At 63.5% G+C, this 56883-nt stretch carries 54 protein-coding genes (1 of these 54 running past the window's edge); 23 read left to right on the forward strand and 31 right to left on the reverse strand.

Annotated elements, in window-relative coordinates:
* Positions 1–61: 61 nt before the first annotated feature.
* From NCR37_RS26380 to NCR37_RS26395, 4 genes are all read right to left on the reverse strand, one after another.
* On the reverse strand, positions 62–808 hold the full coding sequence (locus tag NCR37_RS26380; RefSeq protein WP_250475752.1) for an SDR family oxidoreductase: 747 nt from the start codon (positions 806–808) through the stop codon (positions 62–64).
* A 164-nt stretch (positions 809–972) separates the two neighbouring features.
* On the reverse strand, positions 973–1251 hold the full coding sequence (gene catC, locus NCR37_RS26385) for a muconolactone Delta-isomerase (RefSeq protein ID WP_250475753.1): 279 nt from the start codon (positions 1249–1251) through the stop codon (positions 973–975).
* Between the two features lie 71 nt (positions 1252–1322).
* Positions 1323–2450: a muconate/chloromuconate family cycloisomerase gene (locus tag NCR37_RS26390; RefSeq protein WP_250475754.1), complete on the reverse strand. Its 1128-nt coding sequence runs from the start codon at positions 2448–2450 to the stop codon at positions 1323–1325.
* 104 nt (positions 2451–2554) lie between these two features.
* Entirely contained in the window at positions 2555–3478 is a 924-nt protein-coding gene (locus tag NCR37_RS26395) for a LysR family transcriptional regulator (RefSeq protein WP_250475755.1), read from the reverse strand.
* 164 nt (positions 3479–3642) lie between these two features.
* On the opposite strand from NCR37_RS26395, the gene catA reads away from it, so the two are divergent.
* From catA to benD, 5 genes are all read left to right on the forward strand, one after another.
* Positions 3643–4578, forward strand: a complete 936-nt coding sequence (gene catA, locus NCR37_RS26400) for a catechol 1,2-dioxygenase (protein WP_250475756.1) — start codon at positions 3643–3645, stop codon at positions 4576–4578.
* Between the two features lie 100 nt (positions 4579–4678).
* A complete protein-coding gene (locus tag NCR37_RS26405) occupies positions 4679–6037 on the forward strand; it encodes a Rieske 2Fe-2S domain-containing protein (RefSeq protein ID WP_250475757.1) in 1359 nt (452 codons plus the stop codon).
* Positions 6034–6522: a benzoate 1,2-dioxygenase small subunit gene (gene benB / locus NCR37_RS26410; RefSeq protein WP_250475758.1), complete on the forward strand. Its 489-nt coding sequence runs from the start codon at positions 6034–6036 to the stop codon at positions 6520–6522. The genes NCR37_RS26405 and benB overlap by 4 nt, the downstream gene beginning before the upstream one ends.
* A gap of 39 nt (positions 6523–6561) precedes the next feature.
* The gene (gene benC, locus NCR37_RS26415; protein WP_250475759.1) at positions 6562–7584 is read left to right on the forward strand and encodes a benzoate 1,2-dioxygenase electron transfer component BenC; all 1023 of its coding nucleotides are present in this window, start codon (positions 6562–6564) and stop codon (positions 7582–7584) included.
* Positions 7581–8357, forward strand: a complete 777-nt coding sequence (gene benD / locus NCR37_RS26420) for a benzoate diol dehydrogenase BenD (RefSeq protein WP_250475760.1) — start codon at positions 7581–7583, stop codon at positions 8355–8357. The genes benC and benD overlap by 4 nt, the downstream gene beginning before the upstream one ends.
* A gap of 19 nt (positions 8358–8376) precedes the next feature.
* Here the strand turns inward: benD and NCR37_RS26425 are convergent, their stop codons facing one another.
* On the reverse strand, positions 8377–9417 hold the full coding sequence (locus tag NCR37_RS26425) for a LacI family DNA-binding transcriptional regulator (protein ID WP_250475761.1): 1041 nt from the start codon (positions 9415–9417) through the stop codon (positions 8377–8379).
* Between the two features lie 92 nt (positions 9418–9509).
* Between NCR37_RS26425 and NCR37_RS26430 the strand changes: the two genes are divergently transcribed.
* Positions 9510–10700, forward strand: coding sequence for a phytanoyl-CoA dioxygenase family protein (locus NCR37_RS26430; protein ID WP_250475762.1), 1191 nt, complete (start codon positions 9510–9512; stop codon positions 10698–10700).
* Between the two features lie 14 nt (positions 10701–10714).
* Here the strand turns inward: NCR37_RS26430 and NCR37_RS26435 are convergent, their stop codons facing one another.
* Complete coding sequence (locus NCR37_RS26435; protein ID WP_250475763.1) at positions 10715–11548, reverse strand: oxidoreductase; 834 nt, start codon at positions 11546–11548, stop codon at positions 10715–10717.
* 106 nt (positions 11549–11654) lie between these two features.
* On the opposite strand from NCR37_RS26435, the gene NCR37_RS26440 reads away from it, so the two are divergent.
* Positions 11655–12602 carry an AraC family transcriptional regulator gene (locus NCR37_RS26440; protein WP_250475764.1) on the forward strand — a complete coding sequence of 316 codons (948 nt, stop codon included), beginning with the start codon at positions 11655–11657 and terminating at the stop codon, positions 12600–12602.
* A 29-nt stretch (positions 12603–12631) separates the two neighbouring features.
* Here the strand turns inward: NCR37_RS26440 and NCR37_RS26445 are convergent, their stop codons facing one another.
* The 11 genes from NCR37_RS26445 to NCR37_RS26495 form a co-directional block, all read right to left on the reverse strand.
* Entirely contained in the window at positions 12632–13240 is a 609-nt protein-coding gene (locus NCR37_RS26445) for a c-type cytochrome (protein ID WP_250475765.1), read from the reverse strand.
* Positions 13233–14525, reverse strand: coding sequence for a sulfite dehydrogenase (soxC, locus tag NCR37_RS26450; RefSeq protein ID WP_502800599.1), 1293 nt, complete (start codon positions 14523–14525; stop codon positions 13233–13235). The genes NCR37_RS26445 and soxC overlap by 8 nt, the downstream gene beginning before the upstream one ends.
* A gap of 184 nt (positions 14526–14709) precedes the next feature.
* Positions 14710–15504 carry a glucose 1-dehydrogenase gene (locus tag NCR37_RS26455; RefSeq protein ID WP_250475766.1) on the reverse strand — a complete coding sequence of 265 codons (795 nt, stop codon included), beginning with the start codon at positions 15502–15504 and terminating at the stop codon, positions 14710–14712.
* A gap of 16 nt (positions 15505–15520) precedes the next feature.
* Positions 15521–16981: an FGGY family carbohydrate kinase gene (locus NCR37_RS26460; protein ID WP_250475767.1), complete on the reverse strand. Its 1461-nt coding sequence runs from the start codon at positions 16979–16981 to the stop codon at positions 15521–15523.
* A gap of 10 nt (positions 16982–16991) precedes the next feature.
* Positions 16992–18074: an ABC transporter permease gene (locus NCR37_RS26465; RefSeq protein WP_250475768.1), complete on the reverse strand. Its 1083-nt coding sequence runs from the start codon at positions 18072–18074 to the stop codon at positions 16992–16994.
* Between the two features lie 19 nt (positions 18075–18093).
* Positions 18094–19641 carry a sugar ABC transporter ATP-binding protein gene (locus tag NCR37_RS26470; RefSeq protein ID WP_250475769.1) on the reverse strand — a complete coding sequence of 516 codons (1548 nt, stop codon included), beginning with the start codon at positions 19639–19641 and terminating at the stop codon, positions 18094–18096.
* Complete coding sequence (locus NCR37_RS26475; RefSeq protein WP_250475770.1) at positions 19638–20273, reverse strand: DUF2291 family protein; 636 nt, start codon at positions 20271–20273, stop codon at positions 19638–19640. Before NCR37_RS26475 ends, NCR37_RS26470 begins: the two co-directional genes overlap by 4 nt.
* A gap of 73 nt (positions 20274–20346) precedes the next feature.
* Entirely contained in the window at positions 20347–21291 is a 945-nt protein-coding gene (locus tag NCR37_RS26480) for a D-ribose ABC transporter substrate-binding protein (RefSeq protein ID WP_250475771.1), read from the reverse strand.
* A 48-nt stretch (positions 21292–21339) separates the two neighbouring features.
* Positions 21340–22137, reverse strand: a complete 798-nt coding sequence (locus NCR37_RS26485) for a GolD/DthD family dehydrogenase (RefSeq protein ID WP_250475772.1) — start codon at positions 22135–22137, stop codon at positions 21340–21342.
* A gap of 14 nt (positions 22138–22151) precedes the next feature.
* A complete protein-coding gene (locus tag NCR37_RS26490) occupies positions 22152–23096 on the reverse strand; it encodes a transketolase family protein (RefSeq protein ID WP_250475773.1) in 945 nt (314 codons plus the stop codon).
* Positions 23089–23943 (reverse strand): transketolase, encoded by an 855-nt coding sequence (locus tag NCR37_RS26495; RefSeq protein WP_250475774.1) that lies wholly within the window; start codon positions 23941–23943, stop codon positions 23089–23091. The genes NCR37_RS26490 and NCR37_RS26495 overlap by 8 nt, the downstream gene beginning before the upstream one ends.
* Positions 23944–24119: 176 nt before the next feature.
* Between NCR37_RS26495 and NCR37_RS26500 the strand changes: the two genes are divergently transcribed.
* Positions 24120–24887, forward strand: a complete 768-nt coding sequence (locus NCR37_RS26500; protein WP_250475775.1) for a DeoR/GlpR family DNA-binding transcription regulator — start codon at positions 24120–24122, stop codon at positions 24885–24887.
* 254 nt (positions 24888–25141) lie between these two features.
* Here NCR37_RS26500 and NCR37_RS26510 read toward each other — a convergent pair whose 3' ends face one another.
* The 6 genes from NCR37_RS26510 to NCR37_RS26535 are packed head-to-tail and all read right to left on the reverse strand — an operon-like array spanning position 25142 to position 31628.
* Complete coding sequence (locus tag NCR37_RS26510; protein ID WP_175943364.1) at positions 25142–26161, reverse strand: ABC transporter substrate-binding protein; 1020 nt, start codon at positions 26159–26161, stop codon at positions 25142–25144.
* Between the two features lie 36 nt (positions 26162–26197).
* Complete coding sequence (locus NCR37_RS26515; RefSeq protein ID WP_250475776.1) at positions 26198–27106, reverse strand: SMP-30/gluconolactonase/LRE family protein; 909 nt, start codon at positions 27104–27106, stop codon at positions 26198–26200.
* Positions 27107–27143: 37 nt separating this feature from the next.
* Positions 27144–28130 (reverse strand): ABC transporter permease, encoded by a 987-nt coding sequence (locus tag NCR37_RS26520; RefSeq protein WP_250475777.1) that lies wholly within the window; start codon positions 28128–28130, stop codon positions 27144–27146.
* On the reverse strand, positions 28127–29077 hold the full coding sequence (locus NCR37_RS26525; RefSeq protein WP_250475778.1) for an ABC transporter permease: 951 nt from the start codon (positions 29075–29077) through the stop codon (positions 28127–28129). The genes NCR37_RS26520 and NCR37_RS26525 overlap by 4 nt, the downstream gene beginning before the upstream one ends.
* Positions 29074–30561 carry a sugar ABC transporter ATP-binding protein gene (locus NCR37_RS26530; RefSeq protein WP_250475779.1) on the reverse strand — a complete coding sequence of 496 codons (1488 nt, stop codon included), beginning with the start codon at positions 30559–30561 and terminating at the stop codon, positions 29074–29076. Before NCR37_RS26530 ends, NCR37_RS26525 begins: the two co-directional genes overlap by 4 nt.
* A 32-nt stretch (positions 30562–30593) precedes the next feature.
* Positions 30594–31628 (reverse strand): substrate-binding domain-containing protein, encoded by a 1035-nt coding sequence (locus NCR37_RS26535; protein WP_206470401.1) that lies wholly within the window; start codon positions 31626–31628, stop codon positions 30594–30596.
* Between the two features lie 404 nt (positions 31629–32032).
* On the opposite strand from NCR37_RS26535, the gene NCR37_RS26540 reads away from it, so the two are divergent.
* The 4 genes from NCR37_RS26540 (at position 32033) to NCR37_RS26555 (ending at position 37737) form a co-directional block, all read left to right on the forward strand.
* Positions 32033–33238: a sensor histidine kinase gene (locus NCR37_RS26540; protein ID WP_250475780.1), complete on the forward strand. Its 1206-nt coding sequence runs from the start codon at positions 32033–32035 to the stop codon at positions 33236–33238.
* A gap of 59 nt (positions 33239–33297) precedes the next feature.
* A complete protein-coding gene (locus NCR37_RS26545; protein ID WP_250475781.1) occupies positions 33298–33516 on the forward strand; it encodes a hypothetical protein in 219 nt (72 codons plus the stop codon).
* 93 nt (positions 33517–33609) lie between these two features.
* Entirely contained in the window at positions 33610–36027 is a 2418-nt protein-coding gene (locus NCR37_RS26550; protein WP_250475782.1) for an FdhF/YdeP family oxidoreductase, read from the forward strand.
* Between the two features lie 231 nt (positions 36028–36258).
* A complete protein-coding gene (locus NCR37_RS26555; RefSeq protein WP_350029100.1) occupies positions 36259–37737 on the forward strand; it encodes a methyl-accepting chemotaxis protein in 1479 nt (492 codons plus the stop codon).
* 13 nt (positions 37738–37750) lie between these two features.
* Here the strand turns inward: NCR37_RS26555 and NCR37_RS26560 are convergent, their stop codons facing one another.
* Both NCR37_RS26560 and NCR37_RS26565 read right to left on the reverse strand, forming a co-directional pair.
* Complete coding sequence (locus NCR37_RS26560; protein WP_250475784.1) at positions 37751–38749, reverse strand: glycosyltransferase family 2 protein; 999 nt, start codon at positions 38747–38749, stop codon at positions 37751–37753.
* Positions 38750–38942: 193 nt separating this feature from the next.
* Positions 38943–39341 carry a tautomerase family protein gene (locus NCR37_RS26565; protein WP_250475785.1) on the reverse strand — a complete coding sequence of 133 codons (399 nt, stop codon included), beginning with the start codon at positions 39339–39341 and terminating at the stop codon, positions 38943–38945.
* 122 nt (positions 39342–39463) lie between these two features.
* Between NCR37_RS26565 and NCR37_RS26570 the strand changes: the two genes are divergently transcribed.
* Together NCR37_RS26570 and NCR37_RS26575 are read left to right on the forward strand one after the other, a co-directional pair.
* Entirely contained in the window at positions 39464–40363 is a 900-nt protein-coding gene (locus tag NCR37_RS26570) for a LysR substrate-binding domain-containing protein (RefSeq protein ID WP_250475786.1), read from the forward strand.
* A 121-nt stretch (positions 40364–40484) separates the two neighbouring features.
* Positions 40485–40886 (forward strand): tautomerase family protein, encoded by a 402-nt coding sequence (locus NCR37_RS26575; RefSeq protein WP_250475787.1) that lies wholly within the window; start codon positions 40485–40487, stop codon positions 40884–40886.
* An 83-nt stretch (positions 40887–40969) separates the two neighbouring features.
* Here the strand turns inward: NCR37_RS26575 and NCR37_RS26580 are convergent, their stop codons facing one another.
* Together NCR37_RS26580 and NCR37_RS26585 are read right to left on the reverse strand one after the other, a co-directional pair.
* Positions 40970–42877: an AAA family ATPase gene (locus NCR37_RS26580; RefSeq protein ID WP_250475788.1), complete on the reverse strand. Its 1908-nt coding sequence runs from the start codon at positions 42875–42877 to the stop codon at positions 40970–40972.
* 663 nt (positions 42878–43540) lie between these two features.
* On the reverse strand, positions 43541–44473 hold the full coding sequence (locus tag NCR37_RS26585; protein WP_250475789.1) for a LysR substrate-binding domain-containing protein: 933 nt from the start codon (positions 44471–44473) through the stop codon (positions 43541–43543).
* 166 nt (positions 44474–44639) lie between these two features.
* On the opposite strand from NCR37_RS26585, the gene NCR37_RS26590 reads away from it, so the two are divergent.
* From NCR37_RS26590 to NCR37_RS26630, 9 genes are all read left to right on the forward strand, one after another.
* The gene (locus NCR37_RS26590) at positions 44640–45710 is read left to right on the forward strand and encodes an ABC transporter substrate-binding protein (protein ID WP_250475790.1); all 1071 of its coding nucleotides are present in this window, start codon (positions 44640–44642) and stop codon (positions 45708–45710) included.
* A gap of 28 nt (positions 45711–45738) precedes the next feature.
* Complete coding sequence (locus NCR37_RS26595) at positions 45739–46818, forward strand: ABC transporter ATP-binding protein (protein WP_250475791.1); 1080 nt, start codon at positions 45739–45741, stop codon at positions 46816–46818.
* Positions 46805–47677: an ABC transporter permease gene (locus NCR37_RS26600; protein ID WP_250475792.1), complete on the forward strand. Its 873-nt coding sequence runs from the start codon at positions 46805–46807 to the stop codon at positions 47675–47677. The genes NCR37_RS26595 and NCR37_RS26600 overlap by 14 nt, the downstream gene beginning before the upstream one ends.
* A 16-nt stretch (positions 47678–47693) precedes the next feature.
* Positions 47694–48491 carry an ABC transporter permease gene (locus NCR37_RS26605; protein WP_250475793.1) on the forward strand — a complete coding sequence of 266 codons (798 nt, stop codon included), beginning with the start codon at positions 47694–47696 and terminating at the stop codon, positions 48489–48491.
* The gene (locus tag NCR37_RS26610; RefSeq protein ID WP_250475794.1) at positions 48488–49615 is read left to right on the forward strand and encodes an NAD(P)/FAD-dependent oxidoreductase; all 1128 of its coding nucleotides are present in this window, start codon (positions 48488–48490) and stop codon (positions 49613–49615) included. The genes NCR37_RS26605 and NCR37_RS26610 overlap by 4 nt, the downstream gene beginning before the upstream one ends.
* 11 nt (positions 49616–49626) lie before the next feature.
* Complete coding sequence (locus NCR37_RS26615; RefSeq protein ID WP_250475795.1) at positions 49627–49995, forward strand: (2Fe-2S)-binding protein; 369 nt, start codon at positions 49627–49629, stop codon at positions 49993–49995.
* On the forward strand, positions 49985–51400 hold the full coding sequence (locus NCR37_RS26620; protein WP_250475796.1) for an FAD-dependent oxidoreductase: 1416 nt from the start codon (positions 49985–49987) through the stop codon (positions 51398–51400). Before NCR37_RS26615 ends, NCR37_RS26620 begins: the two co-directional genes overlap by 11 nt.
* Positions 51393–52556 (forward strand): NAD(P)/FAD-dependent oxidoreductase, encoded by a 1164-nt coding sequence (locus tag NCR37_RS26625; protein WP_250475797.1) that lies wholly within the window; start codon positions 51393–51395, stop codon positions 52554–52556. Before NCR37_RS26620 ends, NCR37_RS26625 begins: the two co-directional genes overlap by 8 nt.
* 66 nt (positions 52557–52622) lie before the next feature.
* On the forward strand, positions 52623–52976 hold the full coding sequence (locus tag NCR37_RS26630) for a RidA family protein (RefSeq protein ID WP_250475798.1): 354 nt from the start codon (positions 52623–52625) through the stop codon (positions 52974–52976).
* A gap of 101 nt (positions 52977–53077) precedes the next feature.
* On the opposite strand, the gene NCR37_RS26635 is transcribed toward NCR37_RS26630, so the two are convergent.
* The 4 genes from NCR37_RS26635 to NCR37_RS26650 form a co-directional block, all read right to left on the reverse strand.
* Positions 53078–54463, reverse strand: a complete 1386-nt coding sequence (locus NCR37_RS26635) for a GntP family permease (RefSeq protein WP_250475799.1) — start codon at positions 54461–54463, stop codon at positions 53078–53080.
* A 73-nt stretch (positions 54464–54536) separates the two neighbouring features.
* A complete protein-coding gene (locus tag NCR37_RS26640; RefSeq protein ID WP_250475800.1) occupies positions 54537–55421 on the reverse strand; it encodes an amidohydrolase family protein in 885 nt (294 codons plus the stop codon).
* A 48-nt stretch (positions 55422–55469) separates the two neighbouring features.
* Positions 55470–56774 (reverse strand): MFS transporter, encoded by a 1305-nt coding sequence (locus NCR37_RS26645; RefSeq protein WP_250475801.1) that lies wholly within the window; start codon positions 56772–56774, stop codon positions 55470–55472.
* A gap of 56 nt (positions 56775–56830) precedes the next feature.
* Positions 56831–56883, reverse strand: the end of a protein-coding gene (locus tag NCR37_RS26650) for a GntR family transcriptional regulator (RefSeq protein WP_250475802.1). It continues 670 nt past the right edge of the window; 53 of the gene's 723 nt are visible here — the last part of the coding sequence; the start codon falls outside the window, past its right edge — the gene reads right to left on this strand; it ends in the stop codon at positions 56831–56833.

Raw genomic sequence — 56883 nt, forward strand, 5'->3', positions numbered from 1 at the left:
CATGCACGAGCCGTGGCGGTGTGGCGTGCCGCGGGCGACGCCCGCCCGCGGCCGCTTATCGTCAAATTTGCGAGAGTCCGCCGTCGGCCACGAGTTCTGCGCCGGTCATGTACGACGCGTCGTCGCTTGCCAGGAAGAGCACCGCCCGCGCGATTTCGTCCGCCCGGCCCGCTCGCTTGAGCGGAACGGCTGCGGCGAGCGCTTCGCCGGTCTTCTTCAACTCATCTTCGCTGAGGCCGAGCTTGCTTGCGAACGGCGTGTCGATCGGGCCGGGACTGACCGCGTTCACGCGAATATTGCGCGGCGCGAGTTCCGCGCCGATCGACCGCACCAGTGATCGAACGGCCGCCTTCGTCGCCGACAGCACCGAGAGTCCGGGCGTGCCGACCGTATTGAGAAACGAGGTCGTGACGACGATGCTGCCTCCGTCGCGAAGGTACGGCGCGGCCTTCTGGATTGTGAAGAACAGGCCGCTCACGTTCAACGCGAACTGGTCGTCGAACTGCTCACGCGTCACATCGGTGAACGGCGCCGCAGTGCCTGCTCCCGCGTTGGCGAACACGATATCGAGCGCGCCGTGAACTTCGATGGCCTCCGCCACTGCACGTTCGATCTGCAACGGATCGCGCAAGTCCGCGCGCAGGACGGTGGCTGCGTCGCCGAGTTCGCGTTGCGTATCGGCAAGCCGCTTTTCGTGAGTGCCCAGGACGATGACCTTCGCCCCTTCTTCGATGAATAGCTTCGCGGCTGCGAGACCGATGCCCGACGTGCCGCCCGTGACGAGTGCCACCTTGTTTGCGAATTTCATGATGTCCGTCCTTCTGTTCGGTTGAGAAAGATCGGATGCAGCGCTGCTTTCCGGTGACTCAATCTTCGGCCATGCAAGGCGTGGGAGCAAATCAGAAGAACTGCGCGGGCGGGATAGAAAAACTTTTCAGGCGAGCGACATGCTGCGCCGCCCGCTTCGCCGTATCAGCGAATGGCCGATGGATGACGCGCAAGCGGCGTCACCTGCATGGTCATATAAGGAAACAACGGCAAGCCGGACAAGATGGTATGGAGTTCGTCGTGCGAGTCGACATCGAAGACGCTGTAATTCGCGTACTCTCCGACCACCCGATGCAATTGCTGCCACTTCCCGGCCCGTTGCAGTTCCTGCGAATAGGCTTTCTCCCGCGCCTTGATTTCGTCGGCTTGTGCTGCGGGCATGTCGTGCGGCAAGTGAACGTCCGTTCTGACGAGATAAAGCATGCTTGCTCCTGTGGATGGCGCTCGTTCGCTATGCAATGACCAACGCCGGTCGATATGGTATGCGGCGGGCGTTACGCCTTCTTGTCGCGACGATAGAACGCGAGCTTCTCTTCATCGATCTGCAAGCCAAGCCCCGGACCTTCCGGCAGATGCAAATCGAAATCGCGATACAGCGGACGCGCCGTCACGATGTCGTCCTTCAGCAGCAGCGGACCGAACAACTCCGTGCCCCACGCGAGTTGCGGCAGCGCGCTGAAGCCGTGCGCCGAAGCGATAGACCCGATACTGCCTTCGAGCATCGTCCCGCCGTAAAGCGCCACGCCGGCCGCGTCCGCAACGGCTGCCGTGCGCATCATGCCGAAGATGCCGCCGGACTTCGCGATTTTCAGCGCAAAGACATCGGCGCACGCGTCGCGCACGAGTTCGAGTGCGTCTTCCGGCCCGGTGACGGCTTCATCCGCCATGATCGGGACGACGAACCGCGCGGCAAGACGCGCGAGCGCGCCCCGCTGCTCACGCGGCGTAGGTTGCTCGATGAGGTCGATGCCCGCTGCCTCCAGAGCCTGTATACCCAAGGCCGCATCGACCTCGTTCCACGCCTGATTCACGTCGACCGTCACCTTCGCGCGCTCGCCCAGCGCCGCCTTGATCTTCGCGACATGCGCCACGTCGTCGCGCACGCTGCGGCGACCGATCTTCAGCTTGAACACGTTATGCCGGCGTTCAGCAAGCAGCATCTCCGCTTCCTCGATATCGCGGTTGGTGTCGCCGCTCGCGAGCGTCCATAGAACCGGAAGCGTCTTGCGCACCGCGCCGCCGAGCAGCGTCGAGACGGGAACGCCAAGCCGCTTGCCCTGCGCGTCCAACAACGCCGTTTCGATGCCCGACTTCGCGAAGCGGTTGCCGCGCGCGACCTTGTTCAGCTTGAGCATCGCCGCGTTGATGTTCGTCGCGTCCTGCCCGATCAACGCCGGCATGAGATAAGTATCGATAGTGAGCTTGATGCCTTCGGGGCTTTCTTCGCCATACGACAGACCACCGATGGTCGTCGCTTCGCCGATGCCCTCTATGCCGTCGCTCGCATGCAGGCGGATGATGACCATCGTTTGATGCTGCATCGTCGCCATGGAAAGCTGGTGCGCGCGAATGGTCGGAAGGTCAACCAGAATGGTTTCGACGGAAGTAATGTGGGCGTTCATACCTGGAGTGACGGAAATGGATGGGTTGCTGAAGTATTGCCCGCGCAAACTCCGGCTGTCCAAGACCATCGACGTCTAGTGCCATACCGCGCAGGTATCACGCGCTATGGCGCCTTGTCGGCGGGTGCGACGTGCGAGATGTGCTCTTCGTCGTAGAGCCGATAAATCAGCGCCAGCATCTCATTGATATCGCGCGATTCGTCCATCGCTCGCATGCTCATGATGATGGGCGACGTGAGAGTCGGGTCGTCGAGTTCTTTATAGCTGACATCGTCGCGCTTCAAGCCGTACACGCTGCTGGGGACGATGGAAATGCCTTCGCCAGCGGCCACCAGCCCCAACGCGATCTGAATTTCGCGCACTTCGTAGATCTTGCGTGGCTTGAGTCCGCGGTCCTGAAACGCTGCGAGAACCTGGTCTGCATAGCTCGGGCGCGGCGTCTTGGGGTAAATGATGAGCGTCTCGTTGACGAGGTCCCGCAAGGCCGACACCGGCTTGGCCAGCGCGAGCGGATGACCGAGCGGGAACGCGACGATCATCTTCTCTTCTCGCAGCACCACGCGCCGGATATTCGCGTCTTCCAGACGAATGCGGCCAAACCCGACGTCGATATTGCCTTCCTTGAGCGCCCTGATCTGGTCGGTCGTCGACATCTCCTGAAGGCTCAGTTCGACGGTGGGGTTCTCGTCCCTGAAGCGGCGGATGATTTTCGGCAAGAGCCCGTAAAGCGTCGATGCGACAAAACCCACCGACATGCTGCGCTCGATATTGCCGACGCGCCGTGTCATGGATTCGAGTTCCGCGGTCTTGGCGAGCAACTGCACCGCGTGTTCGTAGAAGAACTTGCCCGTCTCCGTCAGCTTCAGAGGACGCGAGTTCCGTTCGAATAGCTGCACGCCCAGCGTCTCTTCCAACTGCTGTATCTGCCGACTCAACGGCGGCTGCGCGATATGGAGCCGCTGTGCGGCGCGCGTGAAGTTGCGCTCCTCGGCTACCGCTACGAAGTAGCGGAGATGTCGCAGTTCCATACGATACCTCCGGGATATGGCGCGATACTAAATCAGTGTTGGACGATGCGTTTGGGCGTCCACTATTCTGCATTCACGCCTTGTTTCATCGACCGATTATACCTTTCGAGCATATCCAAAGCGGCGATAACAAGGGTTAACCCAATAGAGAGTCAGGAGCAGACATGAGCGCCAAAGTATTCGACACGAAGGAAGTGCAGGACCTGCTTAGGGCCGCTGCCAACCTCGGCACGCAGCAGGGCAATGCACGCGCGAAGCAGATCACGCATCGTCTGCTCGCGGACCTCTTCAAGGCCATCGACGACCTCGACATGACGCCGGATGAAGTCTGGACCGGCGTGCACTACTTCAACAAGCTCGGACAGGATGGCGAGGCAGCGCTTCTCGCAGCGGGCCTCGGCATCGAGAAGTATCTGGACATCCGCATGGACGCAGCAGACCGCGAGGCGGACATTCACGGCGGCACGCCGCGCACCATCGAAGGTCCGCTGTATGTCGCGGGCGCGCCGGTGCGTGATGGCGTGTCGAAGATCGACGTCAATCCCGACGCAGACGCCGGACCGCTCGTCATTCGCGGCACCGTGACGGGCGCCGACGGCAAGCCCGTGGCAGGCGCGGTCGTCGAATGCTGGCACGCGAATTCCAAGGGCTTCTATTCGCATTTCGACCCGACGGGCGCGCAGGACGATTTCAATCTGCGCGGCGCGGTGCGCACGGGCGCGGACGGCAAGTACGAATTTCGCACGCTCATGCCGGTGGGTTATGGCTGCCCGCCGCAAGGCGCGACGCAGCAACTGCTCGACGCGCTCGCTCGCCACGGCAACCGTCCCGCGCATGTGCACTTCTTCGTCACAAGCGACAAGACGCGCAAGCTGACGACGCAAATCAATATCGAAGGCGACCCGCTGATCTGGGACGACTTCGCCTACGCGACGCGCGAAGAACTGGTGCCGCATGTAGTGGACAAGACCGGTGGCAAAGACCTCGGTCTCAAGACGGATGCGTACAAAGAAATCCAGTTCGACATTCGCCTGACTCCGCTCGTCGACGGTAAGGACAACCAATTGGTCAACCGACCGCGCATCGCGGTTACCGCCTGACGACATCCCGGCGGCCCGCACCGGGGCCGCTTTTCTCACACACGAATCATTCGAACCGATGCCGATGGCTTCATCGCGAAGCCGGCATAGGAGACGACTCATGTCTGCAATTATCGACAAAACGCGGCGCCTCGAGGACTTGCTGAACAACGCCGTTCAGGACGACAACGAAAACGGCGTGTTCCGTTGCCGTCGCGACATCTTCACGAACCCGGATCTGTACGAACTCGAGATGAAACACATCTTCGAGAGCAACTGGGTCTATCTGGCTCATGAAAGTCAGTTGCCGAACAATAACGATTACTACACCACGTGGATCGGCCGCCAGCCCATCGTCATTACGCGCGACAAGGCCGGCGAGCTGCACGCGGTCATCAATGCCTGCGCCCACAAGGGCGCGATGTTGTGCCGCCGCAAGCACGGCAATAAGGGCAGCTTTACCTGTCCGTTTCACGGCTGGACGTTTTCGAACGCAGGCAAGCTGCTGAAGGTGAAGGACGAAAAAACCACCGAGTATCCCGTGCAGTTCAACAAGCAAGGCTCGCATGACCTGAAGAAAGTGGCGCGCTTTCAGAACTATCGCGGCTTCCTGTTCGGCAGCCTCAGCGACGACGTGATGCCGCTCGAAGACTATCTCGGCGAAACGAAGGTCATCATCGACCAGATCGTGTCGCAAGCGCCCGATGGTCTCGAAGTGCTGCGCGGAAATTCCTCGTATATCTACGACGGCAACTGGAAGCTGCAAATGGAAAACGGCTGCGACGGCTATCACGTCAGCACGGTGCACTGGAACTATGCGGCAACCATGGGCCGCCGTAAGGTGGAAGGCACCAAGGCAGTCGATGCGAACGGCTGGAGCAAATCCGTTGCGGGCGTCTATGGCTTCGAGCATGGACACATCCTGCTGTGGACCAATACGGTGAACCCCGAAGTGCGCCCGGTCTACGAACACCGCGACGAGATTGCGGCGCGCGTAGGCGAGGACAAGGCCAAGGTCATCGTCAATCAGACGCGCAACCTGTGCCTCTATCCGAACGTGTTTCTGATGGATCAGTTCAGCACGCAGATTCGCGTGGTTCGGCCAATTAGCGTCGACAAGACCGAAGTGAGCATCTTCTGCTTCGCGCCGAAAGGCGAAAGCGCAGAGAGCCGCGCCATCCGCATTCGTCAATACGAAGACTTCTTCAACGTCTCGGGCATGGGCACGAGCGACGACCTCGAAGAGTTCCGTGCGTGTCAGGCCGGCTATGCGAGCGCGACCTCGATGTGGAACGACATGTCGCGCGGTGCGCCGCTGTGGATTCACGGACCCGATGCGAATGCGAAGAGCATGGGCCTGAACCCGCTCATCTCGGGCGAGCGCAGCGAAGACGAAGGCCTCTTCGTGGTTCAGCACGAATACTGGATGCGCGCCATGCGCGAAGCCCTGCGCAAAGAACAGACGGAGGCGACGGCATGAGCACCGACTACCAGAAGATATGCAGCGCGTTGTATCAGGAAGCGCGTTTCCTCGACGACCGTCAGTGGGACGAGTGGCTCGCCTGCTATACGGAAGACGTCGAATACTGGATGCCCGCGTGGGACGACGACGACAAACTTACCGAGGACCCGCACAGCGAAATCTCGCTGATGTATTACGCGGATCGCGGCGGCCTCGAAGATCGCGTGTTCCGCATCAAGACCGAGCGCAGCGGCGCATCGATGCCGGAGCCGCGCACGAGCCACACCATCAGCAATGTGGAAGTGCTGGCCGACCGCGACGCGGAGATCGACGTCCGCTACAACTTCAACACGCTGTGCCATCGCTACAAGGTGACGGACCTCTTCTTCGGAACTCTGTTCGTCACGTTGCGCAAGGTCGACGACCGCTTGCTCATCGCGCGCAAGAAGATCGTGTTGAAGAACGACTATATCCGCCAGGTGCTCGACGTCTATCACGTTTGATTCCACTGGCCGGAGAGCATCACGCAAACAGGAGGCAGTATGTCCAGCTACAACATCGCATTGAATTTCGAAGACGGCGTGACGCGCTTTGTCGAATGCAAGGCCGGCGAGAAGGTCCTCGATGCCGCGTTTCGCGCGAAGATCAATCTGCCGATGGATTGTTCCGACGGCGTGTGCGGCACCTGTAAATGCCGCGCCGAGAGCGGCCGCTATGATCTGGGCGACGACTACATCGAAGACGCGCTGAGCGACGACGAGAAGGACAGCGGGCTCGTGCTCACCTGCCAGATGGTGCCGCAAAGCGATTGCGTCATTGCAGTTCCGGCTTCGTCTACGGCGTGCAAGACCGCGCAGAGCAAATTCACCGCAACCGTCACGAAGGTCGAGCAGCATAACGACGCGGCCGTGGTGCTCGAACTCGATGTCGACAACGCAGCGCCCGTGTTTCTCCCGGGCCAGTACGTCAATATCGACGTTCCCGGCAGCGGCGAGCATCGCTCGTATTCGTTCTCTTCCGCGCCGGGTGCGTCGCGGATCAGCTTTCTCATCAAAAGGATTCCGGGCGGCGTGATGAGCACATGGCTCGAATCGGCGAAACCGGGCAATAACGTCGAGTTCACCGGACCGCTCGGGAGTTTCTATCTCCGCGCAGTGGAGCGTCCGCTGCTGTTCCTCGCGGGCGGCACGGGTCTCGCGCCGTTTCTGTCCATGCTGGAGGTGCTCGCGCGCGCCGGCTCGCAGCAGCCAGTTCACCTCATCTACGGCGTTACGCGCGATATGGACCTCGTACAGGTCGACGCCATCGAGGCGTACACGGCGAAGCTGCCGAACTTCACGTTCAGCACCGTCGTCGCGGAAGCGGCTTCGAGCCATCCGCGCAAGGGCTGGGTGACGCAGCACATGCCAGCCGAATGTCTGAACGATGGCGACGTGGATGTGTATCTGTGCGGTCCTCCGCCGATGGTCGACGCGGTGCGCAAGCATTTCGACGACAACGGCGTGAAGCCGAACAGCTTCCACTACGAAAAATTCACTCCCAACGCAGCGCCGGTGACCGCATGAACGCGCGACGATTCGAAGGCAAGGTAATGGTCGTGACCGGCGCGGCGCAGGGCATCGGGCGGGGCGTCGCGTTGCGCGCGGCGGCCGAAGGAGCGAAGGTGCTCTTCGTGGACCGCGCCGACTTCGTTCGCGAAGTCGCTGCCGAAGCGACGGGCGCGGACACGGCGGGCTTCGTCGCGGATCTGGAGACCTATGACGGTGCAGCGTCCACCATGGCGTTCGCCGTGCAGAAGTTCGGCCGCATCGATATTCTCGTCAACGGCGTGGGCGGCGCGATTCGCATGCGGCCGTACGCCGAGTTCGAGCCCGCGCAGATCGATGCAGAAATACGGCGCTCGCTCATGCCGACCTTGTACGCGTGTCATGCGGTCCTTCCGCACATGCTTGCGCAAGGCCGCGGGACCATCGTCAACGTGTCATCGAATGCAACGCGCGGCATTCGCCGCGTGCCCTATTCGGCGGCTAAGGGCGGCGTCAACGCGCTGACGCAGTCGCTCGCGATGGAGTATGGCGAACACGATATTCGCGTGGTCGCTGCGGCGCCGGGTGGCACGCAAGCGCCCCCGCGGCGCGTGCCGCGAAACGCCGATGGCGACAGCGAACAAGAGAAGGCATGGATGAGCGAAGCTGTGAAGCAGGTCACGGACTCGACGTTCTTCAAGCGTTACGGCACGCTCGATGAGCAGATCGCCCCGATCCTCTTTCTTGCCTCGGACGACGCCGGCTATATCACGGGCGCGGTGTTGCCCGTTGCAGGCGGCGACAACGGATAGCGCGTCGACAACGACGGCTCTAGCGAAACCGGCTCGCGATATGTTCGGGGATATTTTCCGGCGTCACCACGACGACCGAAGAAGACGGCGCAATCGCGGAAGCAGGAATGAGCCGATGAAAGTGCATGATGTGCTGGCAAGCCGAACGCATGTCCTGACGCAGGTCGTGGTGAAGGATCGCGTGCACCTTGCGCTCGCGCAGCAAGCCGACGTTGTCGCGGTCGAGATCATGCCCGATGAAACAAAGCGGGCGCTGGCTCGCCGCCTCCAGCACTTTCAGCACGGCCGCATTGCCGCCGCCCATCGAGTACACCGCCGCAATCTTCGAACACGTCGTCACGACTTTGCGCATGCGCTCTTCGGTTTGCATGTTGAGTCCGTGTCCGCCGCTCGCGTCGAGCAAATCGAGGTTCGGATAACTCACGCGCAACGCGCGTCGAAAGCTCGCCTCGCGCTCTTCTTCTCCTCTGAAGCCTTCGTCGCTCAAGGTGACGAGCACGGTTCCGTCGAGACCGCGTAGCCACTGCCCGATGAGATACGCCGCCGTCGCGCCCGCCACGCGATTGTCCAGCCCTGCATACGCGATGCGTGCTGACAGCGGAATGTCCGTGAACGTGGTCACGACAGGTATGCCCATTGTCTTCAACGCGCCGATCGCCTCTGAAATCTCGGCGACGTCACGCGCTTTCAGCACCACGCCATGACTGCCTCGGCGCCCAATCGAGCGAAGCGTTTCGACGACCTCGGCGGTCTGCATCGTTTCCCGCATGAAGAAGCGCGGTCGTAGCACGACGGGATGGAATGCGGGCAACTCCGCTTCGAGTGCGTCCTGAATCTCGGTGGTGAATCGGGACGGAGCTTCGGCCACGACGTCGATGATGAGCTTGCGTCCCGTCGTCGCGAGTTGCAGCGCCTGCTTCTCCAGTTCGCGTATCGCCTGCTCGACGCGCCTACGCGTGCCTTCGCGAACGTTGGGGCGTTCGTTCAACACGCGGTCCACTGTGGCGACGCCGACGCCCGCCTGCAAGGCGATCTCCTTCACGAGGAACCGATGAGCCATCGAAACGCCCGGATTTGATGGTTTTTTGATGGGTTCATGGTAACGCAGGCCGCGACGATGCGTCTATGCTAGGAAAAAAATCGGAGCGAGACATGGATGCCACGAATGAACGCCACGAGACGTCAGCAACGAACTGGTATCGCGAAAGCGACTGCTCGCTCGAAGCATTCGCGCAACAACTACAAAGAAGGACCGATGCCGTCCTGCGATTCGCGGCCGAGACTCAACGCGACATTCCTATCTACGATTGCCGCGCGCTTGATGAAGCGTTGATCGATCCTGTCGGGCAGCAGGCGTTGCAGGCCGAATGGGCGAACGTGCTGCTCGACGGCGCGGGCGTCCTCGTGCTCAAAAGCGCTTTCCACGATACATCGCCCGTCGACGACGCGACGCATATCTTCGATTCGATCATCAGACAGGAACGCGAAGCGGGCACGCGCGGCGCCGACCATTTCGCCAAAGCAGGCGCGAATGACCGCATCTGGAATGCGCATGAAAAGCTGTGTCTAGCGGCGCCCTCCGTGTTCGCGCGTTATTTCTCGAACGCGTTCATCGCGAGCGTCGCGCAGGCGTGGCTGGGACCCGGCTTTCAGATGACCACGCAAGTCAACGTCGTTCGTCCTGGCGGCGCGGCGCAGCAGGCGCACCGGGATTACCATCTCGGCTTTCAGACCGCGGACGAAGTACAGCGTTTCCCGGCGCATGTGCATACGATGTCGCCGTTGCTGACGCTTCAGGGCGCCGTCGCGCACAGCGACATGCCGATAGAAAGCGGGCCCACGAAGCTGCTTCCGTTCTCGCAGCGTTACGCACCGGGCTACCTCGCGTGGCGACGTCCCGACTTTCGCGACTTCTTCGAAACGCACTGCGTGCAGTTGCCGCTAGCAAAGGGCGACGCCCTCTTCTTCAATCCGGCGCTGTTTCATGCGGCCGGCGCGAACCGCACGCAAGACGTGCAGCGCATGGCCAATCTCTTGCAGATTTCTTCAGCGTATGGGCGCGCCATGGAAACGCTCGATCGCATGCGCATGTGCGAAGCCGTTTATCCCGTGCTGCTGGACTATCGGGCGAGAGGCCGGTTCACAGCGACAGATATTGATTGCGTGATTGCATCGACCGCTGAAGGCTATGCGTTCCCGACGAATCTCGATCGCGATCCGCCAGTGGGCGGTCTCGCGCCCGAGAGCCAGCAAGCGCTGATGCGCCGGGCGCTCGACGAGGAGTGGAACGCATCCACACTTCGCGAGGCCCTTCGACATCAGGCGTGGAAGCGACTCAGCTAAAACGGGCCGCCGCATCAGCCGTCAGTGGAACGGGAGAGCGTTTCCCACTGGCTGATCTCGTCAGCGAGCGCGGTCAGCTTGTCGCGCACCAAACTGAGCGCGTCACTGCCGAGCAACAGATGCACGGGCGGCGAGTCGCTCTCGATGACGGCCAGCATCGCGCGCGCCGCCTTCACCGGGTCGCCGAGCCGCCTGCCGCTCTTGTCCTCGCGCGCGCGGCGAATCGGATCGAAGAGCGCATCGTAATCGGCAATCGAACGAGGCGTGCGCGCCATCGAGCGGCCAGCCCAGTCGGTGCGGAACGAACCCGGCGCCACTGCCGTCACGGCAATGCCGAACGCTTTCACTTCCTTGGCCAGCGTCTCGGAGATGCCTTCCAGCGCGAACTTGCTGCCGCAATAGTAGGCGATGCCGGGCATCGTGATGAAGCCGCCCATCGACGTGATGTTGAGAATGTGGCCCTTGCGCCGCGCGCGCATGCCGGGCAGCACGGCCTTCATCATTGCGACCGCGCCGAACACGTTCACGTCGAACTGTCGACGCATCTCGGCGAGCGGCGATTCTTCCATCACGCCTTCGTGACCGTAGCCCGCGTTGTTCACGAGCACGTCGATCGGTCCGACGGTCGACTCGATCTCGGCCACGACGCCGTCTATCGCGTCGAAGTCCGTCACATCGAGCAGGCAGCCCACGGCCCTGTCCGGCGCGAGGGCTTCGAAGTCCTGCTTCGCCTGCTCGTTTCGCACAGTGCCGATCACGCGATGGCCTCCCGCAAGCGCCTCCTGAGCGAGTGCCCGGCCGAAACCGCTGCTGACGCCGGTGATGAGCAGAATTCGGTTGGATGACATGCGCACCTCTTCGATGAAATGAAAGAGAGTGCATAGTATTCTTTGCACCGACGTGCTTTAAGGCCGAATTTTCTTCTTTTATTGCCTAATCTTATCGCCGCCTTCCATGTCATCGAAAGAGAGCGCCGCATCCCGGCAGCGTATCGTGGACTTGCTACGGCCGTTGGCGCCGCAGGAAGGCTACAACCTCACGCCGCTACCCGACGTGCGTATCCTGCGTTCGGACCGCGCGTTGTCGCGCACGCCTGTGCTCTACGATCCCGGCATCGTGATCGTCTGTCAGGGACGCAAGCGCGGCTATTTCGGCGATGAGGTGTATCTGTACGACGAGCTGCATTATCTGGCCGTCGCAGTGCCCGTGCCCTTTACGATGGAAACCGACGCGACGCCTGAGCATCCGCTATTGGCCATCTACATGCATCTGGATTTTCAGGTGGCGGCAGAGCTGATGATTCAGATCGACCGTCATCACATGCCGGCGCGCGCGGAACCACCGCAAAGCATGATGTCGAGTCCGATGGACGCCGAGTTGCGCATGTCTGTCCTGCGCTTTCTGCAAGCGTTGAGCCGGCCGCTCGATGCAGCGGTTTTAGGTCCCGCGCTGGTGCGCGAACTGTACTTCCGCGTGCTGACCGGCGCGCAAGGCCATGTGATGCGCTCGGCGCTCGCGATGCAGGGGCAGTTCGGCAAGATCGGCAAGGCATTGCGCCGCATTCACGCGACGTACGCGCAGCCGCTCAATCTCACCCAACTGGCGCGCGAAGCAGGCATGAGCGTGCCGACCTTCCACAGCCATTTCAAGGCCATCACGCACACGTCGCCCATGCAATATCTGAAGTCGACGCGGCTGCATCAGGCGCGTCTCTTGATGGTGCGTCAGGACATGACGGCGGAGGCGGCCTGTCATGCGGTGGGCTATGCGAGCGCCTCGCAATTCAATCGGGAATTCAAGCGCCTGTTCGGAACGACACCAGCCGCGGAAACGAAGCGCATGCGCGAGAGTTTCGCCGTCCCGCCGCCGTTCGCCGGCGCGGAGTACGTTTCATCGCATTAGGCGGGCGCGCGCGACGAAGCTCGCGTTTCTCACAGATGGCCCGGCCGCGGGTCCGGCACGAAGCCGTCGCGATTCGGCATGCGGATGGCGGCGAGCGAATGCGCGTCCAGCCGCGCGTCGTCGGGCACGATGCCGTTGCGATTCAGAATCCATGCGCTCAACGCGTACACCTCGTCTGCGCTCAACGATTGCGGCGCGTTATAAGGCATCGCGCGGCGGATGTAGTCGAAGAGCGTCGTGGCGTACGGCCAGTAGCTGCCGACCGTGCGCACCGGTTTGTCGCTCGCGAGCGTGCCGCGTCCGCCGATGAGCCGGTCTCCCATGCCGCCTTCGCCGTTCGCGCCGTGACACGCGGCGCACTTCGCGGCGAAGATGTGCGCGCCGGTCGCCACGTCGCCGCTGCCTGCGGGCAGGCCACGGCCATCGGGCGCGACGTCGATGTTCCATGCTGCGATGTTCGTCGCGTTCAAAGGCGTGCCGATGGCGTCGATGGCCGCGCGCTGTGTCGGGTCGTGCGTCAGCGCGTTCTGCGCGCCGCCATCGCGTGCGGGCGTGCTGCAAGCAGCCAGCGATACCGCAGCGACGCCGATCATCAACGGCCGCAACAGACGATGCTTCAGAGCCGGGGCGTTATGCATTTTTCACGCTGCCATCGGCGCCGATGCGCCATTGCTGAATGCCGTTGTAGTGGTAGTTCGAGTTCAGCCCGCGCGCGGCGACCAGCGCCTCGCGCGTCGGCTGAACGTAGCCGGTCGAATCGGTGGCGCGCGAGAGAATCGCGGCAGGCTCGCCGTTCCACACCCAGCCTGCATGAAAGCGCGTCAACGCGCGATCCTTCGGCGGGCCGTCGAGCTGCGCTTCCTGCCATGAGCGCCCGCCGTCGGTCGACACCTCGACCTTGCGAATCGAGCCACGCCCTGACCACGCGAGTCCGATGATCGGGTAATAGCCGTGAACCGTGAGCCGATGCCCCGGCGACGGTCGCGTGATGACCGACTTCGCGTCCATCTCGAACACGAACTGGCGGGCCTGCCCGTTCGCGAGCGGGTCCGTGTATTTCGACGTTTCCTCGCGCGTTTCCAGCGGCGCGTCGACGAACTTCAGCCTGCGCAGCCACTTCACGTTCGTGTTGCCCTCGAAGCCGGGAACCACGAGCCGCAGCGGATAGCCGTTCTCCGGCCGCAGGCGCTCGCCGTTCTGTGCATAGACGACAAGCGCGCGGTCGAGAATGCGATCGAGCGGCAGGCTGCGCGTCATCGCGGCGGCGTCGGCGCCTTCCGCGAGCATCCAGCGCGGTGTCTGACCGTCATTGGCCGCGAGACCGCCTGCGGCTTCGATCAATGTCGAAAGACGCACGCCGGTCCACTCGCAGCACGACAGCAAGCCGTGCGTCATCTGAACCGGCAGACCGCTCGGCCCTTTCCATTCGCTTGCGGTGTTGCCCGAACACTCAAGAAAGTACACGCGCGATTCGGATGGCAGCCGCAGCAAGTCCTCCATCGTGAAGAGCTTCGGCTCGCGCACGAGGCCGTGAATCGCGAGCCGATGCTGATCCGGATCGATGTCGGGCACGCCCGCATGATGCCGCTCGTAGACGAGGCCGTTCGGCGTGATCGCGCCATGCAGATCGGCGAGCGGCGTCAGCGACGAAGCCTGGCCGGGCACGGGAAAAGCACGGGCTGCGCGGCGCACGACGTTCGCTTCATGCGGCGACGGCACGCCGTACGGATGCTCGAGAATCGGAGCGCCGGGCGTGCGCGTCCACGGCTGAACCGCGAGCGGCTGCAACAGCGAAGACGCAGCGTTGGCACTCGGCGCCACCACTGCGGAGACGGCGAGACCGCGTAGCATCCGGCGGCGCGATGGCGATGCCGTTGCGTCGGTATCGGCGGAAGGCGATGAAATGCGGGAAGTTCGCGGCATGCTTGGGGCGCCGGGGGAGAGAGTCGGTCAGGGCAAACAGTATAGGACGCCCCTTGCGTAACGCACAGCCCTTATTGTGCCTATCGATATGAAGCCGGCTCATAAACCCGCGACGCTGTGTTGCGCATCGATGCGTTGGTAAGGATGACGAAAGCATCGATGCTTGGCAACGTAAGCATCGGCATCACGACATGAACATGCCGCCGTCCACATTGACCGTCTGACCCGTAATGTACGCAGCGTCGTCCGAGGCCAGGAATGTCACCAGGCCCGCGACGTCGCTGCCATTGCCGGCTCGCTTCATGGGGATATTGGCGACCCATTCGGCCATCAGCTCGCCGGGTTTGTAATCCCCGAGCAGCTTGCCCCACGCTTCGTCGTTATACGACCACATGTCCGTCGTGATAATGCCCGGACAGAACGCGTTCACCGTGATGCCCGTGGGCGCGAGTTCCTTCGCGAGACTTTGCGTGATGCCGAGCACGCCGAACTTGCTCGCGGCGTAATGCGGCGTGTAGACGAAGCCCTGCCGCGCCTGACCCGACGCCGTGTTGATGAGGCGCCCCGCCTTGCCCGCGCGCAACATCCGCGTAGCCGCTTCCTGGCAGCACAGAAAAACGCCCTTGGTGTTCACGGCCATGACTTTGTCCCACTCGCTTTCAGTCAGGTCCGGCAACCTGGCGATAGTGATGACGCCCGCGTTCTGCACCGACACGTCCACTTCGCCGAGCTTGCTCGCGACTTCTTCATACAGCGCGACGACCTGGGCCTTATCCGTCACGTCCGTCTCGACGGAGAGCGCCTCGAAACCCGATTCGCGCAGACGCGCCGCTGCGTCGTGGACGCTCTTTTCGTTCGCGCTGACGCACACCTTCGCGCCTTCCTGCGCGAAGCGCTCGGCAATGGCGAGACCGATGCCACGGCTGCCGCCCGTCACGACCACCACCTTGTTCTCGAACCGCTTCAATTGTTGCGCCACTGAGATTCTCCGGGAGTTAAAGACGCTCGATCCATCGCAGCCATTGCGCGTGATTCGCGGCAGCCGCTTGAACACCGCTGCCCGGCTCGACGCGTCGTGCCACGACACGATGCGTCTGCCAAGCGTCGAGCGATGCAACCAGGCCCGCCTGATACGCGGCGAGCGCCGCCGCGCCCGACGCCGAAATCTCGCTGACCGCGAGCGTGCTGACAGGCCGATTCAACGTGTCCGACAGAAATTGCAGAAGGAACGGACGCTGCGTGAGGCCGCCGTCGAGATAGAGCTGTGCGAGCGGCACGTCGGCCGCCTGCTCCATCACGTTGGTGACGTCCTTTATCTGATAGACGATGGATTCATACGCCGCGCGCGCCACATGCTGCCACGACGTCGAAAAGTTGAGTCCGACGATCTGGGCGCCGCTCGGGTACTTCCAGTGCGGACAGCCGATGCCCGAGAACGATGGAATCACGAACACGCCGCCGTTGTCGTACTCGGTGAACGCCTGTTCGGCCTTCGCAAAATCGTCGAACAGGTTCAGCTTTTCCTTGAGGAACGCGGGCGTCGATCCCGCGCTGATGATGATTCCTTCTAGCGCATAGTCCACGCGCTCGTCGGTGGCGAAGCAGAGCGTCGAGACGAGGCCATGTTCGGGCTCGCGCGCCTTCCCGCCGACATTCATCATGATGGACGATCCCGTGCCCATCGTCGCCTTCGCGACGCCGGGACTCAGGCACCCTTCGCCGACGGCGGCGGCGTGTGAATCGCCGATCATCGAGAGGATAGGCAATGGCGTGTCGAGCAGGCCGTCGAAGTCGGTCATGCCGAAGTCGGACGCCGACGGTCGAAGCTCAGGCAAGCGCAGTCCTTGCAGGCCGAATGTCTCGATGAGTTCGCGATCCCATTCCAGCGTGCGCAGATTGAGCAGCATGGTGCGCGACGCATTCGTCACGTCGGTGCGATACGCCGCGCCGTTCGTCAGCCGATACAGCAACCAGCTATCGACCGTGCCGAAGTACGCGTCGCCCGCCGCGATATGCGCGCGCACGCGTTCATCGTTTTCGTTGAGCCAGACGAGCTTGGTGCCTGAAAAATATGGGTCGATCAGCAAGCCCGTCTTCTGCGCGATGAGCGGCTGCAAGCCGTCGCGCTTGAGCCGTTCGCAGATGCCGAGCGATCGCTGGCATTGCCACGACACGCCAGGCACGATCGGCTCGCCCTTCGCGTTCCATAACACGACCGTCTCGCGCTGGTTCGAAATGCCGATGCCCGCTATATCGCCTTTGAACCCACTCAGGCATTCGCCCACGGCTTTTAGCACGGACGCGTACAGCTCATTCGCATCCTGCTCGACGAAGCCCGTGCGCGGCGTGGTGCATGAGACCGGCGCGAACCCGCGCGCGTGAACGTGTCCGGTCTGGTCGAACACGAGCGCCTTCGTGCCGCTCGTGCCCTGATCGATGGCGAGTATATGGCTCATGATTCCGTCCTCACGCGGTCAGCGAAACCATGCGCGACTGCAGGCGCTGCTGCAACTGGTCGATGACCACCGCGAAGATGATGACGAGGCCCTTGATGACCATTTGCCAGAAATCGCTGATGCCGCACATCACCATGCCGTCGCCCAGGATGCTGATCACGCACGCGCCGACGACGGAGCCGAATACCGTGCCGCGTCCGCCCATGAGCGCGGTTCCGCCGAGCACGACCGCCGCGATGGCGTTCAGTTCGTAGGTCTGTCCCGTCAACGGGTGCGCCGTCTGCAACTGCGCCGTGATGACGAGTCCGACAATCGCCGCGCAGAATCCTGAGAACATGTAGACGAAGAGCTTCACGCGATTCGTTCGGATTCCCGAGAATCGCGCCGCTTGCTCATTGCCGCCGATGGCATAGATGCGGCGGCCGAGCGGCGTCTTTCGCGCGACGAAGATGGTGATGGCCGCGAGCACCAGCATGATCCACACCGGCATCGAGAGGCCGAGAATCGTGCCGTTGCCGATGAATTCGAAGCCCGTGTTGCCGAGTGCCGGATTGCCTTCGAGGTCCGCGAACGTGCTGCCATTGTTGACAAGCAGCGCCGCGCCGCGCACCACGTAAAGCATGCCTAGCGTCGCGATGAACGGCGCGACGTTGAGCATGGTGATGAGATACCCGTTCACCGCGCCGATCAACGCACCGAGCAAACAAGCGATGATCGTCACGCCCCACGGATTGAAAAACACGACGTGATGCCCGATCTTCACGCCTTCGAGCAGCAGATACCCCGCCGCCATGCCGCTTATGCCGACGATTGAGCCTACCGACAAGTCGATACCGCCCGTCAGGATCACGAGCGTCATGCCGATGGAAAGAATCGCGACCACGGTGACGTGCTTCGCCATGATCAGCAGATTGCCGGTCGAAAGGAAGCTCTCGGTAGCGAGCGAGAACACGATGATGATCGCGAACAGCGCGATAAAGATGCGCAGCTTGAGCAGATTTACCGCAATGCGCGACGCCACATAGGCGCCGTGCCGGTTGTGCTTTGCGTGCACCGGCGTGACCGGCGGGTTGCTGCTGTTGGGTGTGTTCATGGTTCGGATCTCGGTTGCCTCACACTACGGCAGTCGCGGGCGTCGATGCGCGCACGATGCGTTCGCTGTCGAATTGGGGCCGGTCGAGCACGGCGGTCAGCTTGCCGCTCGCCATCACGAAAACGCGGTTGGACACCGCCATCGCTTCGTCTAGTTCGGATGTCGCGTAGATCACGGCGATGCCCGACCGCGCGAGCAGGCTGATCGTCTTGTAGACGTCTTCTTTCGCGCCCACGTCGATGCCGCGCGTCGGCTCGTCCATCAGCAACACTTTGGGCTTCGTCAGCAGCGCCTTGCCGATGACGACCTTCTGCATGTTTCCGCCGGATAGCGACGTAATCGGCGCATCGACGGACGCGGCCTTGATGGCGAGTTTCTTCACGATGTCGGTGGCCGCTTCCACTTGTTTGTCGCGCGTGAGCGCGCCGACGAAGCGCCGCGTGAACTTGCCGAGGCTGGAAAGCGTCATGTTCTCGAGTATGGTCATGAGTTGCACCATGCCCTGCTTCTGGCGATCTTCCGGCACGAGCGCGATGCCCGCCTCGATGCGCTTCGGTATCGGCATGTCTTCGATGGCCTTGCCTGCGAGTTCTATCTCACCGAGCGCGAGGGGATTTGCGCCAAGCAGCGATTCGAGCAACTCGGTGCGGCCCGCGCCCATCAATCCGTAAATGCCGATTACCTCGCCCGCACGCGCGGTAAAGGACACGTGATCGACCGCATAGATGCCGTTTGAACGCTTGAGCGCGAGGTCCTTCACCTTCAGCACTTCGCGGCCGATTTCGTGTTGCTCGAATGCGAAACGCTTCTTCGAAGAGCCGACCATCGCTTCGATGATCCACGGAATGTCGATGTTGGCGATATCGTTCTCCGCCACGAGCCGCCCGTTGCGCAGCACGGTGATGCAATCGCCGATCGCCATGATCTCTTCGAGGCGATGCGAGATATAGATCACCGTCACGCCCTCTTCCTTGAGCTGGCCGATGATCTTGAAGAGAATCTCCACTTCTGTCTTCGAAAGCGCGGAAGTCGGCTCATCCATGATGAGCACCTTGATGTGCTTCGACAACGCCTTCGCAATCTCGACGAGCTGCTGCTGACCGACGTACAGATCGCCGAGCCGCGTGCGCGGATCGATTGCGATGTTCAGCCGGTCGAGCAGCACTTTCGCCTGATGGTTCTCCATCTTCGAGCGGATCACGCCCGAGTTCGTGATCTCGTTACCCGCGAAGATGTTCTCCGCCACCGTCATGTCCGGGAAGAGATTGAGCTCCTGAAAAATGATGCCGATACCGTGCTGCTCGGCGCTGCGCACATCGGTGATCTGGGCGAGCTTCTCGTCGATCCAGATTTCGCCCGAGGTCGGCGTTTCCGCGCCCGCGAGCAGCTTCATCAACGTGGACTTGCCCGCGCCGTTCTCGCCGATCAGCACGTTGACCTTGCCGCGCCGCACTTTGTAGTCAACATCGACGAGCGCCGCCGTGCCCGGATACTGCTTCGACAGCCCGCGCGTTTCGATCACGTTGACGGGGTTCGTCGTGCGGGCGGTATGCGGGTTCTCGTTCATTTCCAGGCCACCGGAATCGCGCGGATCTCGCCTGCAGGCTCGCTCCAACTGCTATAGACGGCAGAAACATCGACCGGATCGCCCACCTTCAGCTTCAGCGAACTTTGCACGCGCGCCACGACGAGCTTGTTCAATTCCTGGCCGAACGCGGCAAAGCGCGTCTGGTCGTCGAAGTCACTGTATTTGACGCCGGGAAAGCCGTCGCGCACGCCCGTTCCGATCACGACCGGGCCCGTTTCCAGCGCGACCTGTACCGGCTCGCCGCCGTTTGCGGGCGTCACCTCGACATACGCCTTGCCGACGCGCGATGTGGAATCGATCTTCGTCACCTTGCCCTGCACGCGCAGCCAGAAGTTGCACGGGAATGCATTGCTCTGACGGAAGCCGTATTGCTTGCAGGCATCGTCGAAGTTCTGATTCAGCGCGCTGATGACCTGCGCCGCGGGCTTCGCGTTCTTGTCCGCGTAGGGGACCAATTGATCGTTCAGGATCTTCGCGGCGTCCGGGCCCTTGTGCTGCCCTTGCGCGCGGATATCGGCCAATTCGGTATCGGTGACGACGTGGCACGCCGACAAACTGGCGACGCAAAGCATCATTGCCAGCCGCCAGCGCGCGAATACGGGATGAACCATGACGACCTCGACTCACATGACAAGCCATGTGCGGGCGCAGCCCTGCGGCGCCCGCACGGAGCAACGACGCGTATTACTTGTTGTAGTAGAAGTCCTTCACGTGCGACGCGTTGTCTTTCGTAATGAGAATGCCGCGCGTGAGCTGACGCTCCGGCTCGCCGGTCTTGCCGGCCTTGATGTACTTGTCGAGCAGATCGACGCCGTGAATGGCGATGCCCTGAGCTTGCAGCATGACGGTGGCCTTAAGCTTGCCCGCCAGCACCGAGTCACGTTCGTCGTTGCTCCCGTCGATGCCCATGACGGTCACGTCCTTGTGCCCCGCCGAGTCCAGCGAAGCAATCGCGCCGAGCGCAACCGGCCCGTTGCCGCAGATCACGCCCTTGATGTTCGGATGCTCTTGCAAGATCGAATCCATCGCCTGCTTGCCGGGCAGAAGCGCGCCCTTCGCATCCTGACGCGCCACCATCTTGAGGTCCGGATATTGGTCCAGCACCTGATGGAACGCCTGCGAACGCGTCACGCAGTTCTTGTCCGCTAGATTACACGTCAGTTCGACGTACTCGCCTTTTTCGCCGATGGCTTCCACGAAACGCTGCGCCACCTCGGTACCCGCTTGCAGGTTGTTATGGCTCAACTGCGCGATGGCGATGCCGTCCTTCGGAATCTCGCGGTTGATCAGGACCACGGGCACTTTCTTGTCCGCCGCTGCACGCACGGTCGCGACACTCGCGTTGGAATCGGCGTTATCGAGAATGATGCCCTTCACGCCCTTGCCGATGACGAGATTGACCAACTCGTTCTGCTTGTTCACGTCCTCGCCATGCGAGAGCACGATAGTGTCGTAGCCGAGCTTCTTCGCCTCTGCATCCGCGCCCTTCGCTTCGGCTGCGTAATACGGATTGTCGAGCGCATTGACGAGAATCGCGATGGTGCCTTTGCCCGCTGCATTCGCGGTGGCGGGCAACGCGGCGGCGAACGAAACGGCCACCGCTGCTGCAACTGCAAGCTTCTTCCACATGTTGTTGTCTCCGGTTTGTTTGTCTTTCTTCGACAGCGTTGGACAGGCTCAGGCGATCGTGTAGCCTCCGTCGATCATGATGTCGGCGCCCGTGATCATGTCCGCGCCGTTCGAGAGCAAGAAGAGAATGGCGGCGGCGATTTCATCGGTATAGGCGAAGCGTCCGACCGGAATCAGCTTCTTCATGTTCTCGCCCTTCTCGCCTTCCCAGGCGGCCGCGCCCATCGGCGTCAATACGACGGTCGGCGAGACCGTGTTCACGGTAATGCCGCGCGGCGCCCATTCCTTGGCGAGCACCTTCGTCATGCCGATGAGACCCGCTTTCGCCGACGTATAGGCGCAATGCTGATCGATGGCGACGGTCGCCGCCTGCGACGCAATGTTCACGATCTTGCCGCCGTGGCCGCTTGCCAGCACCACGCGCGCGAAGTGCTTCGAGCACAGAAAGGGACCGGTGAGATTTACGCCGATCTGCCGCTGCCATTCGTCGTAGCCGATGTTTTCTGCGGGCGTCAGCGTGATGCAGCCTGCGGCATTGACGAGCAAGTGCAAATCGCCGAAATGGTCGCGAGCCGCTGCAATGGCCTTCTCGACCTCAGCCTCATTTGCGACATCGCACGGAAAGGCTTTTGCGTTATTCGCGCCGAGTTCTTCGATGGCGGCCTGCACGCGCGATTCTTCGAAGCTCGGATAGAGAATCGCGACGCGTGCGCCCTTCGCGATCAGCGCGGCATTCGTCGCCATCGCGATGCCGCCGAGCCCGCCCGTCACGACAGCGACCTTGCCATCGAGCCGGAAGTCGAAGTCCACGCCGTGACGCAGCGACATGTCGTACTGAATGCTCATTCCCGTCTCCTCTTTTATTGAGCGCAGTGCGCGCGTATGGCGTTCGCGATGCCGGCCGCGTCGATGCCATAGTGTTTGCGAATGCCCTTACGCGTGCCGTACTTCGCAAACTCGCCTTCGGTGATGCCGAGGGTCGTGAGCGGCCGCCCGATCTGACGCCGCGCCATCAGCAATGCGACCGTCGCGCCGATACCGCCGTGCAGCGAATGCTCCTCGACGGTCACGATGGTCTCGTGACGCTCGATGATCGAAGCGAGCGCGTCCTGATCCAGTGGCCGAAGCGACGAAAGGTTCACGAGCGTCGGATTCACGACGCCTTCCTTTTGCAGCGTTTCACACGCGTCGAGCGCCTCGCCGACGACCGATCCGAGCGCGATCACCGCGACTTTCGACCCTTCGATCAGCACGTCCGGGCGGCCCGGCTCGAAGCGGTACGACCCGTCATGAACGACAGGAAACTTCGCGTTGTCGAGGCGGATGTAGACAGGTCCGTCTACCGATGCGGCGTAGTCGATCATCTGCGCGACTTCCGTCTCATCGCAGGGCGCGAAAATCTGCACGTTGCCGAAGCCGCTCATGATCGACAGATCGTCGATTGCGTGATGCGTCGATGCGAGCGGCCCGTATGCGACGCCCGCGTTCAAGCCGAGCATCTTCACGTTGGTCCCGCTGTAACAGACGTCGTTCTTCACCTGTTCGTTGGCGCGTCCGACGAGAAACGGCGCGGCATTCGCGGTGAACACGATGTGTCCGCCGAGCGCGAGCCCTGCCGCCATGCCGACCATGTTCTGCTCCGCGATGCCCACGTTGATGACGCGATCCGGATAGCTCTCGAGATACGGGCCGATCTTCGAGGTCGAGGTGGAATCGGCGACCATCACGATGATGTCCCGGCCCGCCGCCGTCAGACGGCTGATCGCGTTCACCGCGCCGTCGCGCAAGTCAGCGAGTTCACGCATGGTCGAGCTCCTTCAGCGCCTGCTTGAGTTGGTCTTCGTCCGGGAACTTGTGATGCCACGCCGGCACGTTCTCCATGAACGAGACACCCCGGCCCTTGATGGTGTGCGCGATCACGACTTTCGGCTTGCGATTGTCGTAATCGAGACTTTCCATTAGTTTCCAAATTGCGTCGGACTGGTTTCCATTGACGTCGTGAACTTCGAAACCGAAAGCGCGGAACTTCTCGTCCAGCGGGTCGAGATCCATGATGTTGTGCGTAAAGTCGGCAAGCTGAAGCCGGTTGCGGTCGACGATCACGACGAGGTTCGACAGTTCGAAGTGCGCCGCCGCCATCGCGGCTTCCCAGTTCGAGCCTTCTTCGAGTTCGCCGTCGCCGGTCAGCACGAACACGCGGCCGGTGCCGCCTTCGGTCTTCGAAGCGTGACGTTGCTTCGCCATGGCGAGACCCGCCGCGATGGGAAAGCCGTGACCGAGACCGCCGGTATTGACGGTCACGAACGTAGGCAGCTTCTGGCGCACCGGATGGCCGGGCAAACGCGAATCGTCTTTCAGATACGTGAGCAGTTCTTCGTCGTGCACCCAGCCGAGTTCCGCGAAACAGGAATAGAGCCCGCCGACGCCGTGACCTTTGCTCAGAATGAATTCGTCATGCCAGCGCACCTTGCGCTCGGCATCGACCTCATAACGCATCACATGAAAATAGAGCGCCGCGAGAATGTCGGCCTCCGACATATCGCCGCCCGTGTGACCGCTCTTGGCCGCCGCGTTCATGACGCAGATCTTCTTGCGGATCTCTTGCGCCCGGCGATGAAGCGCGTCGCCGGACTGCTTGAAGGGGTTTTCCATTCCCTGCTCCCAGACTTCCCGTTTGCTTGAAAGCAGTTTCTTTTAGTTTCTTTCGAAAGTCAAAGACAAATTCATGCGAAAGGGAAAACACCTAGCGAAGCACCACCGATCTTCTGATCAGGCACAATGCGAACTGTAGAGGCGTCTTCATGCAGCGCCTGCGCAGGAAAATAAAAATGGATCAACGAACCCGCACCGAGAAGATTTTCGAACGCGTGCAGATCGCGAAACTGGTAAAGCTCTCGGAGCTTTCCAGCGAATTCGGCGTGTCGATGCCGACGATCCGCAAGGACATCGACGAATTGCAGCGGCTAGGACGCGTCGAACGCGTGCACGGCAATGTGCGGCTGAAGGCAACACAGAGTGACGGCACCCGGCGCACCTACGAGACGCCCGTGCTGCCGACGAGCGCCGAGAAGGCGTTGATCGGCAAGAAGGCAGCGAGCCTGATTGAGAACGGCGATTCCGTGATTCTGGATTGCGGCGCGACCGCGACCGAACTCGCAAAGAACCTGCTGGACCGGCAGAATCTGCGCGTGGTGACCAACGCGCTCAATATCGCCATATTGCTGGGCGCCGAGCCGACCAACCGCGTGATGCTCACGGGCGGCATCTTCAAGCCGGAGACGATCGCGGTGTCAGGCGAGAAAGCCTCGACGTTCTTCGAGGGGATGTTCGTCGACAAGCTATTTCTCGCGGCGGGCGGCGTGTCGATGGAGTCGGGCATCTCGTACCCGGACTTCATCGACCTGCACGTCAAGCGCGCGATGATCGATGCGGCGAAGACCGTCTACCTGCTGGCGGATTCGAAGAAGTTCGGCAAGCGCGAATTTGCGGCCTTTGGGGCGATCGACCGGATTGATTATCTGGTGACGGACGAAGGGCTCGGAGGGGAGTTCGTGGACTGGGTGAAAGCGAAGGGAATCGAGATTTTGTACGCGTGAGCGGGCGGCGAGCGCCTCGCGCCGCGCTCACCGCGCTACCACGTCAACTCTGCGTCGTCGGCGTTCGGGAATTCGCCCATCGCCATGGCGTCTTCGCCGCTGTCGGCAATCGCCTTACTGGCTTCGGCCCAGCGCTCTCGCGCTGGAGGCGCCGGGCGGCGCGTGTCCTTCGTTTCTTTTCTATTTTTTCGACATCACCTGAGCGAGGACGCGCGTTAATGCACTTGCGCCCCTCGCTTTTCTAATGATTCACCCTACTTCTTCCCATCAACCACCGCGACCACTTCCTCGCGCGTGTACTCCTTGTTCGCCAGCGCGCCGGCCGGCGTCTTCGCGAGCACCGCATCGAGTTCCTCGGGCTTCACTTCCAGCACCGGCATGCGGATATCGTGCGGCACCTTCTTGCCCGCGAGAATCTGCTGCGTCACCCAGAACGCAAACGACGAAGCGCCCGGCGGAATCGTCACCGACATCGTCTCGTAGCCGCTCTTCTTCTGATCGGCCCACCACGCGAGCTCTTCCTGCCGGTTGCCCAGAATGATGATCGGCGTCGGCCGTCCCGCCGCCTTGATCGCCTGCGCCGCGCCATAGCCGTCGCCGCCCTGCGTGACGACGCCGTCGATCTTCGGCAAGGTCGGCAGAATGCCCGCCACCTGCTTTTGCGCGACGGTCTGCGTCCAGTCGCCGTGCACCGAGCCGACGATCTTCAGCCCCGGATACTTCTTCAGTTCATCGACGATACCCTGATGAATCTCGTCATCGACCGACACGCCGGCCAGCCCGCGAATTTCGAGCAGATTGCCCTTGCCGTTCAGGCGCTTGGCCAGATAATCCACCTGCATGCGACCCATGCCCTGAAAGTCCACAGCGATGCGATACGCGCACGGCTCGGTCGCGATGCCGTCGAACGAGACCACCGTCACGCCCGCGCCGCACGCCTGCTTGATGACGCCGTTGAGCGCCGTCGGCGACACGGCATCCACCGCAATCGCCTTGAAGCCCTGCAAAATAAGGTTTTGTATCTGCTGAACCTGCTCGGTGGCCTGGCTCTCGGCCGTCGTGTAGCTCGGCGCGGCCGCGACGATCTTCTGCTTCACGGCGGGGTCCGCCACGTTCGACCAGCTCTTGAGCATCTGCTGGCGCCAGCTGTTGCCCGCATAGTTGTTCGAAAGCGCGATCTTCATCGACGACGTGTCGCCCGTTGCCACCTGCGCCGACGCGCCCACCGATGCCGACGCCATGCACAGCGCCAACGCGAGTTTCCTGATCTTCATGCTTGTCTCCGGTTCTTGATTTGATGTATTGGCGTGTCAGCGTCCCGCGCCGCGCACGCCGACATGAAGCGAATAAATGGACGACGTAGCCGCGATAAACAGCCGGTTGCGATTGATGCCGCCGAAGGTCACATTCGCGACGACCTCCGGTATCAGAATCTTGCCGAGCAACGTGCCGTCGGGCGCGTAGCAGTGCACGCCGTCTTCCGCGCTCGTCCAGACGTTGCCGTGCTCGTCGAGGCGCATGCCGTCCGGCACGCCGCTTTGCATTTCGATGAACACGCGCCCGTTGCGCAATGCGCCTTCGCTCGACACGTCGAACACGCGAATATGACGCGGCGCATCGTCGTCGTGCGACGCAGCCGAGTCCGCGATATAGAGCCGCGATTCATCCGGCGAGAACGCGAGGCCGTTGGGCTTCACGAAGTCGTCGCAGACGAGCTGCACTTCGGTGCTCTGCGACGACACGCGGTACACGTTGCATCGCCCGATCTCGCTGTCCGCGCGATAGCCTTCGTAGTCGCTCAGAATGCCGTAGTCGGGATCGGTGAACCAGATGTCGCCCTTCGAATCGACGACGACATCGTTCGGTGAATTCAGCCGCTTTCCTTCGAAGTGCGAAGCAATCACGGTCACGCTGCCGTCGTGCTCCGTGCGCGTCACGCGCCGCGCGCCATGCTCGCATGTGACGAGCCGCCCTTCGCGGTCGCGCGTGTTGCCGTTGCTGTAGTTCGACGGCGCGCGAAAGACGCCCACGCCCATGCCGGGCGCCCAGCGCAGCATGCGGTTGTTCGGAATGTCGCTCCAGACGAGCAGGTCCGTGGCCGGGAAATACACCGGTCCCTCGGCCCACAGGCACTCGTCGGTCACGCGGCTCAAGAACGCGTTCGGCTGCAGCAGCAGCCTGAATCGCGGATCATGCACTTCGTAGTCGCTCGCTTTCATGTCTCCTCGTCCCTTCTATGGATCGAAAATGGTCGGATCAGCGCGCCGTCTTGCCGCCCGCCGCCACCGTCACCGCGATGATGAGCACGCCGTAGACGATCGCGCGCACGCCCGCGTCCGCGCCGACTGCGTTGAGCGCGGCGTTCGTCAGAAACAGGAACATGGACGCGCCCCACACGCCGGCAATCGTCGCCTTGCCGCCTGTCACGAGCGTGCCGCCGATCACGACGACCGCAATCGAGATGAGCATGTACTCGACGCCCATGTCGAGCGACGCGCCGCCCGACGTCGCCGCGAGCAAGAGCGCCGTGAGCGCCGCGATCATCGAGCAGAGCACGTACGCGATGCAGCGCGTCGGATGCACGTTCACGCCGGCGAGCCACGCGGCCCGCGCGTTTTGCCCGATGGCGGAAAGCCGGCGGCCATAGACCGCGCGATGCAGCAGCACCGCGAGCGCCACCGACAACGCGAGCGCGAGCAGCGCGATATACGGCACATTGAAGAGCCGGCCTGTCGCGAACGCGCCGAGCGCGGGCGGCGGCGGCGGAAGCTGGCGTCCCTGCGTGATGGCGATCGACTGAATGATGAAGCTCGACGACAGCGTCGCGATGATCGGCGGAATGCGCAGAAGGCGGATCAGCAGATAGTTCACGATGCCAATGGCCGCGCCTACGCCCAGCGCCGCCGCCACGCCGAGCAGAATCTGTCCGTTCGCGCCGCCCATCACGTGCATGCCGACCACGCCCGCGAGCGCGATGGTCGAAGGCACCGAGAGGTCGATGTTGCCCACGCCCGACGTAATGACGAGCATCTGCCCGAGACCGACGAGCACCATGAACACGCCGTAGGTGAGCGCGGTCTGCGCGACGTTGCTCGCAATGCCGAAGCCGAAGATGCCGACAATCGCGAACCACACAAGCACCGTGCCCGCGAAAGACCACGCCCACGGCGCCTGAAGGCTTCTAAGCCGCGTCCACGCGGTTTCGTTGTTGGCGATCGCCTCGCCCGATGTCTGCGTCTTCATTGCCGCTCCCCGCGTTGCAGCAGCACGCGCAACGACAGCACGATGATCAGGATCGCGCCCTGCATGCCGACCTGCCAGTCCGCCGAGATGTTGAGAAATGCCAGAAACGATGCCGCGAGCGTCAGCGTGATCGCGCCGAGCACCGCGCCGATGACCGACACGCGCCCGCCGACGAACTCGCCGCCGCCGAGAATCACCGCCGCGATGGAGAGCAGCGTGTAGCGCAGCGCGAGGTTGGCGTCGGCGGATGTCGTGAGGCCGAGCAGCGACAGCCCCGACAGCACGCCGAAAATGCCCGCAATGCCGTAGAGCGTCGCCTTGCTGCGCACGAGCGACCAGCCGAAGCGGCGCATCGCGCGCGGATTGCCGCCCGCGCCGCGAATGCGCACGCCGGCCGACGTGCGCATCAGCAGAAAATGCCCGATGACGGCGATCAGCACCGACCACACGATAGGCGCAGCGACGAAAGGAGTCTGATAGCCCATCGCGGTGCCGAGCCAGCCGGGGCTGGTGCCGCCCGGCGAAGGCAAGAGCACGATGGCAAGCCCGCTCCACACGAACGACAGCCCGAGGGTGACTACAATCGACGGAATCTGCCGCAGTTCGATCAACGCGCCGACGGCCGCATACGCGAGCACGCAGCCGACCAGCGCGAGCGTGCCGAGCCACGGTTGCTTGACCAGCAGCGTCGCGCCGATACAGGCGACCAGACTCACGAACGAGCCGATGGACAAGTCGAGATCGTTGACGGTGATGATCGCGAGTTGCGCGAGCGTCGCGAGCACGATCGGCACCGCGAGATTCAGGAGCAGGCTGGAGCCGAAGTAGCTCATCACCGCCGGTTGCATGATGAGAATCGGCACCAGCACCGCGACGAGCGAAATGGCGGGAAGCAGCGCGCGCAGACGCGCTTGCGTGCCCTGAAACGTCGTGCGTGCGGGGGTCATGCGGCCTGCTCCTCGAAACTCGCGGCGAGGAGCGCTTCTTCCGTGCATTCGTCGGCGTGCAGCACGCGCGTGACGGCCGCCGAGCGGAAGACGTACGTGCGGTCGCAGTGCGACAGCTCCTCGTTTTCTGTCGTGTACCAGATGAACGTGCGGCCCTTCGCGGCCTCGTCGTGAACGAGGCGGTAGATATCGCGCTTCGTGCCGACATCGACGCCGCGCGTGGGATCGTCCATCAGAATGAGTTGCGCATCCGATGCCAGCGCGCGGGCGAACAGCACCTTCTGCTGATTGCCGCCCGAGAGCGACAGAATGCCCGCGTTCATCGACGCCCCGCGTATGCCGATCTTCGTGCGCCATGCTTCGACGAGCGCGCGCGCCGCTGCGAGATCCACGAGACCGCGCTTCGCTTTCGCGCCGCCGAGCAGCCACCGCAAGTCGAGGTTCTCCGCGATCGACCAGACCGGGAACACGCCGTCGCGCCCGCGATCGCCCGCGACGAACGCCGCCTTCACGCGAGACGCGCCGCGTTTGGTCGCCGCTTCATAGATGGCGAGCAGCGCCTCGGTCTGGCCTTGCCCCGCGAGTCCCGCGAAGCCGACGATCTCGCCGCGCGATGCTTCGATCGCCGTATGCTTTTTCGCGCCGACGTGCCAGCGCAACGGCTTGTCGTCGCTGCGCGCGCTGCGCTCGCGTACGGCGGCCGGCGTCTTTTCCGCTTCGAGCTGCTGGCCCATCGCCTGAATGATCGACGCGCGGCTCGACTGCTCGCGCGGCAACACGCCGACGATGCCGCCGTCGCGCATCACCATCACGCGGTCCGCCACGCGCTCGATTTCGCCGAGCATGTGCGTGATGAGCAGACACGTGATGCCGTTTTGCGCCGCGCGCTGCACGAAGCCGAGCAGCTGATCGGCCGTGTGGGCATCGAGCGATGAAGTCGGTTCATCGAGAATCAGGAGACGTACCGGCGTATCCGTTACCGTAAAGCCGCGTGCGATCTCCACCATCTGCTTTTGCGTGAGCGTCAGGTCGGAGACGAGTTCATTGCCCTTCAGTCCGTTGCCCGGAAAGATTTCTTCGAGCTTCTCGCGCATGAGCGCGGTCGCCCGTCTCCGCCAGCCGCGCCCGCGCAATTGCGGATGAACGACCGTCATGTTCTCCGCGATCGTCAGATTCGGGCAGAGCGAGAGTTCCTGGAACACGCAGCGCACGCCGGCCTCGCGCGCGGCGTTCGCGTCGTAATGCGGCGCCTCGCGGCCGTCCACTTCGATGCGGCCTTGTGTAGGCGTGTACACGCCCGCGAGCACGGCCATGAGCGTCGATTTGCCCGCGCCGTTGTGTCCCGCGATGCCGATGCATTCGCCCCGCATGAACGCGAAGTCGACGTCCGCAAGCGCGCGCACCCGCCCGAAGGTCTTGCCGATACCTTCAAAGCGGATCAGCGCGCCCTGCGCCTCGTTGCTGCTGATGGCTGTTGCGCCCATTCACATGCCTCCATGCGTGGCGTCTGTCGTGCTTATTTCTTGTCGAGCAACGCCACGGTCTGCGGCAGCGTATACGTCACGTCGGCAAGGCCACCCGGCGGCGTCGCGGCGAGCTTGGCCGGCAGCTCCTGCTGCGAAATGGCGAGCAGCGGCACGTTGATGGTCACTTCCTTCGGGATCTTCTTGCCCGCGAGCACTTGCTGCGCGACCCAGAACGCGAACGACACCGCGCCCGGCGGATTCGACAGCGAACGCGACTGATAGCCCGTCTTCGTCTGCTCGCTCCACCACTGGAGTTCGGGATACGTGCTGCCGATGATCATCGGCGGCGCGGGGCGATTCGCGGCCTTGAACGCCTGCGCGATGCCGAACGACATCTCGCCTTCGGTGGCGACGCCGTCGACTTGCGGCAGTGTCGGCAGAATGCCGGCGACGGCTTTCTGCGCGACCGATTGCGTCCAGTCGCCGTTCACCGAGCCGACGAGCTTCATCCCCGGATGCTTCTTGAGCCCTTCGAGCACGCCTTCGTGCATCAGGTTGTCGACGGAGATGCCGGCCACGCCGCGCACTTCGAGGATGTTGCCCTTGCCGTTGAGGCGCGTCGCGAGATAGTCGACGCCCTGTTCCGCCCAGCCCTTGAAGTCGAAGTTCACGCGATACGCGCAGGGTTCGTCGACCACGCCGTCGAACGACACCACGACGACGCCCGCGGCGCATGCCTTCTTGATCGTGCCGTTGAGCGCGGTGGGCGAAACGGCGTCGATAACGATCGCGTTGTAGCCCTGAAGGATCAGGTTTTGCACCTGCTGCGCCTGTTCCGTCACCTGGTTTTCGGCGGTCGTGAAAGCGGGCGCGGCGGCGACCTTCTTGTCGGCGACGGCCTGCTGCGCGACGGCGTTCCAGCTCTTGAGCATTGACTGCCGCCACGCATTGCCCGCGAAGCTGTTGGACAGCGCTATCTTCTTTTGCGACGTATCGCCCGCGGCGACCTGTGCGTGGGCAGCGCCAGCGAGCGCGCAAACGGCGAGCGTGAGCGCGGCCTTGACCGGCATTCCTTTACGGAACATCTGTTCGTCTCCTTTCATTCTTCTTGTGGAGAGGCGCGACGCGACTCGGTCATCGGCACGCCCCTTCAGGCGCATTCGCACGTGGTGCGGATGCGTCTATTCAGTTCTGTTTGCTCGATTCGTCCTGCGGTCAGGCCAATCACGGTGGTCAGGCCACTGCGATCGCGGAGCCAGTATAGCGACTGGTGCTAGCGCGCGCAATTCGCTTACGTTACCGGTAACGGCCGCGTACGGGCGGCGCCGAACGGTCCCTTTCAACGGTCGGCGACGCGCGTTGGGCGCGGGCTCACGCCATCGACAGCCGCGCCGGGCCGGCGGGGGCGAAGGTGGTCATGCGCGAACGCAAGCGCCGGCCGCCGCCAGTCATTAGAATGGCTGAACCGCCAACCCACCCGTGAGCGCACATGAGCTTCGCGCGCAGAGCCACCTGGGCCGCCTGCATTGACAACCTCGCGTTCTCCGAGACTGAAACGGTGCCGGTGGCCGTGCTCGTCCGGCAGCGAAAAGCGCTGGCGAACATGCACGATGCATTCCAGGGCGAACGTTCGATCGCGCGGCTGCGGGACGCCGCGGTGCAGGCCGCCTCGGCCGGCTGCGCATCGCCGATGGCGAAGGTGCTCGAGCTTCAGCGCGCCGACAACACGCTCATATTGAAGGCGCAAGTCGGGATGGGCGCCGCGGCGGTCGGGCGCGAAGCCGGCACGGCGGACGCCGGCAATCCGCCCGGCGAGGCATTGATCTCGGCGCGGCCGGTCGTCATCGCCAATGTCCCCGCCGAACGCGGCGCGCGCGCCCCCGCGATCCTGCGCGAATACCGCGTCGTGACATCGGTGAGCCTGCCGCTCATTGGCGCGGAGGGACCGTATGGCATCCTCGAAGTGGATTACGACCAGCAGCACGAGGTCGACGCTTCTCACCTTTCGTTTCTCGCCTCGATTGCCGCGATCCTCGCGGAAGGCGTCGAGTCGCGACAACGGCACAACGAACTGGCCGAAGAGCGCGACACGAAGGTCACGCTCCTGCGCGAACAGCAGCATCGCATCCGCAACAATTTCCAGATGATTACCGCGCTTCTCGAACGGCGCGCGAGCGAGTGCGCGGACCCCGCGGTTCAGAAGGGGTATCGCGAAGTCGAGCGCCGCGTGTTCGCGATGGCATCGCTCTACGATCATCTGCTGGGCCTCGGCGAGCATCAGGATAGCGTCGATCTCGGCGCGTATCTGGAAAACATGTGCGCGAGTTTCGAAGACTTCTACGATCTCCCCGGCAATGACGTCTCGCTCGCGCTGGCGCTCCCGCGCGGCGCGGCGACGCTTCCCATCGACACCTGCGCGGCTGTCGGCACGGTCGTCAACGAACTGGTCGCCAACGCGGTCGAGCATGCATTCGTTGGCTGCGCCGGCGAGATTCGCGTGGCCATGCAGCGCATGGCGGCGGGCGTGGAGATCGAAGTGAGCGACAACGGCTGCGGCTATGCTCCCGGCGCAAGCGAGAGCACGGGCTTGAGCACGGTGCGACGCATCGTCGGCAGCTTCGGCGGCCAACTGAGAATGCAGTCGGCACAAGGCGGCGGCACGCGCTGGACGCTGACCGTGAACGCGCCTGACTGAACGTGCCCGTTGCGAGCCGCATTCGCGACCCAGGCAGACGGCTTGCTGCACGACAGGCGATGACCACTACCGAGGACAACGCCATGACCCTGCTCGCCCTGCCCCTGCTTCCCTCGCCCGTACCGGCTGTGTTGTGGATGTCGACGCCATCCGGCGCGCCATCCGACGAACCTGATGACGATCTCGACGACGTGCTCGACGAAACCGGCGCAGTAACGAACCGTAGCAACGGCAAGACCGGCACCAACACGGAAGCCGAGCCCGACCCGAAGTCCTGACGCCTGCCGGAGCGGTCGAGTGACTTCAACAAGCCTCACGCAGACCGGCATAAGCATTGCTGCCATCCGCAGGTCGGATAACGGAGAGCGGTAATGAGCAAGCGTGAAGTTCCGGGCGTTGGCCCGTATGGCGGACCGGCGGGTGGATGGGGCGCGTTGCAGGCCGTCGCGCGGGCGCTGAAGCAGCAAATGGGCGTCGCGCGGGAAGCAACGATGCTCCTCAAAGTCAATCAGCCCGCGGGCTTCGATTGTCCGGGCTGCGCGTGGCCGGACCCGCGCAGCACCTCGTCGTTCGAATTCTGCGAGAACGGCGCGAAGGCCGTCTCGTGGGAAGCCACCACCAAGCGCACGACGCCCGAATTCTTCGGACGCCACACCGTCAGCGAACTGTGGACGTGGAACGACTTCGCGCTGGAAGACGAAGGACGGCTCACGCATCCGATGCGCTACGACGCCGCGTCCGACCGATATCTGCCGATCTCGTGGGACGAGGCATTCGAGCGCATCGGCCAGTCGCTGCGGGCGCTGCCGGACCCGAACATGGCGGAGTTCTATACCTCGGGCCGCGCATCGAACGAAGCGGCGTTTCTGTATCAACTGTTCGCGCGGCGCTTCGGCACCAACAACTTCCCCGATTGCTCGAACATGTGCCACGAGCCGACGAGCGTCGGTTTGCCCGAGTCCATCGGCGTGGGCAAGGGAACCGTGACGCTCGCGGACTTCGATCATTGCGACGCGATCTTCTGCATCGGACACAACCCCGGCACCAACCATCCGCGCATGCTCGCGACGCTGCGCGCGGCCGCCCGGCGCGGGGCGAAGATCGTCGTGCTCAATCCGCTGCGCGAGCGCGGACTCGAGCGCTTCGCCTCGCCGCAGGACCCGGTCGAAATGGTGACGGGCCGCTCGACCGCCATCGCCACGGATTACATTCAGGTGCGGATCGGCGGCGATGTGGCGTTCCTCAAGGGCATGATGAAGACCGTGCTCGCGCTCGACCGTGAGAGCCAGGCGCAAGGCGGCGAAGGCGTGCTGGATCGCGCGTTCATCGACGAACACACGAGCGGCATCGACGAACTGATCGCCGACATCGACGCCACTTCGTGGGAACAGATTGTCGGCGCGTCGGGCGTCCAGCGCGAAGAGATCGAGCACATCGGCAAGCTGTATGCGAACGCGAAAGCGGTGATCGCGTGCTATGGCATGGGCATCACGCAGCATCACAGCGGCACGGCCAACGTGCAGCAGATCGTCAACCTGCTGCTTCTGCGCGGCAACATGGGCCGCGACGGCGCGGGCATCTGCCCCTTGCGCGGACATTCGAACGTGCAGGGCGATCGCACGGTCGGCATCACTGAAATACCGCATCAGGCGATGCTCGATTCGATCGGGCGCGTGTTCGGCTTCACGCCGCCGCGCGAACACGGTCACGGCGCCATCTCCGCCATCGAAGCGATGCGCGACGGCCGCGCGAAGGCGCTCATCGCGCTCGGTGGCAATCTGCCGGTGGCGATGTCGGACACCCCCGTCTGCTACGAGGCCATGCGCAAGCTCGACCTCGCCGTGCATATCGCGACGAAGCTGAACCGCTCGCACTTGCTCGTCGCGAAGGAAACCATTCTGCTGCCCTGCCTCGGCCGCACGGAACTGGATGTGCAGGAGAGCGGGCCGCAGTCCATCACTGTCGAAGATTCGATGTCGATGGTGCACGCGTCGCGCGGCTCGCTGCCGCCCGCGTCCGAGCATCTGCGCTCGGAACCGGCCATCGTCGCGGGCATCGCGAAGGCGACGCTCGACGATCCTTCGCTCGACTGGGACGGCTGGGTGGCGGACTACAACCGTATCCGCGATCTCATCGAGAAAGTGTTCCCGCAGTTCGAACGCTACAACGAGCGCATTCAGGACCCGGGCGGCTTCCGCCTTTTCAACGCCGCCGCCGCGCGCCGTTGGGACACGCCGGAGGGACGCGCGCGCTTTATCGCGCATAAGGGCGTGATGATGGACCCGCGCGTGGACCGCAGCGACGCGCTGATTCTCGCGACTATCCGCAGCCACGATCAGTACAACACGACGATCTACGGCTTCAACGACCGCTACCGCGGCATTACGGGTCGGCGCGACGTGGTGTTCGTCAACGAACGCGATCTCGAAGCGCGCGGGCTTCAGCACGGCGATATCGTGGATCTGGAGACGATCGAAAGCACGGTGAGCGTCGGCGGCTCGCGCCGTCTGTGCGGACTGACTGCGGTCGCGTTCGATATCGCGCCGGGTTCCATCGCCGCGTATTATCCGGAAGCCAATTGCCTCGTGTCGCTCTCGGACAACGATGCGCGCAGCGGCACCCCGGCGTACAAGTCGATTCCAGTGCTGCTCTCGCTGAGCCAGGGCGACTGTCAGGTGGGCGCCGACGCGCATACATGGCAGCACGGCGACGTCCCCAACGACAAGACCGGCGCCACCGTCGCGGCGGAAGAGCCGGAGCATCGGCGCGTGCGGAACACGCCGAACTGAGCGGATGTCCGGCTGCGGCAGGCGAAGGCGAGCCTGCCGCATTTTCCGCACGATGTCTCTATTTTTCGCAGGCTATCAAGTCGGCGCAGTCGTTTCCGTTATTACTGCCAGAGGCCGCTCGCCCCGCGCTGGCCGTAAGCGAACATCAACGAAACGACGACTCGCATGACTTTCTCTAGAAAACTCTGGCTGCCCCTGATTCTGAGCCTTGCGTGCCTGGCCGGAATCTCAGTGGCCGACGCATTCCGCATGCGCTCCGTACGCACCGAGCAAACCAAGCTCGACATCAAGCACGCGACGGAGGTCGCCAACAGCATCATCAAGGAGTTCGCGCAGCAAGCGGCGAGCGGCACGATCACGCAAGATCAGGCCAAACAGGGCGCGTTGAGCGCGATCCGCGACATTCGCTTCGGCGACAACGGCTATTTCAGCGTGTTCGACTCGCAGGCCAAAGTCCTGGTGCATCCGATGAAACCCGAATTCGTCGGCAAGACCATGATGGACTTTAAGGACCCGAACGGCGTCTATCTGTACCGCGAGATTATCGACGTGGGCAAGCGCGAGGGCGCAGGCTACACCTATTATTCGTTCGCCAAGCCCGGCAGCAACGAGATCCTGCCGAAGATGTCGTATGTCTCGATGTATCAGCCGTGGGACTGGCTCATCGTGACGGGCGTGTATATCGACGACATCAATGCGGCCTTCTACGCCTCGCTCGGCTGGAGCCTCGGCGTGCTCGCGGCGATCGCGGTGGTGCTGTGCGTGTTCGTGTCGCGGCTCAATCGCGGCATTCTCCGGTCGATGGGCGGCGAGCCGTCGTACGCGGCGGAAGTCGCCAACCAGATCGCGGACAACAACCTTACCGTCGATGTCGCGACTCGGGCGGACGACCGTTCCAGCCTCATGTATTCGATGGCGCGCATGCGTTCCCAACTGCTCACGGCGATCGAAAGCGTAAAGACGTCGGCCAACGCGATTGCGAGCGCGAGCCGCGAGATTGCGGTCGGCAACACGGATCTGTCGTCGCGCACGGAGCAGCAGGCGGCGTCGCTGGAGGAGACAGCGGCGAGCATGGAAGAACTGACCGCCGCCGTGAAGCACAACTCGGAGAATGCGCGGCAGGCGAGCGGACTAGCCGGCACCGCGCGGGAAGTCGCGAACGAAGGCACGACGATCGTCGGCGAAGTGGTCGGCACGATGGCCGAGATCGAGCACAGCTCGCACAAGATCGGCGAGATCATCGACATCATCGAAGGCATTGCGTTCCAGACCAACATCCTCGCGCTGAATGCGGCCGTCGAAGCGGCGCGCGCGGGCGAGCAAGGCCGCGGCTTCGCGGTGGTGGCGGGCGAAGTGCGCAGTCTCGCGCAACGGTCTTCGACGGCCTCGAAGGAGATTCGCGAACTGATCGAGGCGTCCAGTACACGCGTTCACGCGGGCACCCAACTCGTCGGCCGCGCCGGCGATACGATGACGAAGATCAGCGCGGCTATTCAGAAGGTGACCGACATCATGGACGAGATCGCGTCTGCATCGAACGAGCAGAGTCGCGGCATCGAACAGGTGAATCAGGCCATCAGCCAGATGGACGAAGTCACGCAGCAAAACGCAGCGCTGGTGGAACAGGCGGCTGCGGCGGCCGGATCGCTGCAGGATCAGGCGGAGCAGTTGAAGGCGACGATGGCCGTGTTCAGGACGGCTTCGGTCTGAACCGTTTGCGCCGCTAACGCAGCGGCCGCGAGCCTGTCGAACTGAAGGTGGCGTGGCCGAGCGAATTCAGCTTTCGCGATACGCGGCGAAGCAGAAAGCGGCCGACATTCCATGCAATCCACGGGTCGCTCGCGCATGTTTTGAGTACGCGCGCGGTGCCCTCGGACTTGCGCATCGAGACGAGCTTCGTCTTTGCATCGAGCCACCTGAGGCTCTTCGAGCGGCGAGCGACGAGCGCCCGCAAACGTGGATTGCCACCGATTGCGGGCCGCGACAGCAGCTGATCGGTGGCCGTCTTCATTGCGCTGTAGTTCACCCGCGTGCGACTCATGCCAGATGCCGTCTTGCTGATCGAGCCCATTCTCTCCGTGTAGAGATAGTAGGCATCGTTGGCGCACACCCAGACACAGCCGGCTAGCAGTGCGTCGAGCATCAAGCGGAAGTCCTCGCCATGACGCAAGCTCACGGGATAGCGCAGCCCCCGATTCACCAGCGCGTCGCGGCGAAATAGCGGCATGAGAAGGCCGAAGTCGCATTCGGTCGATTCCCCTGCCGCGTTGTACAGGAAGCTGTCCAGCGTGACCTTGAAGTGCGGCTCGCTTCCTCTTCGGCGGAACCCGGGCCGGACGACTTCCTGTGCGACTGCATCGTAGATCAGCAGGTTGTCCGTCACGATATCGGCCCCCGTATCGTTCCCGAGGCGCACGAGCCGCTCTAACCGTTCAGGAGCGAAGCGGTCGTCGGCGTCGAGAAGCGCGATCCACTGACCGCGGGCTTTCTCGATGCCCGCGTTGCGAGCGCCACCGGGCCCCACGTTCTCGGCAAGATTGATCAGCTTAATGCGGCTGTCTTCTTTCGATGCAGCTTCCACGACCTTCGCTGTATCGTCGGTCGAGGCGTCGTTGACGACGATGATTTCGAGTGGCGCAAGCGTCTGCTTTTGCAGCGATGCAATTCCGACTCGTATGAAGTCCTGCGCATTGTAAGCGGGAATTACGACCGATACTGACATGCGGGTCCTCCCAAGCTGCCACGGGTGTCGACAGGCAGTGGCGCCTACCGAGTGCACCGTAGCATAGTCAATGCGCGAATCGAGTGCAATGCGTGAAGATCTGCAGTGCGAAAGAGCACGTCGAACCGACGGAACGTTCGATCCGCCTGTTGCGGCGCAACACTGTGAGCGGCTCGCAGACCGCTCGCACACCTTATTCGCGTGCCTCATCCTTTACGTAGGATGCCAAACCATTACCGAAAGACCATTCGTCTCGCGCGTTCGGCTGCAACACGATAAGCACGTCCTCCGGACGCAAGCCCGGATTCGCCGCGAGGTTGTTCGCGATGGCCTTGAACAGCGCCTTCTTTTGCGCAGTGTCGCGCCAATTGCCGGCCGTGATGTTGACGACGACCAGATCGTCGGTGCGATGAATCCCGAGATAGTCGCTGTCGTAGATGAACTCCTCACGCTCATGTTGATGAACGAGATGGAAGCGATCGTCGGCCGGGGCGCCATATGCTTCGACCAGCGCCTGGTGCACGCCGTCGCTAATGGCTCGAATATGCGCGGGGGACTTGCCTTTGATCAGAGAAATGCGGATGAGCGGCATGGCTTCTTTACTCCGGTTACGAGACTGTGGGCGTCTGCGCTACTTGACGTGCTAACAATACGGCCCGATCATCATTCCGTAAATTTGAAACTTACGAACTGTCGCATCTGCGAAATCGAACGATGCCTACCCGAACCAATCTCGACATGGATGTGCTGAGGACCTTCGTCACCGGGTTCGAACTAGGCAGCTTTGCACGCGCGGCAGAGCGCCTCGGCCGCTCTCAATCGGCAATCAGCACGCAGTTGCGGAGGCTGGAGGATCAGATCGGCCGGCCTCTCGTGCAGAAGTCGGGGCGCGGCCTCGCGCTCACGACAGCGGGAGAAGGTCTGCTGAGCTACGCGAAGCGCTTGCTCGAACTCAACGACGAAGCAGTGGAAACCGTGAGGGGATCGGACCTCGAAGGCTGGGCGCGCCTCGGCTTGCCGCAGGATTTCGCGGAGAGCTGGCTGCCGGCAGTCCTCAGCCGGTTTTCGCGAGCGCATCCGAAAGTTCGCGTCGAGGTTCAGGTTGATAGAAGCGCGTCGCTCATCGAGAAGACACTCTCCGGCGCGCTCGATGTCGCGCTCGTCTGGGGAGACGGCAACGCGTCGCCGCACGGCGAACGCGTGGCGGCCGTGCCCATCCAGTGGGTCGGGCGGCCTGATTGGGGTGGCGTGGAAAGTCTTGGCGGACAGCCGCTGCCCTTCGTGGCGTTCGACCCGCCCTGCACCTTCCGCTCGGCCGCCGTCGATGCAATGGATGCAGCCGGCCTGCCGTGGAGGCTCGTGTTCACCAGTCCCAGTCTTTCGGGGCTTTGGGCTGCGGTCGAGGGCGGCCTCGGCATTACCGTTCGAACGGCCCTCAGGATGCCGCCATCGCTCGTTGCGCTGGACCCGATGACAACCGGCTTGCCCGCTCTGCCGCTCGCGCCGCTTGCGCTTCATCGCGCAGAAGCCGAACCCACGGCCGCAGTCACCCAGCTGACCGATATCGTGACCGAAACGCTCCGTGACGAGCTTGCCGCCGTGGCTGTGCGCTGAGCGACGGTTCGATTCGATGAATGGATGAGTTCCAAACTTTCAAATTGCTCGAAGCGGCGCGCAGCCCTATCGTTTCGATACGCAACGCGCTCGCGTGTGCATCGAACAAGGAGAAATGGCCATGCCCTTCATCAGCGTCAAAGCGATCGGTGAACCGCTCGCGCAACATCAGGTGAAAGCGATTCAGGAAGGCATCACTGCGTTGATGGTCGATGTCCTTCGCAAAGTCGGGCCTCTCGTCGGCGTTCTGGTCGAACAGGTACCCGCCAAGAGCTGGACCGTGGGCGGCGAGCCGGTCGCGTGTGCCGCGCAGGTCGATGCGATCGTGAGTGCCGGAACCAATAGTGCCGAAGAGAAGACCCGCTGCATCCGGGAGACCAACGCACTGCTCAAATCGGTCATCGGCAGCGCGCTGTCGGAAGTGAGCTATGTCGTGATTCACGAAGTCCCGAAAGACAGCTGGGGCTACGACGGACTTACGCAAGCCTATCGGGCGGATGCGCGCGCTTCGCGCGAATCATGACGAGCCGCGAGCGCGGCGTGCCATTGGCGCAGAGAGCAAGGTGCATCACCGGCTTAACGTGATGATGCACCGCGAGCAACGGGTTAAGCCGCGAGCGCCTCGTCAACCGCTTCGACAGCGGCCGCATGCTCGCGAATCAGCCGATACACCGTCTCGCCCGGAACAGTCTCCGATTCGAGCAGTTGATCCGCGATCGCGCGAAGCACCGGCTCATTTGCCTTGAGCAACGCGAAGCAGGCATCGTTCAGGTCGGAGAGAAGCTCGTTCGCATGTCCGATCGCCGTCTTCAATTGCAGACCGGCGACTTGTTGCGGCAACGCGGCGAGGCTGAACAGATTTCCGTCGTTATTGAAGCCGAACTTCGAGACCATATCCAGCCCGATGCGCGATGCTTCCTGCAAGTCCTGCGCCGCGCCGCTCGATGCCTCGTTGAACATCAACAGTTCCGCGTTGCGTCCGCCCAGCAACACCTGAATCTCGTTACGCATCTCGCTTTCGCGATAGAGATGCTTGTCCTGCGCCTTCGTGATGAGCGCGACGCCCAGCGCGCCGCCGCGCGGCAGAATCGTGACTTCTTCGAGCACGCCCGTATTCAGCAGCGCCGCAACGAGCCCGTGCCCGGCTTCGTGAATGGCAATGCGCGTGCGCTCGTCGTCCGACAACGCGCGCTCGGCACCGTTGATGTCGCCGATGCGCGCGATCTTGATCGCCTCGACGAAATGACTGGCCGCGACTTCCGTATCGCCGGCCTTGCGCGCGACGAGACCCGCCTGATTCACGATCATCGCGAGCGTGGCCGGCGACAAGCCCGTGGTCAGTCGCGCGAGCTGCGTGAAGTCGATGTCGCCTGCCTTCGTCTTCAGATTGGCCGCGTAGAAACGCAGGATCTTCTCGCGGTCCTCGATATCGGGCAAACGCACCTGAATGGTCCGATCGAAACGGCCCGGGCGACGCAGCGCCTCGTCGAGATTGTCCGGGTGATTCGTCGCCGCAACGATGATGACGCCTTCGTTGGACGCGAAGCCGTCCATCTCGGCAAGCAGCTGGTTGATGATGCGGTTGCTCTCGGCTTCGACCGGACCGCCGCCCGTGTCAGTGCGCTTGCCGAGGCCGTCCGCTTCGTCGATGAAGATGACCGTCGGTGCGTTCTTGCGCGCGAGTTCGAACAAATGCTTCACCTTCTGAATGCCGACGCCATAGTACTTCGCGCTGAAATAGCTGCCCGTGATCGCGATGAAGTTCGCGCCGCATTCGCCCGCGAGCGCCTGCGCGAGACGCGTCTTGCCGACGCCCGGCCCGCCCGTCATGAGGATGCCGCACGGCGCGCGCACGCCCATGCCGGTGAATTGCGCGGGCTCGGTCAGCCACGCGCGCACGTCCGCGAGCGCGGCTTTCGCTTCGCCCGCGCCGATAACGTCGTCGAAGCGCATCGCCGGCGATTTCGCCAGCAATTGCGCGCCGCCGCGCATCTCGCGGCGCATGAACCACAACAAGCCGCCGACCATCGCGACGGGCAACAGGATGCTCAGGATATCGCGCAGGCGATTGAAGTCATCGTCCCATCGCGCCATGCCCGTTTGCACGTTCGCGTCCGGCAGCCAGACGAGTTGATACGACGCGGCTTCGCCGGACTTCATATCGCCGATCAAGAGCGCATTCGAGAAGGCGCCGTTATGGTCGGCGACGTAGTACTTCTCGCCGCGCTGCGTCGATACGAGAATCGCATCGCGGCTCACGCCGATGGCGACCACATCGCGGGCGCGGATATCGTCCATGAGCTGAGAGACGTCTTTCTCGCGATGCGTCCACGGCTTCGCGTCAGCACGCATCGCGCTCGCCACGCCGGCCAGCGCGAGCGGTTCGTGGTGCGTGGCATCGGCATGATGACGCCACGCGATGGCGCCCGCAGTGGCGATCAGCGCGGCGACCGCGACGCCGTACGCGACGAAGCGGCCAAAGCGCGAGCGAAAGAGATTCCTTACCGGTTTCATCTGGCAAATCCTGAAACGCGTCGCGATGGCGACCGTTCTTTGTGTAGGGCGAAAGCGCCCGGTCTGTAAAGGTGAGGCTTCGGTGGCGGGATGTCCGCCGGACACGGCGTGACGATTGACCTTCGACCGCAGAAGAAATGTGCGCATGGCACTAGCTGTTTTTACGGCGGGCCGCGGACCTTCTTGATGTCAAAACCCGAGACCGGTAATTTGTTCGCGCTGTTTCATGCTGATAGAGCGCCGTCGCACGGAGTGCAGGGTATCACAGCACGCGCAAACGCTCTCGTGCGGTAATTAATGCTGAAAGAGGCTTGGTTGATTGCGGGCGGTCTAAGCGTGTTCGCACGCTGTGCCACGAGCGAACGGTCGTCGTTGTGCTGAACGCAGGCACCGGGCGAGTGGTCGGCATCGCGGTCAAAAAGTCTCTCGCCCAGCCGCCCGCTGCCGGGTTTCGGGTCGAGCGCAGAGAAGCGATTACCAGCAGTACTAGCCCGAGTCCGACTTCGACCGGATCGCGGCTCATCTATACACTTCGTAATCCGTAATAAAAGCGGCGGACCGAATCGAACCGAATGACAAGACGAAGAACGCAGCGCCTTCGGGCGGTGAGAGATAAGAGGCAAGAGGAAACGATCACGATAGCAAGGTCGAAATCACACTCGGCTAACCCCGCCCTCGCCCTCGCCTCCTCTCCGTCTCGACGACCTCATCGAGCAATTCATCATGCAGTCCGCGCAGCACCTCGACGAAAGCCGACGCGAGCCGCTCGCGCGGACGATGCGGCGGAAACAGCAGATACGTCGGAAAACGCGTGTGCGGCAGAAACGGCCGGATGACGATCTCCGGCCCCGCGAAGTCGCGAGCGACGATTGGATGCGCAAGCGTTACGCCCATGCCGTGACGAACCATTTCGCAGCACATCGCCGTGTATTGCGCCTCGATGGCGAGCACGCGCTGGACGCCCGCGCGCTGGAACACATCGTCCATGGCGGCGCGCGTGCCGTCGCCGTGACACAGCGAGATGAACGATTCCCCTTCGAGATCCTTCGGACGGATGCTGCGCTTGGCCGCAAGCCGGTGATTCGCCGGCATCACGCAGACAGCCGGCACGTTCGATAGCTGCTCGACCTCGCAATCCGACGCCTCGCTCACATAGACCGCGACGCCCAGATCGCAGAACTGCGATGCCGTCCAGTGATTGACCGTACCCGACGTGTTCACATGCAGCGAGACCGTCACGTCCGGAAAGAGCGCGACGAAGCGCTTGATCGCGTGCGGCACGAGCGTCATGCCGGCCGATGGCATCGCCGCGATGCGCAAACGTCCGCTGCCCAGATTGCGAATCTGGGCCGCCGCGTTGGCGAGGCCCTGCAAGCCGACGAACGCGCGCTCGACCTCGCGAAAGAACGCCGTGCCCTCGCTCGTCGGAATGAGCCGCACGCCGCTGCGCTGAAAAAGCTGCAGGCCCGTGTCGCGTTCGAGCTGCGAGATCAGGCGGCTCACGTTCGGCTGCGACGTGTAGAGCGCCTTGGCTGCGGCCGTCATCGATCCCGACACCATGACCGCGCGAAACGCCTCGATATGCTTCAGGTTCATGCGTGCTTTCCCCTAAGTGCTGACCACGATGACGAGCCAATGTATATCAACTGTGCATAGGTCAGTATTTTATTTGTATTGGACGATATGAACTGTCGGCGCGACACTCGATTCATCGACGGGACCACACCCCGCGTCCCACGCCCCCCGCCATGGAGATCACGTCATGAAAAGAGCGTTGCATCGCCGTCTGTCCGCCCTTTCCGCTCGCCCCACGATCACCGCTCTGGCGCTCGCCGCAGCCTGCGCCACGCCGATGCTCGCGCAGGCCGAAACCACGCTGTACGTCGCGAACGTAGGCGGCTCGAACGAGCAGCTCTATCGGCAGAAGATCATCCCGGCCTTCGAGAAGTCGCATAACGTGAAGGTCGTCTACGTGGCGGGCAATTCGAGCGACACGCTCGCGAAGTTGCAGGCGCAACGAGGGCATCAGCAGATCAATGTCGCGGTGATGGACGACGGCCCGATGTATCAGGCCATGCAGATGAACCTGTGCGCGAAGCTCGACGACGCGCCCGTCATGAACGACGTCTATCCGCTCGCGAAGATCGGCCCGAGCGCGATCGGCGTCGGCATGGTGGCAACGGGCATCGGCTATAACGAGGAAGCATTCAAGAAAGCCGGCCTGCCGCCGCCCGATTCGTGGAAGGTGCTCGAAGACTCGCGCATCAAGGGCAAGCTCGGCGTGCCGCCGATCACCAACACCTACGGCCTGCACACGCTCGTCATGCTCGCGCGGCTGTCGGGCGGCGGCGAGAAGAACATCGACCCCGGCTTCACCGCGATGACCAAGCAAGTCGCGCCCAACGTGCTCTCGTGGGCGCCGACGCCCGGCGAGATGGACGGCCAGATGCAGTCCGGCGACGTGATTCTCGCGCCTTACGGCAGCGGCCGCGCCGTCGCATTGCAGAACACGGGCTTCCCGCTCAAGTTCATCTACCCGAAGGAAGGCGCGGTCGCGTTGCAGGTTGCGGCGTGCGTCGTCGCGGAGAACGCGCAGCCGAAGCTCTCGCAGGAGTTCGTCCAGTACCTGCTGACGCCGGAAGTCCAAATGCTGCAAGCGCAGAACATCGGGCTCGGTCCGGTCAACAAGACGGTGAAACTCGCGCCCGAAGTCGCGGCGCGCGTGCCTTATGGTCCCGATCAGGTGGCGAAGCTGACCGCGGTGGACTGGGCGACCATCAACCAGCATCGCACCGAATGGACGGAACGCTGGAATCGCACGGTCGAGCGCTAAACGAGCATCTGTCGAAGGAGTCACGCGCATGGCATTTCTGACGCTTCAGGGCATCTCCAAACGCTACGGCGATTTCACGGCAATCGAACAGCTCGATCTCTCGGTCGAACGCGGCGAGTTCTTGTCCCTGCTCGGCCCGTCCGGATGTGGCAAGACCACGACCTTGCAGATGGTCGCGGGCTTCGTCACGCCGACGACCGGCCGCATCGAGCTCGACGGCCGCGACATTACGAACGAACGCCCGGAGAAACGCGGCATCGGCGTGGTTTTTCAGAGTTACGCGCTGTTTCCGCACATGACGGTGGCGGGCAACGTCGGCTTCGGCCTGGAGATGCGCAAGGTCAGGCGCCGGGAGCGCGAGGAACGCATCGAGGAGGCGCTCGCGCTCGTGCGGCTCAAGGGTCTCGGGCATCGGTATCCGAAGGAGTTGTCGGGCGGCCAGCGGCAGCGCGTCGCCATTGCGCGCGCCATCGCGATGCAGCCGGAACTGCTGCTGCTCGACGAACCGATGTCCAATCTCGACGCCAAGCTGCGCGAGGAAATGCACATCGAACTGCGCGCCATTCAGAAGCGCCTGGGCATCACGACGATTCTCGTCACGCACGATCAAGTCGAAGCGATGACCATGAGCGACCGCATCGCGGTGATGCATCGCGGCACCATCGCGCAGCTCTCGACGCCGTACGACGCTTACGAGCGCCCCGCGACGGCGTTCGCATCGACGTTCCTCGGCCGCACGAACGCGTTCGCGGGGGAAGTGCTGCTGCGCAATCCGCGCTGCGCGGTGGTCGACGTCGCCGGCACGCAACTGCATGTGCCGCACGAAGGGCGTCAGGTGGATGGCGCGGTGAACGTCTATATCCGCCCGGAGAAGGTGCATCTCGCTAACGGCGATGCGCGCATCAAAGGCCACATCGCGACGCGCGTGTTCGTCGGCAATCAATGGCTGCTCGAAGTCGACACCGCGCTCGGCAAGCTGCGCGTCGCCCAGCCGAACCACGGCGCGCCGCCGCCCGAAGAAGGCGATGAGGTGGGCCTCGCCTGGACCGACGACGATCTGCGTGTGCTCACGCAGGAAAGCAGGGAGACGCAGCATGGCCACGCTTGACGACGCCCGCCCCGGCGCAGCGCCGTGGCTGCTCTCCGGGCCCGCGCTGCTGCTCTTCACCGGCCTGCTGCTCGTGCCGCTGATGCTCACGCTGCTGCTCTCGTTTCGCGTCTTCAGCGATACGGCGGGCGTCACGTCCGCGTACACGCTCGCGAACTACTGGGAAGTCGTGAGCGACCCGTATTACGGCACGATCTTTCTGCGCACGGCGGGCCTCGCGTTCGGCGTCACGCTGCTCTCCATCGTGCTCGGCGTGCCGGAGACGATCATCCTCGCGCGCATGAGAAAGCCGTGGCAATCGCTGTGTCTCCTCATCGTGCTCGGGCCGCTGCTCATCTCGGTGGTCGTGCGCACGCTCGGCTGGCAGATCCTGCTCGGCAACAACGGCGTGCTCAACAACGTGTTGCAGGCGCTGCACGTCACCGATGGACCCATCCGCCTCGTCTTCACGATGACCGGCATGATCATCGCGCTCACGCACGTGCTGGTGCCGTTCATGGTGATGTCCGTCTGGGCCAACATGCAGAAGCTCGATCCGCAGGTGGAATGGGCAGGCCGCTCGCTCGGCGGATCGCCGCTCAAGGTGTTTCGGCGCGTGGTGCTGCCGCAGATCATGCCGGGCGTGCTGTCGGGTTCGATCATCGTCTTCGCGCTGTCGGCGTCCGCGTTCGCCACGCCCGCGCTCATCGGCGGGCGGCGGCTCAAGGTGGTCGCCACCGCCGCGTACGACGAATTTCTCGGCACGCTCAACTGGCCGCTCGGCGCGAGCATCGCCGTGTTGCTGCTGATCGCGAACGTGGCCATCGTGATGGGATGCAGCCGTCTTGCGGAACGCCGTTTCAAGCACATTTTCGACTGAACGCGAGGACATGCACATGAAACAGAACGGCCCCCTCGCGCTCGTCTTCAATGCGCTCTTTCTGACTTTCATCCTCGCGCCGCTCGCCGTGGTGATGCTCGTTGCGTTCACCGACAAGGGCTTCATTTCGATGCCCTTCGATGGCGCGTCGTTCCGCTGGTTCCACGCGATCATCGAGAACGGCGACATCGTGTCCGCCTTCTGGCTGTCGATCAAGCTCGCGTTCGCGGCGGCGACCATCGGCGTGCTGCTCGCGGTGCCCGCCGCGCTGGCCATTGCGCGCTACCGCTTTCCCGGCCGCGCCGCGCTCACCAGCTTCTTTCTCTCGCCGATGATGATTCCGGCCGTCGTGCTCGGCATCGCGTTTCTTCGGTTTCTGTCGATGCTCCATTTGTCGGGATCGTTCTGGTCGCTGGTATGCGCGCATGTGGTGATCGTGCTGCCGTATGCGCTGCGGCTCGCGCTGTCGTCGGCGGTGGGGCTCGATCGCGATGCCGAACGCGCGGCGCTTTCGTGCGGCGCGAGCCGCTTCACCGCGTTTCGCCGCGTTGTGCTGCCGATGATCCGCACGGGCGTCGCGGGCGGCTGGGTGCTCTCGTTCATCCAGAGCTTCGACGAGCTGACGATGACCATCTTCGTCGCCACGCCCGGCACCACGACGCTGCCCGTGGCGATGTACAACCAGATCGCGCAGACGATCGATCCGCTGGTCGCGAGCGTGTCCGCGGTGCTGATCGTCGGCACGGTGCTCCTGATGATCCTGCTCGACCGCATGGTCGGACTGGACCGTATCCTGATCGGAGAAGCCCGATGACTTCTGTTAGTCCCGACGTACTCGTGCTGGGCGGCGGCCTGGTGGGTTCCGCTGTCGCGTACGGCCTCGCCCGCGAAGGCGCGCGCGTGACCGTGCTCGATGAAGACGACGGCGGCTTTCGTGCCTCGCGCGGCAACTTCGGCCTCGTGTGGATTCAGGGCAAGGGCTACGGCCTGTCGCCTTACGCGCGATGGTCGCGCAGTTCGGCGATGCGCTGGCCGGCGCTAGCGGAATCGCTGCACGGCGAATCGGGCGTCGACGTCGCGCTGCGTCAGCCCGGCGGCTTCCACTTCTGCTTCAACGACGCCGAGCTCGCCGACCGCGAGAAGCGTCTCTCGACGCTGCAAGCCGAACTGGGCGACTACCCGTACCAGATGCTCACGGCCGCCGAAGTGCGCGAGCGCATTCCGCAGATCGGGCCGAAGGTGATCGGCGCGAGCTACACGCCGATGGACGGCCATGTGAATCCGCTCAAGCTGCTGCGCGGCCTTCACACGTCGATGCAGGCGCGCGGCGTGCGCCTCGTGTCGGCCGAGCGCGCCGAACGCATCGTGCCCGAGAGAAACGGCTTTGTCGTGCACGGCAAGCGCGCAACGTATCGCGCCGGACGCGTGGTGCTCGCCGCCGGCCTCGGCAATCGTACGCTCGCGCCGTTCGTCGGGCTGAATGCGCCGGTCGCGCCGAATCGCGGACAGGTGCTGGTGAGCGAGCGCGTCGCGCCGTTCCTGCATTATCCGACGCTCAACGTGCGTCAGACCGACGAAGGCAGCCTGCAATTCGGCGATTCGATGGAAGAAGTCGGCTTCAACGACTTCACGACGACACACGTCCTCGCCGATATTGCCCGCCGTGCCGTGCGCGCGTTCCCGCTGCTCGAACACGTGCGGCTCGTCCGCATGTGGGCCGCATTGCGCGTCTACAGCCCGGACGGCTTTCCGGTCTATGACCAGTCCGAGGCGCATCCCGGCGCGTTCGTCGTGACCTGCCACAGCGGCGTGACGCTCGCCGCCGCGCACGCCATGCGCATTGCGCCGTGGATTCTCGGCGCGCCGATTCCCGACGAGCTTCCCGCCTTCTCCGCGCGCCGCTTCGAGCACGCCGAAGAACTCATCTCCGCACATTGAGCAAGCACGACATGACTTCATCGACACCTTCGCTTTTCAAGCCGTTGCCGGGCGCCCACAGCGCGAACATCGACATCTTCTTCAACGGTCAGGCCCTGAGCGTGCCGGGCGGGCGCTCGGTCGCGGCGGCCCTGCTCGCGGCCGGCGTGTCGCGGTTTCGCGCGACGCCGGTCTCCGGCGCCCCGCGCGCGCCGTACTGCATGATGGGCGCGTGCTTCGAATGTCTGGTCGAGATCGACGGCGTGCCGAGCCGCCAGAGCTGCATGGTCGAAGTGCGGGCCGGCATGCGCATCCGTTCGCAGGAAGGGGCGCGCGATCTGCCGCCATCCGTCGATACCGATACTGCCGACGCATCGCTGGAGAACGCGCATGGACGCTAACCTCGTCTCATCGAACGCCGAAGCCGTGGATGTTGTCGTGATCGGCGCGGGTCCCGCGGGCATGAGCGCCGCGACGCGAACGGCGCGCGCGGGCCTCAAGACCGTTTTGATCGACGAACAGGATGCCGCCGGCGGGCAGATTTATCGCGGCATCGGCCGCGCCGATGCCCGCCGCAGGGAGATTCTCGGTCCCGACTACGCGGCAGGCGGCGCGATCGCGCAGGCGTTCGCGTCATCGGGCGCGCGGCATCTGACTGGCGCGACCGTGTGGCAGGTCACGCGCGAGCGCGGCATCAACTATCTGAAGGACGGCAAGATCGGCAGCTTCGAGGCCGAGCGCGTGATTCTCGCGAGCGGCGCGATGGAGCGGCCGTTCCCGATTCCCGGCTGGACGCTGCCCGGCGTGCTGACGGCGGGCGCGGCGCAGATCCTTCTCAAGAGCGCGGGCGAAGTGCCCGCCGCGCCGCCGGTTCTGGCGGGCTGCGGACCGCTCCTGTATCTGCTCGGCTGGCAATACGTCCGCGCGGGCGTGCCGATTCGCGCACTCGTCGATACGACGCGCCACGAAGACCGCTGGCGCGCGAAGCGTCACATGCTGTCGGCGTTGCGCGCGTGGCCGTATCTGAGCAAAGGCTTGCACCTGATGCGCACGCTGCGCGAAGCGGGCGTGCCTATGTTCGAAGCCGCCGACGACCTGCGCGTGGAATCGCGCATCGGCGCGGACGGCGTGGAGCATGCGAGCGCGCTCAGCTTCACGACGCAGGGCGCGGCGCATCGCATCGAAGCGGACGTGATCTTGCTGCATCAGGGCGTCGTACCCAACACGCAGTTCACGCAGGCCTTGCGGGCGGCGCATCGTTGGGACCATGCGCAACTCTGCTTCACGCCGAAAACCGACGCATGGGGCGAACTGGACGTGCCCGGCATCTTCGTCGCGGGCGATGGCGCGGGCATCGGCGGCGCGCAGGCGGCGGCGCTGCAAGGCGCGCTCTCGGGCGTCGCGGTGGCGGCGCAACTCGGCGCGATCGATCCGGCCAGGCGCAATCTCGAAGCGGCGTCGCTCCGACGCGATCTCGCAGGCGCCATGCGCATCCGCCCGTTCCTCGATTCGCTGTATCGTCCGCGCGATGCGAACCGCATTCCGAAGAACGAGACAATCGTCTGCCGATGCGAGGAAGTCACCGCGGGCGAGCTGCGCCAGTTCGTCGAGCTGGGCTGCGTCGGGCCGAATCAGGCGAAGTCGTTCGGACGCTGCGGCATGGGGCCGTGTCAGGGCCGCATGTGCGGGCTGACGGTGACGGAGGTCATCGCTCAGGCGCGGCGCGTGTCGCCGGCCGAGGTCGGCTACTACCGCATTCGCCCGCCGATCAAGCCGCTCACGCTCGGAGAACTCGCCGGTGAATGAAATTAGCGAAGCCGATGTGATCGTCGTGGGCGGCGGCTTGCACGGCACCAGCAGCGCATTCCATCTCGCGATGCGCGGCGCGAGGGTCGTCGTGCTCGAAGCCGACTATGTGGCGCGGCACTCGTCGGGCGTCAACGCGGGCGGCGTGCGCACGCTCGGGCGTCCGCTGCCCGAGATTCCGCTCGCGCTCATGTCGCGTGACATGTGGCATGGCATGAAAGAACTGCTCGGCGAAGACGGCGGATTCGTCCCATCAGGACAACTGAAGATTGCCGAAACCGAAGCGGAGCTCGACGCGTGCCGCGAGCGCGTGGCGCTGCTCGAATCGCATGGATTCACGCACGAGAAGGTGATCGATCGGCAGACCGTGCTCGAACTCGAACCCGCGCTTGCGAAACACGTGACGGGCGGCATCTGGGTCGAGCGCGACGGTTACGCGCTGCCGTATCGCACGACGACTGCGTTCCGGCTCGCCGCGCAACGGCTCGGCGCGCGGTTTCTGGAAGGCACGCCGGTCAGGCGCATCGAACCACGCGGCGCGCGATGGACCGCGCAGACGCCACGCGGCACGTTCAGCGCCGAAAAGATGCTCATCGCGTCAGGCGCGTGGTCCGGCGAACTCGCGATGCAGGCCGGCGAGAGCGTGCCCGTGCATCCCGAAGGGCTCATGCTGATGGTCACGCATCGCGTCGCGCCGTTCTGCCGCGCAACGCTCGGCGCGACGGGCCGGCCGCTGTCGTTCAAGCAGTTCGATAACGGCACGGTGGTGATCGGCGGCAAGCTGATCGGCATTGCCGAGCTGGCGAACCGCCACGGCGAAGTTGACTTCATGCGCCTCGTGAAGAGCGCGCAGACCGTGACCGATCTCTTTCCGCATCTGCGTCATCTCGGCGTCAATCGGGCGTGGGCGGGCGTCGAAGCCTTCACCGAAGACGAACTGCCGGTGATATCCGCGAGCCGCACTGCGTCGAATCTGTACTACTCGTTCGGCTATTGCGGCAGCGGCTTTCAGCTCGGGCCGGGCTGCGGCAAGCTCGTCTCCGAACTCATGCTCGACGGCGCGCCTTCCCTTTCGCTCGATGCGTTCGCCATCGACCGGTTCGATACGCGCGCCGGGTCGTCACAGAGCGACGCGGCGACGCTCGTCGCGCACTGATTCCATCTTCTCAACCGCCGCGCGTGCCGACGGCATGCGCGGACCTCGCATTCAAAGGAGCTTTCAATGAGCGATATCGTTCGTATCGACACCAATCAGCGCATGAGCCGCGTCGTCAAGGCGGGCGGGCTCGTGTTCATCGGCGGGCAGACGTCCGCCGACCAGACGCCCGACATCAAGCAGCAGACCGCCAGCGTGCTCGAAAAGATCGATGGCTATCTGGACAAAGCGGGCATCGACAGAACGCGTCTGGTGTCGGCGCAAGTGTGGGTGGCGAACATCGAGCGCGACTTTGCGGGGATGAACGAAGTCTGGGACGCGTGGGTGCCCGAAGGCTGCGCGCCGGCGCGGGCGACGTTGCAAGCGCAACTGGCGTCGCCGGCGTTGCTCGTGGAGATCGCCGTGGTCGCGGCGAGCTGACAGACGCGCTTTTTCCAGTCGATTGCAGTGGTGGCGCTGAAGAGCCCGCCGCCATCATCGCGAGTCCGCTGCTTGCCACTCAAAGCTCGCACCCGGGCGGGTCAGTGAACACTGATAACTGCATTGAACACGAGCGCCATGACCAGGCCGACCACCGCCACGATGGATTGAACCACCGAGATCGTTTTGGTGGCTTCGCCCATGGTCATGCCGAACGATTCCTTCACCATCCAGAACCCGGCGTGGTTCGCGTAGTTGAAGAACAGAGAACCGCAGCCAATCGATAAAGCCAGCAACGGCAAGTTGAGGCTCGGATCGGCTCCGGCAAGCGGGGCCAGCAAACCCGCTGCGCCGACGATACCCACCGTCGCCGACCCGGTCGAGACGGAAAGCGCCATGGCGATCAGCCAGCCCAGAACCAGCGGGGGAAAGGCGAAGTGCTGCGTCAGATGCACGATGGCCTCGCCCACCTTTGCGCTCGTCAGCATCTCCTGGAATGCGCCGCCTCCCGCGATGATCATGATGATGGATGCAATCGGCTTGAGACTGGTGCCGAGCGCGTGACGCAGCTTCTCGGCATCGCCTCCCCGGGCGAGGACCAAGGTCGTCACAGCGAACAGTACGCCTAGCAACATGGCGATCAGCGGATTGCCGAGGAAGCTCGCCACATGCAGCGTCGGCGAACCCTTCGGCAAGACCATTTCAGCGACAGCATGAACCAGCATCAATATGGCAGGCAACAAGGCCGCCAACACGCCGAGACCGACGGCAGGCCGCCGGTGCGTGCCGCCCTCTTCGACGACGGTGAACTGGTCCAGCAAGCCCTGATCGGGCCTCGTGCTCATGCGGGGCGAAATGAACGCGCCATAGAGCGGGCCTCCCAACACCATCGCGGGAATCGCCGCCAGAAAGCCATACAACATGGTGGGGCCCACCGAAGTCTTGAGCGTGGCGATCGCGGTCAATGGCCCGGGATGAGGCGGGACCATGCCGTGCATGGCGGCCAGCGCCGAAATCACCGGCACACCGACGTACACATAAGCCGAGCCCTTGAAACGGGCATGGCTTTCCAGCTTGCGCGCCACGCTGAAGATCAGCGGCAGCATGACAACCAGCCCCACTTCGAAGAACATCGGAATGCCCACGACGAACGCCACGAGGGTCATGGCCCACGGAATCATCCGGTCAGAGGCGCGCCTCAGCATGGCTTCGGCGATCTGCTCGGTGATACCCGCATCGGCGAGGATCTTGCCGAGCATCGCGCCCAGCGCGATGACCACGCCCACCGCGCCCAATGTCTTTCCCGCGCCGTTCGTCAGATGCTTGACGATGCTTCCCGGCTCCATGCCGGTGGCGAAGCCCACGCCGATGGATACGACGAGCAACGCAAGAAGCGGATGCATCTTGATGCGCGACACGATGAGCGCGACCAACACCAGCACGCTGAAGAGCGCGGTGAGCAATAAATCGATGTCTAAAGGAGTCATTTAATCTGTCTTCCGTTCGAAGTGTGTTGCCCCGGTGAGCGGCGCGGCCTGGTTGGGGATGTCGGGCGCGTAGCTATTCGGCGGCGTCGTGATCGAACATGTAAAGGCTCGCGGGCGTGTGCGTCAGCACGACGTTGCGTTCTTCCGGGTTCGGGATCAGCGCGTGCAACAGTGCGAGCGATCCCGACATTTGCTCCGTGCCCTCGAACTGCGTATGAGGCCAGTCGCTACCCCACATCAGGCGATGCAGCCCGTAAACATCCCTCAAAAGATCGAATGCCTCGCGGGCCTCGCGCTCGACGACGTCGTGGTTTGGCCAGTTGCGGTATGCCCCGGATACCTTGACCCACACGCGCTCTGATCGAGCGAATTGGAGCAGACGGCGAAAGCCTGCATCGCTTGCGCCGAGAGCAGGATCGGGCCTGCCGAAATGATCGACGACGACATCGACGCCCGCTTCGAGAAGCGGCGCGACGATGCCTTCGAGTCTTGCCGCTTCCGCGTGCACTTCGACATGCCATGCCAGCTCCCGCACATGAGCCAGCGTGCGCGCGCTCACCCAGTGGTCGAGCGGATTGTCGGCGTGCCCGATCAGATTCAACCGGATGCCGACGATGCCTGCTTGGGCCATATCGGCCAGCGTATGCGGTTCGCAATCCCGCGCGATCACAGCGACGCCACGCAGCCTGTCGCGCGCGCGACCCAATGCATCGAGCAGATAGCCGCAATCGGTGCCGAGAAAGCTGGGCTGCACGAGCACGCCGCGCGCTATCCCATGGGCATCGAGTTGCGCGAGGTAGGCTTGCAACGGCGCGTCGTAATCGGGTGCATAGCGGCGATGCGCGGCGAGCGGAAGACCGCGCCTGAAGACATGAGCATGCGTATCGACTGGTGCGATCCCGGATCGACGGTGCGCATCCTTTCGACGGCTCACGTCTGTCTCCGACTCAGGGAGCATGGGTCTTTCCTCATCAATGGTTTCGACGCCGCGTGAATGGCGGGCGCGTCAATGCCTCGAAGCGTGAGCGAGCGGCCCTGCGTCCTCCGCGCCGGGAGCGACTTCGCCCAGCACGCGGCCGCGCGTCTCCGGCAGCATCAGCACAGAAAGCACGACGATGGCGTAGGCGAGAGCCGCATCGATGCCGATCGCCGTGCCGAGCGACATATTCGCCGACATATGCCCGACGAGCACAGGGAATCCCGCGGAGACGACGCGACCGAAGTTGTAGCAAAAGCCGACGCCCGTGCCGCGCACGCCGCGCGGATACAGCTCGTTGAACAGCGCGCCCATGCTCGCGGGAATGCCCGCCGCGAAGAAACCGAGCGGAAAGCCGAAGAAAAGCATCGCGGTATTGCCGAGCGGAAGGAACAAATAGGCGACCACCGTTATCACGCAGCAGATGGCGAATACGAGAATGGTTCTTCGACGACCGATGCGGTCCAGCAATTGAGCGCTGACGAGGCACCCGCAAAAAAACGCGACGATCACCACGGCGAGATAGCCGCCAGTACCGAGCACGGACAGATGCCGCTCGCTCTTCAGGAACGTCGGCAGCCACGTCATCAGAGCGTAGTAACCGCCGTGCGCGCCGACGCCCAAGAGCGCGCCGATCAACGTCATGCGAAGCATTCCCGCTGAAAAGATGCCGGCCACTCCTGTAGGTTGCGCTTCCTTGCGGCGCACTCGCGGGTCACGCGTCGCTTGCGCCGATCGGGCCGGCGCTTCCGGCTCCTGCACGCCACGCCGGACATACAGAATCAGAAGCGCGGGAACGATGCCGATGGCGAACATCACGCGCCATGCCGTGGCCGCCGGCACGAGCGAGAACATCAGCGCATAGAGCAACACGGCTGCGCCCCAGCCGACGGACCATGCGCTCTGCACGCTGCCCATCGCCTTGCCGCGATGCTCGTTGCGGATCGTCTCGGCCATGAGCACGGCGCCTGCCGCCCACTCTCCACCGAAGCCGAAACCCTGCAACGTCTTCAGCACGAGAAACTGCGAATAGTTCTGCGAGAACGCGCACAGGAAGGTGAACACGGAAAAGAACGCGACGGTCCATTGCAGTGTTCTGACGCGTCCGAACCGGTCGGACAACATGCCGGCAATCCACCCGCCCAGCGCCGACGCAACGAGCGTGACGCCGCTCACCAGCCCCGCCTGCGTGCGGCTGATCGACCACTCCGTAATGATCGCCGGAATGACGAGGCTGAACATCTGCACGTCGAGCGAATCGAGCGCCCATCCGCCGAAGCAGGCCCAGAACGTCCTGCGTTCATTGCCCGAAATTTCCTTGAACCAGTTGAACATGCCGTCTCCGTCGCCGGTTGTATTCAGAACAACGCGCTTCCGTTAGCGCTCGACCACTAGCGAATCTCTGCCTGATAGATGAACTCGCTTGCGGGACCACGCGAGCGGC

The sequence above is a fragment of the Caballeronia sp. GAFFF1 genome (assembly GCF_023630705.1).
GTDB lineage: Bacteria > Pseudomonadota > Gammaproteobacteria > Burkholderiales > Burkholderiaceae > Caballeronia.

Excerpts from the sequence above, each read along its gene's own strand:
- NCR37_RS26380 (WP_250475752.1), bottom strand. The coding sequence starts at position 808 with ATGAAATTCGCAAACAAGGTGGCACTCGTCACGGGCGGCACGTCGGGC.
- catC (WP_250475753.1), bottom strand. The coding sequence starts at position 1,251 with ATGCTTTATCTCGTCAGAACGGACGTTCACTTGCCGCACGACATGCCC.
- NCR37_RS26390 (WP_250475754.1), bottom strand. The coding sequence starts at position 2,450 with ATGAACGCCCACATTACTTCCGTCGAAACCATTCTGGTTGACCTTCCG.
- NCR37_RS26395 (WP_250475755.1), bottom strand. The coding sequence starts at position 3,478 with ATGGAACTGCGACATCTCCGCTACTTCGTAGCGGTAGCCGAGGAGCGC.
- catA (WP_250475756.1), top strand. The coding sequence starts at position 3,643 with ATGAGCGCCAAAGTATTCGACACGAAGGAAGTGCAGGACCTGCTTAGG.
- NCR37_RS26405 (WP_250475757.1), top strand. The coding sequence starts at position 4,679 with ATGTCTGCAATTATCGACAAAACGCGGCGCCTCGAGGACTTGCTGAAC.
- benB (WP_250475758.1), top strand. The coding sequence starts at position 6,034 with ATGAGCACCGACTACCAGAAGATATGCAGCGCGTTGTATCAGGAAGCG.
- benC (WP_250475759.1), top strand. The coding sequence starts at position 6,562 with ATGTCCAGCTACAACATCGCATTGAATTTCGAAGACGGCGTGACGCGC.
- benD (WP_250475760.1), top strand. The coding sequence starts at position 7,581 with ATGAACGCGCGACGATTCGAAGGCAAGGTAATGGTCGTGACCGGCGCG.
- NCR37_RS26425 (WP_250475761.1), bottom strand. The coding sequence starts at position 9,417 with ATGGCTCATCGGTTCCTCGTGAAGGAGATCGCCTTGCAGGCGGGCGTC.
- NCR37_RS26430 (WP_250475762.1), top strand. The coding sequence starts at position 9,510 with ATGGATGCCACGAATGAACGCCACGAGACGTCAGCAACGAACTGGTAT.
- NCR37_RS26435 (WP_250475763.1), bottom strand. The coding sequence starts at position 11,548 with ATGTCATCCAACCGAATTCTGCTCATCACCGGCGTCAGCAGCGGTTTC.
- NCR37_RS26440 (WP_250475764.1), top strand. The coding sequence starts at position 11,655 with ATGTCATCGAAAGAGAGCGCCGCATCCCGGCAGCGTATCGTGGACTTG.
- NCR37_RS26445 (WP_250475765.1), bottom strand. The coding sequence starts at position 13,240 with ATGCATAACGCCCCGGCTCTGAAGCATCGTCTGTTGCGGCCGTTGATG.
- soxC (WP_502800599.1), bottom strand. The coding sequence starts at position 14,525 with ATGCCGCGAACTTCCCGCATTTCATCGCCTTCCGCCGATACCGACGCA.
- NCR37_RS26460 (WP_250475767.1), bottom strand. The coding sequence starts at position 16,981 with ATGAGCCATATACTCGCCATCGATCAGGGCACGAGCGGCACGAAGGCG.
- NCR37_RS26465 (WP_250475768.1), bottom strand. The coding sequence starts at position 18,074 with ATGAACACACCCAACAGCAGCAACCCGCCGGTCACGCCGGTGCACGCA.
- NCR37_RS26470 (WP_250475769.1), bottom strand. The coding sequence starts at position 19,641 with ATGAACGAGAACCCGCATACCGCCCGCACGACGAACCCCGTCAACGTG.
- NCR37_RS26475 (WP_250475770.1), bottom strand. The coding sequence starts at position 20,273 with ATGGTTCATCCCGTATTCGCGCGCTGGCGGCTGGCAATGATGCTTTGC.
- NCR37_RS26480 (WP_250475771.1), bottom strand. The coding sequence starts at position 21,291 with ATGTGGAAGAAGCTTGCAGTTGCAGCAGCGGTGGCCGTTTCGTTCGCC.
- NCR37_RS26485 (WP_250475772.1), bottom strand. The coding sequence starts at position 22,137 with ATGAGCATTCAGTACGACATGTCGCTGCGTCACGGCGTGGACTTCGAC.
- NCR37_RS26490 (WP_250475773.1), bottom strand. The coding sequence starts at position 23,096 with ATGCGTGAACTCGCTGACTTGCGCGACGGCGCGGTGAACGCGATCAGC.
- NCR37_RS26495 (WP_250475774.1), bottom strand. The coding sequence starts at position 23,943 with ATGGAAAACCCCTTCAAGCAGTCCGGCGACGCGCTTCATCGCCGGGCG.
- NCR37_RS26500 (WP_250475775.1), top strand. The coding sequence starts at position 24,120 with ATGGATCAACGAACCCGCACCGAGAAGATTTTCGAACGCGTGCAGATC.
- NCR37_RS26510 (WP_175943364.1), bottom strand. The coding sequence starts at position 26,161 with ATGAAGATCAGGAAACTCGCGTTGGCGCTGTGCATGGCGTCGGCATCG.
- NCR37_RS26515 (WP_250475776.1), bottom strand. The coding sequence starts at position 27,106 with ATGAAAGCGAGCGACTACGAAGTGCATGATCCGCGATTCAGGCTGCTG.
- NCR37_RS26520 (WP_250475777.1), bottom strand. The coding sequence starts at position 28,130 with ATGAAGACGCAGACATCGGGCGAGGCGATCGCCAACAACGAAACCGCG.
- NCR37_RS26525 (WP_250475778.1), bottom strand. The coding sequence starts at position 29,077 with ATGACCCCCGCACGCACGACGTTTCAGGGCACGCAAGCGCGTCTGCGC.
- NCR37_RS26530 (WP_250475779.1), bottom strand. The coding sequence starts at position 30,561 with ATGGGCGCAACAGCCATCAGCAGCAACGAGGCGCAGGGCGCGCTGATC.
- NCR37_RS26535 (WP_206470401.1), bottom strand. The coding sequence starts at position 31,628 with ATGTTCCGTAAAGGAATGCCGGTCAAGGCCGCGCTCACGCTCGCCGTT.
- NCR37_RS26540 (WP_250475780.1), top strand. The coding sequence starts at position 32,033 with ATGAGCTTCGCGCGCAGAGCCACCTGGGCCGCCTGCATTGACAACCTC.
- NCR37_RS26545 (WP_250475781.1), top strand. The coding sequence starts at position 33,298 with ATGACCACTACCGAGGACAACGCCATGACCCTGCTCGCCCTGCCCCTG.
- NCR37_RS26550 (WP_250475782.1), top strand. The coding sequence starts at position 33,610 with ATGAGCAAGCGTGAAGTTCCGGGCGTTGGCCCGTATGGCGGACCGGCG.
- NCR37_RS26560 (WP_250475784.1), bottom strand. The coding sequence starts at position 38,749 with ATGTCAGTATCGGTCGTAATTCCCGCTTACAATGCGCAGGACTTCATA.
- NCR37_RS26565 (WP_250475785.1), bottom strand. The coding sequence starts at position 39,341 with ATGCCGCTCATCCGCATTTCTCTGATCAAAGGCAAGTCCCCCGCGCAT.
- NCR37_RS26570 (WP_250475786.1), top strand. The coding sequence starts at position 39,464 with ATGCCTACCCGAACCAATCTCGACATGGATGTGCTGAGGACCTTCGTC.
- NCR37_RS26575 (WP_250475787.1), top strand. The coding sequence starts at position 40,485 with ATGCCCTTCATCAGCGTCAAAGCGATCGGTGAACCGCTCGCGCAACAT.
- NCR37_RS26580 (WP_250475788.1), bottom strand. The coding sequence starts at position 42,877 with ATGAAACCGGTAAGGAATCTCTTTCGCTCGCGCTTTGGCCGCTTCGTC.
- NCR37_RS26585 (WP_250475789.1), bottom strand. The coding sequence starts at position 44,473 with ATGAACCTGAAGCATATCGAGGCGTTTCGCGCGGTCATGGTGTCGGGA.
- NCR37_RS26590 (WP_250475790.1), top strand. The coding sequence starts at position 44,640 with ATGAAAAGAGCGTTGCATCGCCGTCTGTCCGCCCTTTCCGCTCGCCCC.
- NCR37_RS26595 (WP_250475791.1), top strand. The coding sequence starts at position 45,739 with ATGGCATTTCTGACGCTTCAGGGCATCTCCAAACGCTACGGCGATTTC.
- NCR37_RS26600 (WP_250475792.1), top strand. The coding sequence starts at position 46,805 with ATGGCCACGCTTGACGACGCCCGCCCCGGCGCAGCGCCGTGGCTGCTC.
- NCR37_RS26605 (WP_250475793.1), top strand. The coding sequence starts at position 47,694 with ATGAAACAGAACGGCCCCCTCGCGCTCGTCTTCAATGCGCTCTTTCTG.
- NCR37_RS26610 (WP_250475794.1), top strand. The coding sequence starts at position 48,488 with ATGACTTCTGTTAGTCCCGACGTACTCGTGCTGGGCGGCGGCCTGGTG.
- NCR37_RS26615 (WP_250475795.1), top strand. The coding sequence starts at position 49,627 with ATGACTTCATCGACACCTTCGCTTTTCAAGCCGTTGCCGGGCGCCCAC.
- NCR37_RS26620 (WP_250475796.1), top strand. The coding sequence starts at position 49,985 with ATGGACGCTAACCTCGTCTCATCGAACGCCGAAGCCGTGGATGTTGTC.
- NCR37_RS26630 (WP_250475798.1), top strand. The coding sequence starts at position 52,623 with ATGAGCGATATCGTTCGTATCGACACCAATCAGCGCATGAGCCGCGTC.
- NCR37_RS26635 (WP_250475799.1), bottom strand. The coding sequence starts at position 54,463 with ATGACTCCTTTAGACATCGATTTATTGCTCACCGCGCTCTTCAGCGTG.
- NCR37_RS26640 (WP_250475800.1), bottom strand. The coding sequence starts at position 55,421 with ATGCTCCCTGAGTCGGAGACAGACGTGAGCCGTCGAAAGGATGCGCAC.
- NCR37_RS26645 (WP_250475801.1), bottom strand. The coding sequence starts at position 56,774 with ATGTTCAACTGGTTCAAGGAAATTTCGGGCAATGAACGCAGGACGTTC.